Below are 56,467 nucleotides of genomic sequence, written 5' to 3' on the forward strand. Positions count from 1 at the left end.
TAAGTGGTTGCAAAAGCATTGACACTTAAGAAAGTGACAATAGAAAGTCTAAACCAAAATTCTCTATACCCCCCCCCGTGAAGTTAAAAAGCTTAATAGCTGGCATAGATGTCCTTGGAAAATAAAATTAAAATAACAATGTTTTATAACATCGCAAAAAAACGAGTGCAATTCTAATTAAATTTAGCTTAATTATAAATTAAATTAAAATTTATTATTTTATTCCCATTGAAATATAATATCCATATTTTAAACAAAAAAATAAATACATGATTGGCTTTTAAATACTATAAAAACTACATTTAAAAGCCCTAAATAAAATGATTTATGTAATAAATATTACTTTTATATAAAAATTTAGGGTAAATGAAAAAACAATATCTAAAAGCCTAATTTACAATACTTTGAGAAATTAAAAAATAACAATTTCAAAAATAAAAAAGAAATTTGTGATTTTTTTTATTTTTTTAAAGAAAATAGTATAATTTTTTTGCAAAGTGATAAAAAAATTAAATTAAAATGTAGTTTTTTAGCTTAAAATATCTTAAAATTTCTTCTTTAGCTTTTAAAATATCATCAGTATTTAACTCAAGATCAATCTTATCTGGTTTTTTATAAGTTTTATCATAATACTCCAAAAGCATAACAATAAGCTTTTGCCATTCTTTTCTCTCATAACTTTGAAGCAAATCTTGGCGTAAATTTAAGCTGATATAAGGGCTAATTTTTTGCACACATTGTTGAAATTTTAAAAGAGTCATTTTCTCTTGATAAATTTTTTGTATTCTTTTAATGCGATTTTCCAAAGAACAAAAACAATAAATTTTAAAAGCCTTTTGCATTTTTTCATAAAATTTCAAAGGTAAGATGATATCCCCTATTTTGCGACTTTCGCTTTCTATGAAAGCAAAATTTTCTAAATTTTGCATATTGTGAAAAAGTTCTGCTTCAAAAGCTTTTTGCGTAGGTTGTTTTCCTAAAATATCACCAAAAGACGAGCCTAAATGATTTGCTATTTTTTCCAAATTTATAGCTTGTGGAAGTTGCTCTAAAAGCTCTGTTTTTCCACAGCCTGTATTGCCGCAAAGAGTAAAAAAATCAAAATTTATTTCATTTTCAAAATAATGCGTTACAAAAGTTCTATAAGCTTTAAAGCCACCTTTTAAACGCACCACTCTAAAGCCAAGCTCACTTAAAATCACTGCGATAGACTTTGAACGCAAACCCCCACGAGAACAATAAATCCCCACCTTTTCTCCTATGCGAAAATTTTGGGTGATTTCTAATATATGCTTAGCGGTATTTTGACAAATATAACTCGCACCCCTAGCCTTAGCTAAAGCTTGATTTTTCTTATAAATTGTTCCTATTTCTTGATATTCTTCATCATTGAGTGCATAAAAATTTAAAGCTCCTATCAAATGAGAATGCAAAAATTCTCTAGGGCTTCTTGCATCGATTAAAAGAGAGAAATTTTCTTTTTGAAATTCTGTAAATTCAACTTCACTGAGCATTTTTAAAAGCCAAAACAAGTTTTTGATAAACTTGCTCGATATTAGTGCCACAAACCCTAGTTTCTCCTATGGTTGTGATAAAATTTGTATCTCCTGCCCAGCGTGGCACTAGATGATAATGACAATGAAAAGCTATGCCAGCTCCCGCATCTTTGCTTAAATTCATACCGATATTGACCCCATTTGCATGAATTTGCTCTTTTAAAATTTTCACTCCCAAACGCACAAAATGGCTCATTTCTTGCCAAATTTCATCGCTTAAATTTTCTATATGCTCTTCATGTATATAAGGAATCACCATAAAATGCCCCGCAGAATAAGGATAGCGGTTCATCACTCCAAAACAATGCTTTGCTCTAAAAATCACGCCTAAATCTTCATCACTTTTAATCTTATTAGCACAATCACAAAATGGACAAATGCTTTTTTCTTTTTCAAAATACTCACTCCGCCATGGTGCATACAAATACTGCATTTTCCCTCCTTAAAGCAAAGCTTTTAAAGCCTTTCCTTCATCTTCTTCACGCATAAAATATTCGCCGATTAAAAAAGCATCAACGCCTAAATTTTGTAAATGCCCTAAAAATTCTTTATTTTCTAAACCGCTTTCTGCGATGATGATTTTTGAATTTGGGATTTGTGGGATAAGTTTTTCGCACAAACTCATATCCATAGTAAAATCCTCTAAATTACGATGATTGATACCGATAATATCCGCTCCAGCAAAAATAGCCTTACTCAAATCCTCTTTATCATGAATTTCAACCAAAGCCTCAAGACCTAAATGTCTTGCAAACTCAAGCAGTTTTTTAAGCTCTTTCATGCTTAGCATTTTAGCGATCAGCAATACAAAATCTGCCCCATAAACCAAAGCTTCTAAAATTTGATACTCATCAAAGATAAAATCTTTTCTAAGTAAAGGAATTTGTGTATAACGGCGTATAAGACTTAAGTATTCTAAAGAACCTTTAAAAAAATGTGGCTCAGTCAAAACAGAAATCGCCGCAGCTTTGTTCTTCTCATAATTTAAAGCGATACTCAAAGGATCAAAGTCTTCTCTAATGACTCCCTTGCTAGGACTTGCTTTTTTTACTTCTGCTATGATTTTAACTTCTTTTTCTACTCTTTTTAAAGCTTTAATCACATCTTTTGGAAAGAAAGGATTTGAAGCTAAAGAACGCCCTAACATATCATAAGGAAGTTTTAGTTTGCGTTCTTTTAAATCTTCTTTTGTTTTTTCAAAAATTTTATCCAATATCATGGTTTTACACACGCCTTTATCGCTTTTATATGAGCTTTACTCTCATCAGAATTTGCAAATTCTTTATCATCTAATGTTTGTTTTAAAATTTCCCATGCTTGCTTACAATCGCCTAGTTTATAATACCCCCAAGCTAAAGAATCTAAATAATACAAATTCTGCGGATCTTTTTCTAAGGCAAGTTTCACAAGCTCTATACCTTTTTTAACATCTAAATCATAATCTATAAGCAAATATCCATAGTAGTTTAAATACAAAGCATTGCTATCTTTATCGATAGCCTGTTCGAATTTTTCTTTTACAGAATCAATTACTTTTGGAGTGATTTTTTTAGCTTCATTTGCAGCTTCAAATTCAAAAACTGCCGCTCGTAGAAGATATTCTTTATTTTTTGTTTTATGATAAAGAGCTAAACTCATTTTTTTAGCATCATCAAAGCGTTTTAAATTCTGATACAAAGCGAGTTTAATATCATCATCTAAATCATACTGCAAAGAAATTTTTAAAGCTTCTTCTGTTTTGCCTTGAGAATTTAAAAGCTCAACCAAAGCCAATGCAAAACTTTTATTTTTGGTAAGTTGATAAAGCTCTTTATATATACTTTTTAAAGCTTCGATATTTTTTTCATCAAAATAAATTTTAGCAAGCAAGACGCAAGTTTTGAGAGTGCAACCATTGGTTTTTCTTGAAAATTCTAAAACATTTTTAATATTTAAAGCATCATTCAAAATCGCATAAATTCCTATGAGTTTAAATAAAATTTCTTCATTTTGCACTTGATTATAAGCAGATCTATAGTATTTTGTAGCATTTTTTAAATCATTTTTTTTAACCAAAATATCCCCGTAAAGCTCTAAATTTCTAGGATCACTATCCTTTTTTGTTAAAAGCTCTTTCATAAGTTTTTGAGCATTGTTGATATCATTTGAATTTAAAGCATAAAGAGCACTAAGTCGCTTAAGATTGTCATTTTGATTTAAATAAGGCTTTGCTAGATTATTTAACTCTGCTTGCTTGTCAAGATTGTTTGCTAAAGTAAGTAAAAATGCATTTTCTAAAAAATTAGTATTATTATAATCTTGATAAAGACTTAAAAATTCATCTCTGGCTTCTTTGTATTGTTTATAATACTCATAATTATAAGCCTTCATAACCCTTAAATCAAAATCATTGCTTTTATATTTTGTATAATCAGGATAAACAACATTGATTTTTGAACTTCCACAAGCTGCCAAAAAAAAGGCTGCTAAGACAAATAACAAATACCTATACATTCTTTTTCTAATTCCTTTTGATGTGTTTTAAAATATTCCCAAAATGGAAAAGTTCTGCATTGTTTTGGACGAAAATCGTAGATACTGCAATTTCTTTTTTGAGCATCAAAAAAAATGCAAGCAAAGCCATCTTCAAATTCGACTTCCTTAAAACTCATTTTAAAGCCCACTTTTCTCAAGTATTTTTCAGCAAATTCTTTGCTTTCTAAATTTAAATGCTTTCTTAATGCTTCTAATTCTTCCTTGCTTGCAAAAATATTGCCACTTTCTCCAGTGCAACACTTTCCACCGCATTTCTCACAAGCATTTTCATCAAAAGCATAAGAAAAATTTTTATCAAATATCATAACTTTTTAACCTAAATCTTAAGTGAATTTCTTGCATTTGTTTGCTTAAAATTTCATTTTCATATACAAAAAAAGGAGGTAAAATCTCACAAGGCGATTTTGAACCTTTTTTTACCTGTATCAAAACAAGTCTTGCTTTTTTGTTTTGATGTGTATGTACAAAGCAAAGCTTTGTTATTTTTATTTTCATATCTTTTAAAATAAAACAAATTTCATCTAAAGCTAAAGCTTCATAGCAAAAATACAAAGTACCATTTGGCTTAAGCATAGAATTTGCTTTAGTTAAAAAGCTATGCAAGGGTAAAAATTCCTGAAATTTACTTATAGCTTTATGCCGATCTTCACTCTTGTAAGCTCCTTGTCTATAAAATGGAGGATTGCAAACTATGAAGTCAAATTTTTTTATGCTTTGAAATTGATTGAAATCATCATGAAAAATATCGCCTTGTATTTGGTTGGATTTTAAATTTTTTTCAATCAATTTTATATTTTCTTTTTGAATATCAATCAAAGATAAACTTAAATTTGCAATATTTTTTTTAAGTAAAATACCTATGATACCACAGCCCGCACCTACATCAAAAACAGCGCCTTTAATTCCTTGTTTTAAAATAAAATTAGCTAAAATTAAAGAATCACTATTATAACGATACCCTTGTGATAATTGTGCTAGCGTAATCAAATCTGACATATATTTTAATGCGTTGGAATTTTAATGCGTTTTGGAGGTTGTTCTTTAAATATATTTTGTTCTTTTGTTATATTATTATCTTCTTTAAAATTTACTGGGCTTTGTGCTGTCAAAAAAGAAATTACAAAAGTTATAAAAAAAGCAATTTTTATCATAATAACACCTCATAAAATGGTGTCCACGGCGAGATTCGAACTCACGGCCTCAAAATTAGGAATTTTGCGCTCTATCCTGCTGAGCTACGAGGACAGAAAGCGGGAAAAATCCCGCTAAAAATTTAACCGTTTCTTTTTTTGATGATTTCATCCGCAACATTTTTAGGAACTTCATCATAGTGATCAAATTCCATAGAATAAGTCGCACGACCTTGAGTTTGACTTCTAAGATCAGTAGAATAACCAAACATTTCAGCCAAAGGACAAAATGCTGTGATGATTTTATTTCCACCACGCTCATCCATGCTATTTACTTGACCACGGCGTTTGTTAAGATCTCCAATAACATCACCCATGTAATCTTCAGGAGTTTCTACTTCAACTTTCATCATAGGCTCTAAGATCACAGCACCTGCTTTTCTAGCACCTTCTTTAAAGCCCATAGAAGCAGCAAGTTTAAATGCCATCTCAGATGAATCCACCTCGTGATAACTTCCATCATAAACAGTTACTTTAACATCTTCCACAGGATAACCTGCTAAAACACCATTTTGCAATGCTTCTTGAACACCTTTATCAACTGCAGGAATGTATTCTTTTGGAATTACCCCACCTTTAATATCATTAACAAATTCATATCCACTACCTGGCTCAAGCGGTTCAAGGCGTAAGAATACATGTCCATACTGACCACGACCACCTGATTGTTTAGCGTATTTGTATTCTTGTTCAACAGTTTTTCTAATAGTTTCGCGATAAGCAACTTGTGGTTGACCTACTTCAGCTTCAACTTTAAATTCACGAAGCATTCTATCAACGATAATTTCAAGGTGTAACTCACCCATACCTGAAATGATAGTTTGACCACTTTCTTCATCTGTAGAAACTCTAAAACTTGGATCTTCTTGTGCTAATTTATTTAAAGCAATAGACATTTTTTCTTGATCAGCTTTAGTTTTTGGCTCAACTGCAACAGAAATAACTGGATCTGGAAAATCCATTCTTTCAAGGATTACCTTATCTTTTTCACTTGCAAGAGTATCCCCTGTTAAAGTATCTTTAAGTCCTACAACAGCACCAATTTCGCCTGCGTAAAGCACTTTAATCTCTTCTCTTTTGTTAGAGTGCATTTTTAACAAACGGCCAATTCTTTCTTTTTTATCTTTAGTTGAGTTATATGCATAAGAACCGCTTTCTAAACAACCGCGATAAACACGCACGAAAGTAAGTTGTCCTACAAATGGATCTGTCATGATTTTAAATGCAAGTCCTGCAAACTCGCCATCATCAGTTGATTTTACAGAAACTTCTGTGCCATCTTCATATTCACCCTTGATATTTGCCACTTCATCAGGAGCTGGCAAATAAGCCACAACAGCATCAAGTAAAGGTTGAACCCCTTTATTTTTAAACGCTGTACCGCAAAGCATAGGAACGATGGAAAGACTTAAACATCCTGCTTTAATCCCTGTTTTGATCTCTTCAAGGCTTAATTCTTCTCCGCCTAAATATTTTTCCATCAACTCATCTGAAGTTTCAGAAACTGCTTCTATCATTTTTGTGCGATATTCTTCTGCCTTTTCTTTAAGTTCAGCTGGAATTTCTTTTTCTACATAATCCGTTGGCTTAGTATCATCTTCCCAAACTAAAGCTTTCATAGTTACAAGATCGATTACGCCTTTAAAATTATCCTCAGCACCAATTGGAATTTGAAGTGGAACTGGATTAGCTTTTAAACGGTTGCGAATTTGATCTTCTACATTATAAAAATTTGCACCGATTCTATCCATTTTATTTACAAATACTATTCTTGGAACACCATATTTATTTGCTTGTCTCCAAACTGTTTCACTTTGAGGCTGCACCCCACCCACTGAACAAAATACCGCAACAGCACCATCAAGAACACGCATAGATCTTTCAACTTCAATTGTAAAATCCACGTGGCCTGGAGTGTCAATAAGATTGATTTGATGATCTTTCCAAAAACAAGTTGTAGCCGCAGAAGTGATAGTAATCCCACGCTCTTTCTCTTGTTCCATCCAGTCCATAGTTGCAGCACCATCATGAACTTCACCGATTTTATGACTCATACCAGTAAAGAAAAGAATTCTTTCAGATGTAGTCGTTTTACCCGCATCGATGTGAGCAGCAATACCGATATTTCTAACTTTTTTTAAAGGAGTACTTCTTGACATACACACTCCTTCTTACCAACGATAGTGAGCAAATGCTTTATTTGCTTCAGCCATTTTATAAGTATCTTCTTTCTTCTTAAATGAAGCACCTTTGCTATTTGCTGCATCTAAAAGCTCAGCTGCAAGTTTATCAATCATAGTTCTTTCGCTTCTTTTTCTTGCAAAAGAAATAATCCAACGAATCGCCAAAGCTTGTTGTCTAGCAGGGCGAACTTCTACTGGAACTTGATAGGTTGCACCACCTACACGACGAGATTTCACTTCTAATAAAGGCTTAATATTTTCAATCGCATCATTAAAAATATCAATACCTTTTTTCTCGCCACCTTTTTTATCAATAGCTTCCAAAGCACCATACATAATTGTTGTAGCTGTGCTTTTTTTACCATCATACATTAAAGAATTAATAAATTTTGTGATTACTTTATTACCATAAATCGGATCAGGCAAGACTTCTCTTACCGGAGCTTTTCTTCTTCTCATTATTTTTCCTTCAAATTTTAAATTTTACTCAAACAAAATCAAATCTAACGGATTTGTCTGTATGAATGATTATTTTGCAGCGCCTGCTTTAGGGCGTTTAGCACCATATTTAGAACGAGAAACTGTTCTTTTTGCAACACCTGCTGTATCAAGAGCACCACGAACGATGTGATATTTAACCCCTGGTAAGTCTTTTACCCTACCACCACGCACTAAAACAATGCTGTGTTCTTGCAAGTTATGACCTTCACCGCCGATATAGCTGATCACTTCAAAGCCACTAGTAAGTCTTACTTTGGCAACTTTTCTTAACGCTGAGTTTGGTTTTTTAGGTGTTGTAGTATAAACCCTAGTGCAAACTCCCCTTCTTTGTGGACAATTTTTAAGCGCTGGAGATTTAGATTTTTCTAAAACTTTTTTGCGCTCTTTTCTAACCAATTGATTTATGGTAGGCACAATAATTCCTTTCTTTAAAAATGTAATAAAATTTGGATGATATCTAAATTTTGCTTATATTTTAGTTAAAAAGATTGAAAATGAAGAAATATAGCCCAGAAGGGCTATAAAATAGAGTTTTATTCTTGTTCTTTAAGTTTTAAATTTTGTTCACCATAAAGCCCTGTTCCAACAGGTATCATTCTACCTAGAATAACATTTTCTTTTAAATCTTCTAAGTAGTCAAATTTACCCGCTATACTTGCTTCGGTTAGAACTTTAGTAGTTTCTTGGAATGAAGCTGCAGAAATAACACTATCGCTTCCAATCGCTGCTCTTGTTACACCTAAAAGCACAGGCTCAGCAATAGCAGGTTCTCCACCCATTCTAATGATTCTTTCGTTTTCTTCACGGAATTTACGTCTTGAAACCAAATCACCCTCGATAAATTTCGTATGTCCACTATCTACAACTTTTACTTGTCTTAGCATTTGAGAAACGATAACTTCTATATGTTTATCAGAAATCACAACACCTTGTCCGCGATAAACTTGTTGAATTTCAGAAATCAAATAATAATGCAAGGCTTTTTCACCTAAAATTTTAAGCACATCATGACTTGAAACAACTCCATCTGTAAGTTTTTCACCTGCGTGGATAAACTCGCCATCTCTTACTTGAATGTGTTTTGATTTATCGATTAAATACTCAGCACTTGTACCATCTTCTGCTTGGATAATAATTCTTTCTTTAGAACGCAAAGGTTTATCAAAACGAACAACACCATCAATTTCTGCAATCACAGCCGCATTTTTTGGTTTTCTTGCTTCAAAAAGTTCAGAAACTCTTGGAAGACCTCCTGTAATATCTTTTGATTTAGCTGCTGCTTTTGGAGTTTTTGCTAAAATATCTGCTTGAGCGATTTTATCACCATCATGAACAAAAATAACGGTTTTTGGTTCAAGCTGATAACGCACAGCCTTATCACCTTTTCCTGCAATTACCAAAGTCGGTCTAACTCCGCTTGGTAAATATTCATTAATCACTAAAGAACGCTTACCTGTAGCTTCATCAATTTGCTCATCAGCACTATAACCTGCTTCAATATCCTCAAAGCTTACAACACCATCAATTTCTGCAATGATAGTATTATTATAAGCATCCCATTCTGCAATCACTTTTCTTTCTTTTTTAGGAGCACTTGCAATGATAGTATTTGCATCATCGATTTTTTCACTATCGTTAAATTCTATCTTAGATTCTCTTGGTATATAGTGTCTTTTTGCTTCTCTATCATTTTCATCAGCAATCACTACAAAGAATCCTTTTTCTTTAACAATATCGCCTTTTTTAACATTTTTTACTCTATCTAAACCATCGCCTTTAAGGATATAAAATTTAAGCGTTCCTTTTTCGCCTGCTTTGATATTTTGCACTACAGGCTCACCATCTTCTACTAAAATTTCACTCGCAAAAGGAATACGATTTGGCACATTCCAACCCTCTTTAATCACTTCTACGATACTTTCATTTTCTTCTACTTGCATACCGCTTTGATATGGCAAATAAAGTTTTCCATCTATACTGCCACTTACACCTGCTAATTCATTTGGTTTAGCAAGATCGTATTTTCTTAGTATGTATTTTACTTCTTGTTTTTTATCTTTAATAGAAACAATCACATCTTCATGAATATTTTCTATATTAATCACACCTTTAAATGGAGTTTTGATTTTTGGCTCCACAAGTAAAATCGCCGCATTTCTACGATTTGCTACGATATTTTTACCTTCTTTGTTTTTATAAGTTTTAAGATTATAAAATCTTATAAAACCTTCTTTTTGTGCGCTTACTTGTCTATCTTGTAAATCCGTACTTGCAGTTCCCCCGCTGTGGAAAGTTCTTAGAGTTAGCTGCGTTCCTGGTTCACCGATAGATTGAGCGGAAATAATTCCTACCGCTTCGCCTGGTTTTACCAATTTACCTTCACCAAGATTGATACCATAACATTTTGCACAAATTCCTTTTTTAGCTTTGCAGGTAATAGGAGTGCGGATATTGACACTTTTTATACCGCTTTCTCCAAGAATTTTTGCTTTTTCCTCATCCATTAAAGTACCTTCTGCAAAAAGCACAGAATTTGTAATAGGATCGATCACATCTTCAGCTAAAACCCTGCCTAAAATTCTTTCTTCTAAAGTTTCTATAATAGAGCTATCTGCGGTAATTTCATTGATTTCAACACCCTCATGCGTTCCACAATCTTCAATGGTAATTTTTACATTTTGTGCAACATCGATAAGTTTTCTTGTCAAATAACCCGCATTTGCTGTTTTAAGAGCGGTATCTGCAAGACCTTTTCTAGCACCGTGAGTTGAAATAAAGTATTCAAGAACATTTAGCCCTTCACGGAAATTCGAAATAATAGGAGTTTCGATAATAGAACCATCAGGTTTAGTCATAAGTCCTCTCATTGCAGCAAGCTGAGAAATTTGAGCCGCACTACCCCTAGCACCAGAATCTGCCATCATATAAATAGAGTTAAAGCCTTCTTTATCTTTTTCTACAAGCTTCATCATCTCTTTTGAAAGGACATTGTTTGTACTTTTCCAAATATCAATGATTTTATTGTATCTTTCCCCTGAAGTAATCAAACCAAGATTATAAGAATTTTGAATTTCTCTTACTTGTTTTTTTGCTTCATCGATAGCTTTTTGCTTGTCATTAGGAACAATAATATCTGCAATCGAAATTGAAATACCTGCTTTAGTTGCATACTCAAAACCTAAATTTTTAAGTCTATCCAAGAAACTTGCTGTAATCTCTAAACCACCTTGTTTATAAACATAATCCACAAGCGCGGCAATGTCTTTTTTCTTTAAAACTTTATTCCAGCTATTTTCAGGCACAAAATGAGGTAAAATGGATTTAATAATCAATCTTCCTGCTGTAGTGGTAATCTTTCTACCATCTACCATAGTTTGTATACTCGCATGAATATCCAAACACTTGCTTTCAAGTGCCATCATCACTTCATCAATGCCTGTGCAAATTTTATGCGAACCTTTAGCACCGGCTTTTTCCAATGAAAGATAATAAATTCCTAAAACCATATCTTGCGATGGAACGGTTACAGACTTACCACTTGCTGGCAAAAGAATATTCATTGATGAAAGCATGAGCACTTTACATTCTGCAATAGCCTCTTGAGAAAGTGGCACATGCACCGCCATTTGATCCCCATCAAAGTCTGCGTTAAATGCTGCACAAACTAAAGGATGAAGTTGTATAGCCTTACCTTCCACTAAAACAGGATGAAAAGCTTGAATAGAAAGTTTATGTAAAGTAGGCGCACGGTTTAGCATAACAGGATGCCCTTTTACTACCTCTTCTAAACATTCCCAAACTTCATTGGTTTTGTTTTCTATCATTTTTTTAGCTTGTTTTACTGTGGTTGCATAACCTTTTTCTTCAAGCTTAGCTAAAAGATGTGGCTTAAAGAGCTCTAAAGCCATTTTTTTAGGTAAACCACATTGATCCATTCTAAGTTTTGGACCCACAACAATAACACTACGACCTGAGAAATCCACCCTCTTACCTAATAAGTTTTGTCTGAAACGTCCTTGTTTACCTTTAATAATTTCACTTAAAGATTTCAATGGGCGTTTATTTGCTCCCTTTACAGCATTAGCACGACGACCGTTGTCAAAAAGTGCATCAACAGCCTCTTGAAGCATTCTTTTTTCATTTCTTATAATGATTTCCGGTGCATCAAGTTCTATAAGTTTTTTAAGACGTGTATTTCTATTGATAACGCGACGATATAAGTCATTCACATCAGAAACTGCAAATTTCCCACCATCTAAAGCCACTAAAGGACGCAAATCTGGCGGTAAAACTGGAAGATTTGTAATCATCATCCATTCAGGACGATTTGGTACGGCTTCATCGCTATCGGTATTGGCATTTAAATTTGAATTTAAGAAATTTTCTACAACTTTTAAGCGTTTAATGATAGTTTTTTTCTTAGCCTCTGAATTTGTAGCCGCCATTTCTTCTTTAAGCTGATTTAAAAGTGCTACAAGATCTAAATTTGCAAGTAAATCACGAACAACTTCTCCACCCATTCTTGCTTTAAAGCCACTATTTTCATAGCGTTGCATTAAATTTTGATATTGCTCTTCGTTTAAAACATCACAATATTCTACTTTTTTGGTGCTTTCATTATCATAGAAAGCATCGCCTGGGTTTTCAACGATATAAGCTTCATAATAAAGCACACGCTCAAGATCTTTCATCTTAACACCCAAAAGCGTTCCTATACGACTTGGAAGAGAATTAACATACCAAATATGAGCCACAGGAGTTACAAGCTCGATATGTCCCATTCTAGAACGACGCACTTTTGAATTTGCTACTTCAACACCACATTTTTCGCACTTAACGCCTTTAAAACGCATTTTTTTATACTTACCACAAAGACATTCATAATCTCTTATAGGTCCAAAAATCTTTGCGCAAAAAAGCCCATCTCTTTCAGGCTTTAAGGTTCTATAATTGATAGTTTCTGGTTTTTTTACTTCTCCATAAGACCATGATTTGATTTTTTCAGGACTTGCAAGTCTTAGTTGAAACGCTTCAAAATCCCTAGGTCTTGCATCTTCTTTGATTTCTATTACTTTAAATTTACTCATTATCTTCATCCTTATCAAAAATCTCAACATCTAGAGCAAGAGATTTAAGCTCATTGGTTAATACAAAAAATGTTTCAGGAATTCCTGTTGCTGGAACATTTTCACCTTTTGTCAATGCTTTATAAGCACTAAATCTACCTTCTACATCGTCTGATTTGATAGTTAACATTTCTCTTAAAGTATGAGCTGCTCCATAAGCTTCAAGTGCCCAAACTTCCATCTCCCCAAATCTTTGTCCCCCAAAGAGTGCTTTACCACCCACAGGTTGTTGGGTAACTAAGCTGTAAGGTCCTGTACTTCTTGCGTGAACTTTCTCATCAACTAAGTGGTGGAGTTTTAGCATATACATACATCCCACATGAACACGCTCTGCGATTTTCTCACCCGTACGTCCATCATAAAGTTCTGTTTTGCCGTCCATATCTATCTTGGCCATTTCAAAAAGCTTGCTAAATTCTTCTATATTTACACCTTCAAAAACAGGAGTAGCAAATTTAACTCCTTTACTCCAGTCTCTAGCATAGTTTAAAAGCTCTTCATCGCTTAAGCTTTTAATAAATTCTTTTTCGCTTGCAAGTCTTGGAATAGAACAAATTTCAAGCATTTTTGCTCTTAATTCTTTAAGAAAATCTTTTTGCTTTCTGTCAAAAATTTCTTGAATTTGATCCCCAAGTCTAAGTCCAATTAAACCCAAATGGCTTTCTAAAATTTGGCCTATATTCATACGACTTGGAACGCCAAGTGGATTAAGTGCAATATCCACACTTTTACCATTTGGTAAATAAGGCATATCCACTTCAGGAACTATGGTTGAGACTATACCTTTGTTTCCATGGCGCCCTGCCATTTTATCACCGACTTTAAGCTTTCTCTTTGTAGCAATATAAACTTTAACAAGCTTAATTACCCCACTTGGTAAAATATCATCTTTTTCTAAAATTTCAAGCTTTTCATCGTGTTCTGCTTTTAATTTTTTCTTCTCATTTTGGAAATGATTTTTTAAATCATCGTATTCTTTTTGAATCTCTTTAGAATAAGCTTTAATCAAAGTTGTTAAAGTAAAACGATTGATTTTTTCAAGTTCGCTAATATCTGCGGTTTGTCCTTTTTTATAATTTTTATCTCCAATTTTTTGATCGCTATTTAAAGGGGCTTTCGAAAGAAGAGCGCAAACACGAAGCATTTCTTCTCTATCCATCATCAAAAGTCTATCATGATGTTCTTTTTCTAAAGCCATTTTTTCCTTATCATAAGATTTTATTGCACGATCATCTTTTTCATAGCCTTTTTTAGTGAAAATTTTAACATCCACAACAACACCCTCTAAAGAAGCGGTTGCATAAAGGGATTTATTCACAACATGTCCTGCTTTTTCTCCAAAAATCGCTCTTAAAAGTCTTTCTTCAGGAGTTGGTTTAACCTCACCTTTTGGAGAAACCTTACCCACCAAAATCATACCTGGTTTGATATGGGTACCAATTTTTGCAATACCGCTCTCATCAAGATGCGCAACATCTTCTTCTTTTACATTTGGAATATCTTTGGTAATTTCTTCTATACCGTCTTTTAGTTCTCTTGCTTCAATTTCTTTTTCATAAATGTGCACGCTTGTAAAGGTATCTTCACGAATAATTCTCTCACTTACAACTATAGCATCCTCATAGTTATAACCATTCCAAGGCATAAAAGCGATTAAAGCATTTTTACCTATAGCAAGTTCGCCTTGATCCATAGAAGGACCATCTGCGATAATTTGTCCTGCTTTTACTATATCACCTTTTTTAACAATAGGATGTTGAATATAATTTGTATTTTGATTGGTTCTTAAATTTTTCTCCATAGTATAATGGTCAATAAATGGACCTTTATCATCTTCACCTAAAATGAAAATACTTTTATTATCCACTTTCTCAACCACACCGCCACGCTTTGCTTTAACAGCTTCCCAAGCATCACGCGCAATAATTTGTTCCATACCTGTTCCTACTATCGGAGCTGAAGCAGTAAGAAGTGGCACAGCTTGACGTTGCATGTTTGAACCCATTAGTGCCCTGTTTGCATCATCGTGCTCTAAAAACGGAATCAAAGAAGCCGCAACCCCAACAACCATACCTGAGCAAAGATCGATTAATTGCACTTCTTCGCGTCTTGCAAGTATAGTTTCACCATCTTGTCTAGCCTCAACAAATTCTTCTACTATATTGCCTTTAGCATCAACCTTAGTTGAAGCTGGTGCGATAAATAAGCCTTCTTCTTGTGTTGCTGTAAGATAAACAACTTCATTAGTCACTTTACCATTTACAACTTTTCTATATGGCGCTTCAACAAAGCCAAGTTCATTTACTTTTGCATAAGTAGAAAGAGTGTTAATCAAACCAATATTTTGACCTTCAGGTGTTTCAACTGGACAAATTCTACCATAATGTGTCGCGTGAACATCACGCACTTCAAAACCTGCTCTTTCTTTTACAAGCCCACCTTCACCAAGCGCTGACAAACGACGCTTATGAGTAACCTCACTTAAAGGGTTGGTTTGATCCATAAATTGCGAAAGCTGACCTCCTGTAAAAAATTCAATGATAGTTGTAGTAATCATTTTAGGATTGATTAAATCATAAGGCATTACTTTATCAAGATCCGCATTTAAAGAAGTAAATTTATCTCTGATCGCCTTTTGCATTTTTGCAAGACCTAAATGAAGCTCATTGGCTAAAAGTTCACCTATAGAACGGATACGACGATTTCCCAAATGATCTCTATCATCAATATGTCCTTTACCATTTTTTACTTTAATTAAATATTTTGCAGTTTTAATAATATCTTCATTAGTCAAAACAGTAACATACTCAGGCACTTCAAGACCTAACTTATGGTTCATTTTCATACGACCTACCTTGGTAAGATCGTATCTTTCAGGATTGAAGAATAAATCATTTACAAAAGCCTTCGCTGCATCTTTTACCACAGGTTCACCTGGGCGCATAACTTTGTAAATTCTAATCGCAGCTAAATCATTTTCATCATCGATATTTTCACTTTGTTTAAGAAGTTTTAGAGTTTCTCCATCTTGAGCAAAGGAGTTAATAATCGCTGCATCAACGCCATTAGCCAAGTCATTTGCTATATCAAAACTTTTTTGCTCTTTAATCTTAGCAAGCTTACTCTCATCTAACAAAGTTAAAGAATCAAATAAAACCTCTCCACTTTCTTTATCAATAATAGGATTTGCTAAATAACGATTAAGTAAAATTTCTACAGGATATTCTATCCATTTTAAACCGTCTTTAATAAGCTGTTCTGCTTTTTTCTTTGTAAGTCTTTTTCCAGCTTGATGAACGATTTTTCCTTTTTCATCTTTAATATCATATTCTATTCTATCCATAAAATCATTTGGATTAAATTCTGTTAAAAATTTATCTTTTTTCACATGTATAGTCTGAATAGGATAAAACAACTTAATAATATCTTGTTTTTTATACCCTAAAGCTCTAAAAAGCATAGTTACAGGAACTTTTCTACGCTTATTGATTCTTACATACAGAACATCTTTGGCATCGTATTCAAAATAAAGCCACGAACCACGATCAGGAATAATTTGTGCTGTATAAACAAGCTTATTTGCAACCGTTGAACTTTCTTCTTCTTTAAAAATAACACCAGGGCTTCTATGTAATTGATTTACAACCACCCTCTCAACCCCATTAATGATAAAAGATACACGATCTGTCATTAAAGGAATTTCGCGGATATAAATTTCTTGTTCTTTAATATCTTTTACTCCAACTTTTTCCCCTGTTTTTTCATCTTTTTCATGCAGAGTAAGACGGATTTTCATTTTTAAATTTACAGAATAAGTCAAACCTCTTTCCATGCATTCGCGAATGGTATATTTTGGCTTGCCTATTTCACTACTAACATATTCAAGACTCAATCTATTTTGCGGATCATGAATAGGAAAAATTGATTTAAAAACTTTTTCTATACCACTTTCACCATTATCAAGATTTAAAAAATAATCAAAACTCTTTTTTTGTAATTGTAGAAGATTTGGGATTTCTATTTGTTTTGAAATGTTTGAGAAGTCTACTCTTAAACGATTTCCTAATTTATTATCTAACATATCGCACATACCTCATGGTAAATTTTGTAAATTTAAAAAAGAAGACCTAAAAATTAGGTAAAAATAAAAAAAGAAGACTTGCCTTGGCAAATCTTCTTCTAACTTTAAAGCTTAAAATTACTTAAGTTCTACTTTAGCACCAGCTTCTTCAAGTTGTTTTTTAGCTTCCTCAGCTTCAGCTTTAGCCACACCTTCTTTTAGAGTTGAAGGAGTTTGCTCAACTGCATCTTTTGCTTCTTTAAGACCAAGGCCTGTAAGAGCACGAACGATTTTAATAACTTCAATCTTTTTAGCACCGCCATCAGTTAAAACGATATCAAATTCAGTTTTTTCTTCAGCAGCAGCTGCAGCACCACCAGCTGCAGCACCACCAGTCACCATTACAGGAGCAGCAGACACACCAAATTTTTCTTCAAATTCTTTTACAAGTTCTGATAACTCAAGAACACTTAAATTTGAAATATATTCTAATACATCTTCTTTAGAAATTGCCATTTTTTATCCTTTTATTTAATTTATTCAGATTCTTTTTTATTTTTAAGCGCATTTAAACCTATTGTGAAATTGGTAATTGGCGCATTCCAAACTTGCAAAAGCATAGCAAGCAACTCATTGCGTGAAGGCATTTTAGCAAGAGCTTTAACCTTAGCAACATCTGCAACTTCGCCTTCAATATGAGCTGTTTTGATTTCAAATTTATCGTTATTTTCTTCAAATTTAGCAGCTACTTTTGAAACACTTAGCTGATCTTCGCCCCAAAGATAAATATTTGTATCTTTAAGAACTAGACCTGTTTTACCGGAATTGTTAAGAGCAATGTTAGCCAAAGTATTTTTAACAATTTGAACTTTTACATTGTTTTCTCTTGCATTATTTCTAAGCTCTTCTAGTTTTTTTGTGCTAAGACCTCTGTAATTACAAACTACAATAGCTTCACTAGCTTTAAAACCTTCTTCAAGTTTAGCAATAATCTCAACTTTTTCGCTTCTAGTCACATTTTCTCCTTTCCGATTGAGATTTCAAGTAGAGTGGAAATCCAATTAAGCTTACGCCTCGACTATCTTCAATCTAAAATAAACATCTCAAAAAATCAAAAATTTTTTCAAATGTTTATTTTAAAACAAAAGAGTTGCAAAAAAGCAACTCTTATTTCATATCAAGCAATTCTTGTGTTTCAAGCTTTACAGAAGGGCTCATTGTCAAAGATAAAGCCGCATTTTTAATATATCTACCTTTAGCTGCGGCAGGTTTATGTTTGTTGATTGCCTTTACAAAAGTGCTAACATTGTCCCATAATTGTTCTTTGGAAAAACTTACTTTACCAAGACCTGCATGGATATTTCCTTGCTTATCAACACGGAAATTTACCTGACCACTTTTTGCATTATTAACTGCTTGAGCAACATCCATAGTCACTGTTCCGGTTTTAGGATTTGGCATTAAACCTTTTGGGCCTAAAATTCTACCAACTTTACCAACAAGTCCCATTAAATTTGGAGTAGCAATCAAAACATCAAAATTCATATTACCTTTTTGAATTTCTTCTACTAAATCATCGCTACCCACAATATCTGCACCAGCATTTTTCGCTTCATCAGCTTTTGCGTCTTTTGCAATTACAGCAACACGAACTTTTTTACCCGTTCCAGCAGGTAAAACAACAGATCCTCTTACCATTTGATCTGCATGTCTTGGATCAACATTGAGTTTTAAAGCAATTTCTACAGTCTCATCAAATTTAGCAGACTTTAAAGTCTTTATTGTATCAATTGCATCGCTTAAAGCATACTCTTTATTTGAATCAATTTTTTGTGATAATTCTTTTAATCTTTTTGCTATCTTAGCCATTTATTTTCTCCGCATTTTAAAGTGCTACCGCCTTTTACCTTGGCGGTGAAAGGATTAATCTACGATTTCAACACCCATAGAACGAGCTGAACCTGCAATAATTTTAGCAGCTTGATCTCTATCTTTAGTATTTAAATCTGCAATTTTCTTATCTACTATTTCTAAAACTTGAGCACGAGTTAATTTGCCAACCTTATTTTTAAGTGGATTATCCGTACCTTTAGAAATTCCAGCTGCTTTTTTGATCAAATCCGTAGCTGGCGGTTGTTTTGTAATAAAAGTAAAACTTTTATCTGCATAAACAGTGATAACAACAGGGATATTAAAACCTGCCATATCTTTTGTTCTTTCATTAAAAGCCTTACAAAACTCCATAATATTAACACCTTGCTGACCCAAAGCAGGGCCAACAGGTGGTGATGGGTTTGCTTTTGTGGCAGCAATTTGCAATTTAATTTCGCCTACGACTTTTTTAGCCATAACAAATCTCCTTACTTGATATAAATTAAATTATTTTCTCAACTTGAGAATATAAGATCTCCACTGGAGTTGAGCGTCCAAAAATAGAAACATTTAATTTTAATAAACCACGAACCATATCATACTCTTCTACAATTGCAGTAAAGTTTGCAAATGGCCCTTCTGTGATTCTCACATTTTCCCCTTCTTCAAAAGAAATTTTTGGTTTAGGCGCTGCACGATTGTGAACTTTTTCCAAAATCAAATTAATATCTTTTTCTGTTAAAGGGGTTGGCTTTTTGGATTCTCCAATAAAACGACCAACCTTTGGAAGAGATTGAATGCGATGCCAAAGCTCTGTATTTAAATCAAGAAGTGCAAAAACGTATCCTGAATACAAACTTCTTTCGCTAATCTTCTCCTTTCCATTCTTAAATTCAATAACATCTTCAGTTGGAACAACAATTTCTTTAAGTTGTTCTTCAATTCCGTTATCTTTTACTAAATTTTCAATGGCTCTTTTAACTGCCATTTCACTGCCAGCATAAGTTTGAATTGCATACCATTTATGAGTACTCATTTACTCTCCTTATACGATCGCAGAAACAATAGAGGACATAAGCCAATCCACTAACGCCAAAAACAAAGAAATCACCGCAACAACCACAAAAACTGTAATATAGGCATTTCTTACCTGTTCTTTTAAAGGAAAAATTACTTTCCTTAATTCGGCTTTTGATAATTTAAAATAAGTTATTAATTTTTCCATTTATTTAAACCTTAATTATGGCAGGGCAAGAGGGATTCGAACCCCCAACCATCGGATTTGGAATCCGGCGCTCTACCGTTGGAGCTATTGCCCTAAGGGCGCAAGCTTAACTTTTTAGCTTAACTTCTTTGTGAAGTGTATGTTTTTTTAATCTTGGGCAATATTTTTTTAATTCTAATTTTTCAGTAGTATTTTTACTATTTTTATAGGTGCTATAATTAATATCACCACATTCTTCACACTTTAAACCAACTTTAATTCTCATTTTAATTTTCCTTAAAAAATTAAAGCCAAGCTTTTAACTTGGCTTTATTAAATTATTTAATAATTTTAGAAACAACACCTGAACCAACAGTTTTACCACCTTCACGAATAGCAAAACGAGTTCCTTCTTCAAGTGCTACTGGAGCGATCAAGCTTACAGTAATTCTCACATTTTCACCTGGCATAACCATTTCAACACCATCAGCTAATTTAATCGAACCTGTAACATCAGTTGTTCTTACATAAAACTGTGGTCTATAGTTGTTAAAGAATGGAGTATGTCTACCACCTTCATCTTTATTCAAGATATAAACTTCAGCTTCAAAGTCAGTGTGTGGAGTAATTGATTTTGGTTTAGCAAGAACCATACCACGGATAACTTCTTCTTTTTTAGTACCACGAAGAAGAACACCTACGTTATCTCCTGCTTCGCCTTGATCCATTTCTTTTCTGAACATTTCAACACCTGTTACAGTTGTTGTTTGAGTATCTTTAATACCAACGATTTCGATAGTATCACCTACTTTTACAACACCTTTTTCAATTCTACCTGTAACAACAGTACCACGACCTGAAATTGAGAAAACATCTTCAATTGGCATCAAGAAGTCTTTTTCAGTATCACGAGTTGGAGTTGGAATATAGCTATCAACTGCAGCCATAAGATCCATAATTTTTGCTGACCATTCACCATCTTGTCCAGCTTTAGCTTCTTCAAGAGCTTTTAAAGCAGAACCAGAAATAATAGGTGTATCATCGCCTGGGAAATCATAAGAGCTTAATAATTCTCTAATTTCCATTTCAACTAACTCTAAAAGTTCAGCATCATCAACCATATCTGCTTTATTCATAAAAACAACAATATATGGAACGCCTACTTGACGAGAAAGAAGAATATGTTCTCTAGTTTGTGGCATAGGACCATCTGCAGCAGAAACAACCAAGATCGCTCCATCCATTTGTGCAGCACCTGTAATCATGTTTTTAACATAATCTGCGTGACCTGGGCAGTCAACGTGTGCATAGTGACGATTGTCTGTTTCATATTCAATATGAGAAGTAGCAATAGTAATACCACGCTCTTTTTCTTCTGGAGCATTATCGATATTATCATAATCTTTAAGCTCTGCTAAACCTCTTCTAGAAAGAACAGCAGAAATAGCAGCTGTTAAAGTAGTTTTACCATGGTCAACGTGACCAATAGTACCAATATTTACGTGTGGCTTATTACGTGAAAATTTTTCTTTAGCCATTTTTTTCCTCCGTATAAAAAATAAATTGAGCAAAGCAAGTCTTATATCTATATAATTTTTTCAATTCATGGAGCTCATAGCGGGAATTGAACCCGCGACCTCTCCCTTACCAAGGGAGTGCTCTACCTCTGAGCCATACGAGCGCTCAGAAAAATTATACACAATAACAGACAACAAAAACTCTTAAATGGGATATATACTGTAAGTTAAAGGTTTTAAAATACAGCTCCCAGTTCTTTTAAATTATTGGAGCGGGAAACGGGACTCGAACCCGCGACCCTCAGCTTGGAAGGCTGATGCTCTAGCCAACTGAGCTACTCCCGCAAAGCATGGTGGTGAGTCGTGGATTCGAACCACGGAAGGCGAAAGCCAGCAGATTTACAGTCTGCCCTCGTTGGCCACTTGAGTAACTCACCATAAAAATATTGCTTTTTCAATATTCTGGTCAAACACTGCTAAAATAAATGGAGCTGGTTAAGGGACTTGAACCCCCGACCTGCTGCTTACAAGGCAGCTGCTCTACCAACTGAGCTAAACCAGCAAAAATAAAAGTGAGATTATAACTCAAAAAAAAATTTTTGTCAAGACTTTTTTAGTTTTTCTATAAAATTTTAGTCTTGTAAAGTTTATTATCATAAACCAATATTATTTTTATCTATTTATGATAATCAAACAAATTTAAAAATTTCTTTGCTCTTTCGCTTTTTGGATTTTCAAAAAAACTTTTAGGATCATTTTCTTCGATGATTTTTCCTTCATTCATAAAAATGATTTTATCTGCTACAGCTTTAGCAAAACCCATTTCATGGGTAACAATAAGCATAGTCATACCCTCTTTTGCAAGATTTAACATCACTTCTAAAACTTCTCTAACAATCTCAGGATCCAGTGCTGCTGTAACCTCATCAAAAAGCATTAACTCAGGATTCATACATAAACTTCTTACTATGGCAATTCTTTGCTTTTGTCCTCCGCTAAGCTCTCTTGGATAAGCATGAATTTTATGCAAAAGCCCCACCTTTTCAAGCCAAATTTTAGCCTCTTTTAAAACCTCATCTTTCTTTCTTTTTTGCACTTTCATAGGCCCTAAAAGTATATTTTCTTCAACACTTAAATGCTCAAAAAGCTCATAAGATTGAAAAACCATACCAACTTTTTGACGCATTCTTGGCCATTCTTTAAAATCTTTATCTATTTTCTCATTATCAATATAAATATTACCACTTGCAATCTCTTCAAGCCCATTAATACAACGCAAAAGCGTAGATTTTCCACATCCGCTAGGACCTAAAATCACCACAACTTCTTTAGCCTTAACTTCTAAATTAATATCTTTTAAGGCGTGATGCGAACCATAATACTTTTGTAAATTTTCTATTTTTAGTATGCTCATTTTAGCTCCATTTTTTCTCTAATTTTCTTGAATATAAAGTGATGGGATAACAAAGTATAAAAAAGATAAAAAAAATCAAACCATAAATAACAAAAGGTGCAAAATCATTTCTATTATGAAATTCTATAATTTGTTGCCCTACTTTTACAAGCTCTACCGCACCGATTAAATAAGCAAAGGTTGTACTTTTAATCATGCGAGTAAGTAAATTCATGCTCATAGGAGTTAAACGACGCATAGCTTGTGGAATAATAATATAAACAAAACTTTGCACCGTATTTAAACCTAAAGATGATGCACTTTCATACTGATGTTTTGGAATACTCTGCAAGGAAACACGCACCAAATCCATCATCTCAAAACAACCCCAAATGCTAAAAACAATAATAGCTGCACTTACAGAACTCAAATCCCACCCAAACCATCTAGGAAAACCAAAATACACCACAAAAAGCCATACCAAAAGTGGCATAACACGCACAAATTCTAAACCTAAACGACAAAAAGCATAGATATAGGTATTTTTAAAACTCATTAAAATTCCCAAAAACAACCCACCTATCGAAGTAATAATAATGCTGATAAATGAAATTTCAAGAGTGACAAAAAGCCCTTGCCAGAGTCTTAAAAGCGTATCAGTATTTAAAAATTCAAGCATGAAGCAACCTTTTTTCAAACTTTAGCAAAATAAAAGACAAAGGCAAAATAATGCATAAATATCCCATAAACAACAAAAACAATAGCTCATCTGTCTTATAGGTTAAGGAATTTAAACTCTTCATTAAATTCACCAAATCTGGCAAGGCAATAATGCTAACAACTGAAGTTTCTTTGATTAAAAATATAATATTAGCACTAATACTTGGCATAGAAATAGCCAAAGCTTGCGGCAAAATCACATAACGCAAATTTCCAAATTTTGAAAAACCCAAAGAAAGTCCCGCTTCAAACTGCTGTTTTCTTATGGCTTCAAATCCCGCTCTTAAACTTTCAGCCATATAAGAACCTCCTAAAAAACTAAGTCCTACTATAGCACAAGCAAAAGAAGGCCTTAAAGTTTCTTCTACGCTTAAGCAAATCAAATCAAGCGGTGGAATTTGCTCTAAATGTATATTAAATTTAGGTAAAGCATAATATAAGAAAAAAAGTTGAATTAATAAAGGCGTATTTCTTGAAAACTCTATATAAAGCTTGCAAATATTTTCTAAAATTTTTATTTTAAAATAACTCATTAAAATACAAAACAAACCTATTATCAAAGAAAAAATAATTCCAAAAAAGCTTAGTTTTATCGTAAGCCAAGCAGCCGTTAAAAAAGCAGGAGCTTGAGCTAATATAAAATCAAAATCCATTCTCTACCTTAAATTTTTACCAAAGTTCTTTCATGATCATATCTTTATTTAAAATTTCAATTCTACCTTTTTTTGTATCAATAAGTTCTGAAATTTTAAGTTCTTTTAACACTCGAGATAAAGATTGTGCTCTAACATTTAAATCAATTGCAATTTGTTTTTGTGAAATTGTATCTAAATTTTTTTCATTTTCCAAAAGATACTTTAATAATCTCGTCCTTAAATCTAATGCATTTTGAGATAATTTCTTTTCTAAAATTTTGATTTTATCAAAAAGTGAGCTGATAAGTAAAAAATTAAATTCTTTATTTTCACTGCATAAATTTTGAAAATTAATAAAATCAATTTCCAAAATTTCTCCATCTTCTTCAAAGACAGCATTAGCAGGATAATTTAATTTTTTAAAAGCAGGCATTTCTGCTATAAAATTTGGAGGATTAAAATAATGCAAAGTAATTTCTTTATCACTTGATGTACTTTTATAAATGCGTATTTTTCCCTTGAGTAAAATAAAAAAATTTTTAGCCTCTTCGCCTTCATAAAATAAAATACTATTTTTTTGAAATTTTTTTAATTTTCCTACACTAGATAAAAGTTCTAAATAGTCTTTCATTATATACATTTTCCATTCTTAACTTATGTTAAATTTAATTTATCTTATTTTTGCTATATTAACGCCATAAAATTAACATTTAAGAAAGGCTTATATGAAATTTGAAACAATTAATCAAGAAAGCATAGCAAAACTCATGGAAATATTTTATGAAAAAATTAGAAAAGATAAGGATTTAGGGCCTATTTTTAACAATGCTATTGGAACAAACGATGAAGAATGGGAAGAACATAAAGCAAAAATAGGAAATTTTTGGGCAGGCATGCTTTTAGGCGAAGGTGATTATAATGGGCAACCCTTAAAAAAACATCTAGATTTACCTCCTTTTCCTCAAGAATTTTTTGAAGTTTGGCTAGGACTTTTTGAAGAAAGTTTAAATATGGTTTATAATGAAGAAATGAAAGCAGTTATTTTACAGCGTGCACAAATGATAGCTTCACATTTTCAAAATATGCTTTATAAGTATGGTGGACATTAATTTGGCAATTTTTTTGCCAAATCTTTTTTTACCTTTTGTAAAATCTCCTCATCCTTAGAAAAATCAAAAAATTTAAACTCATTTCCATGTTGCATAAAACCATCGAGCAAATCTCCACTCAAACGATTTTTAAGATCAAGCTCTGCTATTTTAAACCCATCTAAAGTGCTAGCAAATTCTTTTAAACGACTCGGAATTTCTTTAAGTTTAGTATAAAGATAGCAAGTACTTTTAAGCCCTACACGGCCTACACGGCCACGAAGTTGATGTAAGGTAGCAAGTCCTAAACGTTCCGCCCCCACAATCACTATCATACTCAATCTTGGCAAAGAAATACCTACTTCCACCACTGTAGTGCTTAGTAAAATATTTCCCTCATCTCTAAAACGCTCTAAAATTTCATCTTTTTGTTTATCTTTTCCATGAGTTACAAAAACTTTTTCATAATGACTCTGCCAATATTCTTTGGCCTGCTCTAAAGAAAGATAAGGAATCTTATCACTAGCACTCACTAAGGGATAAATAATGATAATTTGATGATTTTTAGAAATTTCTTCCTTGATCTTCTCGCTAAGCTTAGAAAAACCTTCATTTTGTATGCAATAAGTTGTAATATCTTTTTTAAAAGGCATTTGTTTAATAAAGCTAAAATTTAAAAGTTCAGATTGTATCATGCTTAAAGTTCTTGGAATAGGCGTAGCCGAAAACTGTATAAAATGAGGGGCAAATTCTTGTTTATTTAAAGAATGAATTTTTTCACGCTGAGCTGATCCAAAACGATGTTGTTCATCTATCATTACAAGCACGGCATTATGACTTTCTAAATGAATTAAAGCGTGAGTGCCTATGATAAGATTTGCTTTTTGGATATTTTGTTCTAAATCTTTTTCTTTTTTACCCCCTTTAATAAACAAAATATTCATAAAATCAGGTAAAAATTTCTTAGCCTCTTCATAAAGCTGATACGCTAAAATACTAGTAGGTGCCATTAAAATAGCTTGCTTAGGATAAACCATCAAAGCCGCACCGAGTAAAACCAAGGTTTTACCACACCCCACATCACCCATAATCACACGCCTTTTGGCTTCTTTTGAATGCAAATCTTTTTCTATATCTTTTAAGGCGTTAAGCTGATCTTTAGTAAGAGAAAAAGGCAAATCTTTAAGCCAATTAGCTATATTAAAAACATTGATTTGATGAGCTTTAAAATGCGTTTTTTTAGCTTTTAAACGCTTTAAAAAATTATATATTTCTATATATTTTAAATCTTTGCTAAAATTTTGCAAATTTTCAAACATAAAAAAACTTTTTTCATCATAAGTATGTAAATTTAAAAGAAAATGTATATATTTATCCTCTATGCCACTTTCTTTTAAATTTTCATAATTAAGATATTTATGTATAAAAGCAGCAATTTTTGCATCTTTTAAACCTAAAATTTGATACTTTGGACTAAAACCCTCAAAAGAAGTTAAAATTTTAGGATTGTTAAATTGCCAAGTGTGATTAAAACGCGAGAGCTTGGCATTAAAAATAAGCTCTTTTCCTACCTTACAAATCCTAAAATGCCAAGCTCTAGGATGAAAAAACACAAAAGAAATATTTTCTTGCCATTCTTCACAAAAACCTAAACCAAAAAGTTGATTTTTTCTTGAACTAACGCTTTTTATAGTGATTTTTTGGGTGCAAATTTCATTTTCTTTGGGATTTTTACTTGGATTTAAATTTTCAATTTTTTTAGGTAAAAGAAGGGCTAAATCAATAGCACTTCTAATTTTTAATTTTTTAAAAAATTCAAAATCACTTTCTTTAATTTTCATTTTGTATGCTTGCAAAACTTATATTTAAAAGCTCTTGATGTTTTTTAATATAAGCATTGATGGTTTCAAGTTTAACCTTTTCCATAAGTTTTAACTCTTCTTTATAATATCCTAATTTTAAACCTTGATAAAATTCATTAAAGGTCATAGATAAACGCTTGCTTAAGCTTTCATAACGCAAAGGAGTTGATCCTATGAGAAAATTTTTAGCTTGATCAAGTTCATTTTGAGTCATGCCATTTTTTATAAAATCTTCAAAAAGCTCTTTTACGATTTTTTTAGCTTCTTTAGCGCTTTCATTTTTAGTTTGTAAATATCCAAAAACTCTAGAAAAAGACATATTCATATCAAGCATAGCATAAGCTGAGTATGCAAGACCTCTTTTAACGCGAATTTCTTCCATAATCCTTGAACCAAATCCTCCTTGCCCTAGAACAAATAATGCAATTTTTGCAAGATATAAATCCTTATCTTTAAAATCAGCAAAAAAAGGTGTAGCAAAATAAATATAAGCTTGTTCACTTTCTGGGCGTAGCAAAATTTCATCTTTGATGTTTTTGCTTAACTCATATTTTTTTGGAGTATTTTTCTTACCTATTTGAAGTTTTGATAAGAGTTTTAAAAGATCTTCCTTGGCTTGTTTTTCTTCTAAATCTCCTCCTAAAATCACAACCAAATCACTAAGATGGATAAAATTTTTATAAAAATTTTGCAAATCTTTTAAAGACAAAGTTTCTATACTTTTTTCATCCCCATCATTTGGACTTTGAAATTCTTTACATTTAAAAATTTGAGTATTGAGTAAATTTTTTGCTAAATAATCAAAATCACTATTTTTACTCGCGAGCTCACCTAAGGCATTGATTTTTAATTTTTGCAAAGTTTTTTCTTCTATTCTTGGTTTTAAAAGCAATTTTTCTAAACTCTTTAAAGCAAAATCAAAATTTTCTTTCAAGCAAGAAAGATTGATTTCCAAGCTTTCAAAACCACTACTTGCCTCTAAATTTATCGCTCTAAATTCTAAATCCTTAAAAAATTTATCATCCACGCCTTCATTTAAAATACGTGAAAACATCTTAGCTAAACCTGCTATTTCATCATAACTTCTAGCGCAATTTCTAAAAACAAGCTTTAAAACAACAATGGGAAAATCAGAATTTTTTTCAAAAATAAAAGGGATTTTAACACCCCTACTCTCTAAATACTGCATTAAAACCTTTCTAAAATTTCATAAGCGGTATTGCGTTTAGCTGGATTTTCGCCTAAACTTCTAATCAGCCTTATCATCTCATCTTGATTCATTCTATAACTTGCTCCTGCAGCACTTACTACATTTTCTTCCATCATAGTTGAGCCTAAATCATTGGCCCCAAATTTTAAAGCAAGCTGGCCTATAAGTGAGCCTTGAGTCACCCAAGAACTTTGTAAATTTTTAAAATTATCTAAATAAAGTCTTGCTAAAGCTAAAAGTCTTAAATACTTGTTAGAACTTTGTTTCATAATCTCTGGATGTTTTTGGATTAAAGCAGTATTATCACTTTGAAAGCTCCATAAAATAAAAGCTCTAAAACCACCTGTTTCATCTTGTAATTTTCTTAAATGTTCAAAATGATCGATGATTTCTTCATCATTTTCAACCGTTCCAAACATCATGGTAGCTGTACTTTTCATACCGATTTTATGAGCTTGGCGATGTACTTCTAACCAAGTAGCTGTATCGCATTTATTGGGTGCGATAATATCACGCACCCTATCACTTAGCACCTCAGCTCCCGCTCCTGGTATAGAAAATAAACCCTTAGCTTGTAATCTTTTTAACACTTCAGTGATTGAAATTTTAGATGCTTTTGCAATATAAGCGATTTCAACTGCTGAAAAACCATGCACAGTGATATTTGGATAATGTTCTTTTATCCAAGAAACTAATTCTTCATACCATTCTATTTTTAATTTTGGGTGCACCCCGCCTTGAAAAAGAATTTGTGTACCCCCAATAGCTTCAAGCTCCTCTATCTTCTTGCCTATCTCTTCAAAACTTAAAATATAAGCATCATCTTCTTTATGATGGCGATAAAAAGCACAAAAAGAACAATCAATACAACAAACATTGGTATAATTAATATTTCTATCCACAACAAAAGTGGTAATTTTTTCAGGATGAAGTTCTAATTTTCTTTTATAAGCCATTTCTCCAAGTTCAGTTAAACTCGCATGATCTAATAAATCTAAAGCTTCTTTTTTATCCAGTCTTTTCAAAATTTTTCCTTGTTTTTTACATAATTAAAATAATTATAGCATTTAAAATATAAATTATGCTATAGTTTCGCTTATGAATTACATTGAACTATTAAAAAATAATAAAAATATCAGAATATTAGCTTCGGTTCAGTTTATAGTATATTTTGGAGCATGGTTTTCTCAAACAGGAGTTTTTACCCTTTTGGTTGAGCTTAATGCTCCTACTTGGGCAACAGCTACAAGTGCTATGCTTGCTTTTTTACCTGGAGTTTTACTTGCTCCTATTAATGGCGTCATAGTAGAGAAAAATAAACCTAAAAAACTTTTACTCAGTATGATTAGCATAGAATTAATTTCTATTTTTTGTCTTATTTTTGTCACAAGTCTTAGCATGCTTTGGCTTTTATTTATTTTAATTTTCATAAGACTTTGTGTTGCTTCGATTTATTTTCAAGCTGAAATGAGTTTATTGGCCAAAATTTTAACCCCTCAAGAACTTAAACTCGCTAATGAAATGCACAGTGTCATTTGGGCGATTTCTTATACAGCAGGTATGGCAAGTGCGGGAATTTTTATTTATTTTCTAGGAGTTAAAACCGCTTTTTTATTTGACTGTATACTTATACTCATAGGCATTTCTTTTTTAGTAAGATTAAGCATTCCTGATTTTCATCAAAAAACACAAAGTCGCTTTTTTACCATGATAAAAGAAGGATTTTTCTATGTTTTAAATAATAAAATAATTTTTCATCTTATTTTACTTCATGCTTTTATAGGTTTAACTGCTTATGAAACCTTGGTTACGCTTTTAGCACAACATCAATATAAAGAAGTTTTATCCGCTGCTTTAGTAATAGGGTTTTTAAATGCGGTACGTGCTTGTTCTTTAGCTATAGGACCTATGATTTTAAGCAAATTTATTAATGATAAAAATTTATTTTACATGTATCTTGGTCAAGGTTTTGGTATTATACTTTGGGCTTTAACTCAATTTAATTTTTATATTTCTTTTTTAGGTTTAATTGGTGCAGGTTTTTTTACCTCAGCGCTTTGGGCTTATACTTACACCATGATACAAAAAAATGCTGACAAAGAATATCATGGTAGGGTAATCGCTTATACAGATATGATTTATCTTAGTTTTAGTGCTATTATTTCAATGCTTATGGGCTTTTTATTTGAAATAGGCTTGAGTTTAGAACTGATTACAGGTTTATTAGGTATGATTTTTATCTTTGCGGCATTTTATTGGAGGTGGTTTTATAAAAAATATTTGTGAAAATTCACAAATATTTTAAATTTTAAACAAATCCTGAAGATTTTTCATTGCTTCTTCATTGCTGATGGCATTATTTAGCTGTGATGAACTTAATTCATTGAGCTCTATTTCATAACCACTTAACATAGAAGCAAGGCGAATATTAATACCATTTTTTCCTATAGCTTTACTTTTTTGTTCGCTATTTAAACTTACAATAGCTTTTTTATCTTCAATTTTTACAGAATTTACAATAGCAGGAGCCAAGGCACGAGAAATTAAAATTTCACTCTCATTTGTAAATTCTATACAATCAATATTTTCATTATGAAGCTCTTTGCTTACTGCATTAATTCTTACACCTTTAACACCTACTGTAGCGCCTACAGGATCGATATTTGCTCCATTGGCCTGAAGAATGATTTTTGCTCTTTCACCTGGAATTCTAGCACATCCTATAATATTGACATAACCATCTTTGATTTCTGGAACCTCAGCTTCAAGTAAACATTCTAAAAATTTAGGACTTGTACGACTAAGCTCGATTTTAATACCCTTATCTGTATAAACACGGCGTATCACAGCTTTTACCACATCACCTATTTTAAACTTTTCCCCTTTAATGCGATTTTTTCTTGGTAAAAAAGCTCTTAATTCATCTATTTCAATAAAAGTATTTTCTTCATTATCCACTCTAACAACTGTACCAAAAACCATTTGCCCTACTTTGTTTTTATATTTTTCAAAAATAGTTTGTTCTAATAATTTTTGTATATGATATTCAAGTTCTTTGTGCAAGGTATTTACCGCAGTTCTTCCTAAATTTTCCAAAGAACATTCATAGGTTAATTCATCTCCTATTTCAACATCTGGAGCTTCTGATTTTGCCTTACTTAACGCGATAAAACTCTCACTTTTATTTTGCAATCTCTCGTCATTATCTGCTACTATGGTGATTTTTTGATAAAGATTTAAATTTTTAGGATCCACAAAAAACTCATATTCTTGTCCATAAATTCTTTTTGCAGTATTGATTAAAGCGGTAGCTACCTTTTCTCTTACATTCTCTAAGTTTAAATTTTTTTCATTAGCAATAGATTCGATAATATCTGCTATCTTTTCCATATTTTATAAAACCTTTTTTGTGGGAAATTTAAAAATGTAGATAAAAATTATATCCTTAATAAGTTTAATTAAAAGTAAAATTTGCTAAAATTATAGATTAAAATGAAAATTCTTAAGGATTTAGCTATGGAATTAAAATTGGCAAGAACTTTGATTAATGAAAAACCTAAAAATATTAGCCTAGAAAAAATCGAAGAGGCTATAGAAAAAGAAGGACAAAAGTTTTTTTATTTTGATAAAGATAATACACACAAACAACTCATTGCCCTTGTAAATCATTTTGAAAAAAAAGGAGTAAGCATTTATCATAGAACCGTAAAATACGGACTTGATGATAATGATTTTATGTATGAGGTACATATTCTTTGAGTGCTAAAAAACTTTTTATCCAAACTTTAGGTTGTGCGATGAATGTCAGAGATTCTGAGCATATGATCGCAGAATTAGCACAAAAAGAAAATTACGCACTAACAGAAGATATCAAAGAAGCAGATCTTATTCTTATTAATACCTGTTCAGTGCGTGAAAAACCTGTGCATAAACTTTTCTCAGAAGTGGGTGGCTTTGAAAAAGTTAAAAAAGAAGGTGCTAAAATAGGAGTTTGTGGATGCACTGCATCACATTTAGGAAATGAAATTTTCAAACGTGCTCCTTATGTGGATTTTGTTCTAGGGGCAAGAAATATTTCCAAAATCACTCAAGCTATAAAAACTCCAAAATTTATGGGCGTGGACATAAACTATGATGAAAGTGAATTTGCTTTTGCAGATTTTCGAAATAGTATTTATAAATCCTATATTAATATCTCCATAGGTTGTGATAAACACTGCACTTATTGTATAGTGCCACATACTAGAGGAGATGAAATTTCCATACCTTTTAACATCATCTACAAAGAAGCTCAAAAAGCCGTTGAAAAAGGCGCTAAAGAGATTTTCTTGCTAGGACAAAATGTCAATAACTACGGCAAAAGATTTAGAAACGAACATAAAAAAATGGACTTTTCAGATCTTTTAGAAGAACTTAGCACTATAGAAGGTTTGGAGCGCATTCGCTTTACAAGTCCACATCCTTTGCATATGGATGATAAATTTTTAGAAGTTTTTGCCAATAATCCAAAAGTTTGCAAATCCATGCACATGCCTTTACAAAGCGGCTCAAGTGAAATTTTAAAAGCTATGAAGCGTGGCTATACTAAAGAATGGTATTTAAATAGAGCTTTAAAACTTAGAGAACTTTGTCCAAATGTTAGCATTTCTACAGACATTATTGTAGCTTTTCCAGGGGAAAGTGAAAAAGATTTTGAAGAAACTATGGATGTTTTGGAAAAAGTGCGTTTTGAACAAATTTTTTCTTTTAAATACTCCAAACGCCCTTTAACAAAAGCTGCAACCATGCCTAATCAAATCGATGAAGAAACAGCTTCAAGAAGACTTAGCACCTTACAAAATCGTCATAGTGAAATTTTAGATGAAATTGTAAAAAAACAAGAAAATAAAACTTTTAAAGTTTTATTTGAAGAATTAAGAGCAGGCAATAGCATTGCTGGAAGAACAGATAATAATTTTTTAGTTCAAGTTGAAGGTAGCGAAGAACTTTTAGGGCAATTTAAAGAAGTAAAAATAACTAATGCAAAGCGTATGGTTTTATATGGGGAAATCGTTTAAAATCCATTGCTTAACATATATAATTTTCATCTTGCAATGGCTTATTTTTTTAAGCTGTAAAAAGCACTATAAAGGTGAAAAAGTTGACCGTAAAGCTGGTGTGATACTTTTTTGGCATGGAAAATTAGCACTCATGCCTTTTGCGTTTAGACATTATAGACAAAAAAATAAAAAAGCCTATGTCATGATCTCCCACCATAAAGATGGAGAACAAATTGCAAAAATCATCAAGCTTTTCGGTCTTGATACTGTAAGAGGAAGCACTTCAAGGGGTGCTAGCAGTGCACTTAGAGCTGCATTTAAAGTTTTAGAACAAAATGACGATATAGTTATCACGCCCGATGGTCCACGAGGGCCTTATCATAGTATTTCAGATGGTTCTATCATTTTGGCTCAAAAAAAAGAACTAAAGATAAGAATTTTAAACTATGAAGCAAATCGTTTTTGGGAATTTAAAAGTTGGGATAAGATGATCTTGCCAAAACCTTTTAGTAAGATTACTTATAGTCTAAGTGAACCTTTGGATATTTTATCTTTAGATAAAGAAAAAGCTAAAGAATTTCTAATGGAACAATTTGATAAAATTAGCTTAGCTGATCAATTTAAGGAATGAAATGTTATTTTTACTTAAAAAAATATTTCCACAACTTTTTATTAGTATTATTTTAGAAGATAAAAAAAATATTGTAAAAGCTTCTATTTATAGAGGAAATAAACTAATCAGTAGCAATGAAAAAACTTTTGATAAAAGCGAAAATTTATTAGAATACATAAAAAATTTAAGCAAGCATTTCTTATTTTACCACACTACTTTATTTTTGGATGCCAAAGAACAAGGATTAATACCTAGTACAAATATTCAAGATTGTGAGCACTTTAATATAGGAAAAATCAGCTTACAGCATATTTTGTTTAATAATGCCCTTGTTTATACGGCTACCGAACATGTGGAATATTATAGCGAGCTTTTTGAAGAATATAGAGGTTTAGATTTTTTATATTCCCCTTTTGCCCTTCTTTACTACAATATACAAAAAGAAAAACAGCCTGATGATCAAATTTTACTTTATGGATTTAAACAAGGACATCTTTTGGCAATTATTGTTGCTAAAGGCAATACTATTTTATACGGTGATTTTAAAATATTTGAGCAAGAATTAGGTTTAGAGCTTGAACTTCCATCAGAAGATAATCAAGAAATTGAAAACAACAACGATGATACTGAAGTTACCTTAGATAACTTCAATGAAGCCTTAAATAATAAATTTGACCTACTTGATCAAGAAAATAATCTTGAAACTTTGGATAATAATGATAATTTTAATCTTGATGAATTAAATCAATTTAGCAACGATATGGAACTTTGTCGTTATATTATTACGAGCATTGAAAAATTTTACAATGATGATAAATATGCTGGGGTATTTATCAATGGTATTTTATTATATAGCGAATCAGATATTAACATAAGTGCTATTGATTTTTTAGAAAGTGAAACTTTTTTAGAGATAAAAACGAAACAAATCAACACCTTAGATCTTATGATAGAGTTGATGCGAAAGGAGCTTAAATGACTTATAGCTTCATACAGCCAAGAAAAAAACCTATTTTCACACTCTTTGATAAAATTTGGCTAGGACTTTTTGGTTTTAGTATATTATTTATCTTGCTAGTATATTTTACATATACAATAAAAATTGCATTAATCAATAGCTCTATCGATGATGAAAAACAACAAGTTATAGTGCTTCAAAATCAAACTAAGCAAAATGAAATGCTTTATGAAATTTTATTTGATCAAAGCCAAATAGCGAAAAATTTTAACACTCAAAATCAAATTGTTAAAGAAAGCTTAAGAAATCTATTTGATATTATTGTAAAAACTGATAATATTACTCTTGAAAGTGTTGAACAAGACGAATATTCCTTAAAACTTATCGGAGTCACTCCTACAAGAGAAATGTTTACTCTACTTTTAGAAACCCCTTTAAAAAGCATCTTTGATCAAAGCTATACAACCTATTATCGCTTAGATAATGGGTGGTATCGTTTTGTTAGTATTAGTAAACAAATTCCAGGAGTTACAGATGAAAGATAAAAGCCTAGAAGAAATTGATTTATCAAAGCTTATCATTTGCGCGTTAAGTTTTATAAGCGTTTGCACAGCCTTGATCTTATTTTTACTTTTGCCGACATTAAAAAATTACAAACAAGCAAATCTTAGAGAAAACTCACAACTTGCCATCTTAAAAGCCGCTAAATCAAAATTTGACTTTAGTGAAGATAAAATATCAACCCTAAGAAGCGAAAACAACAAAAGTTTAGAGCAATTTGAGCAAAATTTTAATATAGGAAATTTTGATATTTTTTTACAAAAATATTTTCAAAATGTAAAAATTCAAGAAACTAAGCCCGAAAAACAAGAAAAATATCTAAAAAACCGCTTAGCCATTAAAGCGACAATGAACAATCCTAGAAGGCTTTATGATTTTATTGATGCTCTAAAAAACTATAATAACTTAATCAAGCTTGATTATCCGCTTAATCTTAAAGCAGGAGAGCAAGGCATCTCTATAGATCTTACTCTCAAAGTTTATTCAAGCTAAACTCACATCTTCACCTTTTAAAATTTGATTCATAGTATTCATTGCACACATTTTTCCACACATGGAACATGAGTTTAAATCATCAGGGTGACGCTCATTAAACATTTTTTTAGCCTTTTCTCCATCAATAGCAAGCTTAAACATTTTCTCCCAATCTATCTCTTGTCTAGCCTTACTCATCTCATCATCCCTTGCTCTTTCTTTTGGAAGTTTGGCTATATCTCCTGCATGAGCTGCAATTTTAGTCGCAACTATACCCTCTCTAACATCTTCTAAATTTGGAAGTCTTAAGTGTTCAGCAGGTGTTACATAGCACAGCATATCAGCACCGCTAGCTGCAGCCACAGCTCCTCCAATAGCACCACTAATATGATCATACCCTGCGCCAATATCTGTTACCAAAGGTCCTAAGACATAAAAAGGCGCTCCTTTGCATAAACGCTTTTCTAATTGCATATTTGCCTCTATTTCATTAATAGCCATATGCCCTGGACCTTCTATCATTACTTGAACCCCAACATCCCAAGCCCTTTGGGTAAGAAGCGATAATTCTATAAGCTCTGAAATTTGCGCCCCATCACTTGCATCGTGAGTAGAGCCAGGACGCAAAGCATCGCCCAAAGATAAAGTTACATCGTATTTTAAACAAATGTCAAGCAAATCATCATAATACTCAAAAAAAGGATTTTCGGCATCTTTCATCATCATCCAAGCATAAAGCACAGAGCCTCCTCTTGAAACTATATTTGTAAGTCTTTTACTTTGTTTAAAAATATGCGCTGCGCGAGAATTAATACCTGCATGAATTGTCATAAAATCAACCCCACTTTTAGCATGATGATATACAACATCTAAAAAGTCTTTAGCACCAATTTGTTTTAAATCTTTTTCTAAAAATCCTACCGCATCATATACAGGAACTGTTCCTATCATAGCTTTTGAAACATTAACAAGCTCGTCTCTAAAACGACTTGTTTTGCCATAATTGCTTAAGTCCATAATCGCTTCTATGTCAAATTTATGAGCGAGCTCTACTTTTTTCATTTCCTCGCTATAATCAACGCAATCATTTGAAACTCCTAAATTTACATTAACCTTAGTACGCAGTCCAAAACCTATACCATTTGGATCAAGACTTTTATGATTAATATTTGCAGGGATAATAATTTTACCGCAAGCAATATTTTCAAGCAAAAAATCTTTACTTAAATTTTCTTTTTGTGCAACAATCTGCATTTCTTTAGTAAAAACACCTTGTTTGGCATAATTCATTTGAGTTTTCATAAATTTATCCTTTAAAAAATTTGGATAAATGAAGGGTGAGTATAAATTTTTAAAGTATTGAAATTTATAAATCTTCCCGACGCTGGCATTATCCAGATCCGGTTCGGTCTAAGCTTTTAGCTTACTCTCAGCCTGTTACACAAGCTCCCGTCATTTATGTTTTAATTATACACTTTAAATATTTATTTTTGCTTTATGCGTGCAGTCTTTGTAAAATTTATAAGTTCTTCTGTAGTTTTTATATGATAAGGAAGTTTTCCAAGGCAATATTTAAAAATTTCAGCAGCTGCTAAAGCATCATCTAAGGCCCTATGATGCGTATTTTCCACGCCCAGAAATTCTTTCAAAACCTCTAGTTTATATTTTGGACTTTCTATACAACATTGTGCAAATTCTATAGTGCAAATACGACGATTAAGCAAAATGCCAAAACCACACTCATTTAAAGCCTTAGAAATAAAACTATAATCAAAACGCACATTATGCGCTACAAAAATACTGTCTTTTAAAAAAAGCCTAAAATCACTTAAAACCTTTGCTAAACTTGGAGCATTTTCCACCATCTCATAAGTAATACCCGTAAGTTCGGTTATATTTTCTGGAATTTCTTTTACTTTAACAAAACTTTGAAAGCGTCCAATTTCTTTAGAATTTTGAATTTTTACTGCTCCAATTTCTAAAATTTCCCCCTTACTTACACCGCCAGTACTTTCTATATCTACTATGCAAAAAATTTCATCTTTAATTTTTGTTGTGCGTGTTTTAAGGGTAAAAATATTATCTTTATTCAAAGTTAAACCCAAACCCAAAAGCTCAAAAGTTTCCAAATCTAAATCAAAATTTTTTAATTCTTCAACTTTGGCAAACTCTTGCATCACCCAATCATAAGGCTTGCTTTGCTTATTTAATATAGAAATAATCTGATCAATTTGCTGTAAACTCAAAATTCAAGCTTTAAAGATGAAATTGCAGTTTTATAATCATTAGAAGAAAAAATATAACTTCCAGCCACCAAAATATCAGCTCCGGATTCTTCTAAATCGCTAGCATTTAAACCATTAACACCACCATCAACCTCTATAAAAACTTTAGCATTTTTTTTATCAATCATTTGGCGCAATTCTTTGATTTTTTCATGCACCAAAGGTAAAAATTTTTGTCCACCAAATCCAGGATTAACACTCATTAAAAGTACCATATCTACAAATTCTAGCATGTGTTTAATAGAATCAATAGGAGTGTGCGGATTTAAAACAATAGCAGGATGGATTCCTTGACTTCTTATATATTCACAAAGTCTTATAGGATGAACTTCGCTTTCCATATGAAAAGAAATGAATTTTGGTTTCAAAGGGATAAAAAGATCTATAAATTTACTTACATCTTTAACCATCAAATGCACATCTAATGGCAACTTACTAATAGTTGAAATTTTTTCGATCACGCAAGGTCCAAAAGTCAAATTTGGAACAAAGTGTCCATCCATTACATCAATATGTAAAAGATCTGCACCTGCAGCTTCAATAGCTTTAACTTCTTCTTCTAATTTCAAAAAATTTGCAGACAATAAACTTGGAGCTACATACATGATCAAAACCTTAAAGTATATATAAATGTGATAAATAATATTTTATCGACTTATATATTAAAAAAACTATAAATTATGGAATATTTTAAGCTTAATTTTGATAAAATCTCCATTTAAAAATTTTCATAAGGACAAGAAAATGGCAAGAGTATGTCAAATCACAGGCAAGGGTCCAATGGTGGGTAATAATGTCAGCCATGCTAACAATAAAACAAAAAGACGCTTTTTACCTAATCTCAGAACAGTTCGTGTAACTTTAGAAGATGGCACCACGAGAAAAATGAGAATTGCAGCTTCTACTCTAAGAACTCTAAAAAAACAAAATTCTAAATAATTTTGAGGATTTATTCCTCAATTTTAAAATTTCCAATTTAAAAATAAACTTTAATAAATCACTTATATAACACACATTTAAAAATTATTATTAATTTTATTATTTTTTAAGCCAAAAATATCTTTTAATAGTGTAAAATACCTTGTTAAATGAATTTTAAATTTCACTAATACAAGGAGAGTTTATGCTACATGAATATAGAGAATTAATGTCAGAGCTAAAAGGTAAAGATGCTCATTTTGATAAACTATTTGATCGTCATAATGAACTTGATGACATGATTAAAGATGCAGAAGAAGGTAGAACTTCTCTTAGCAGCATGGAAATTTCAACCTTAAAAAAAGAAAAGCTTCATGTAAAAGATGAACTTAGCCAATATCTAGCAAATTATAAAAAATAAGGCAAAACAATGTTTGGAAGTAAAATAAACCATTCTGATCTTCAAAAACTTGAAGAAGAAAATAAAAATCTTGCACATAAAATTGAAAAATTTCAATCGGAAAATTTAGAATTAAAAAATAAAATTACATCATTAGAACAAGAGGCTTTAGAGTCTAAACTTAAAACAGATCTTTTAAATGTTTTATTAACCGGAGTTTTAAAAAATATTACTATTGTTCAAGGCGATATGCTAGAAAATGTAAATAAGGCAGAAGTTATCTCTAGCTATTCTAAAACTTCTCTTGCTGAAATGGATGAACTTAACCATATTGCTAATTCTATCAATGCTTCCTTAGGAGATATTACAGAATCAGCCAATAAAACAAGAGATGCTGCAGGAACCTTACATAGAAGTGTAGATGAAATTACTAATGTAATCAATCTAATTAAAGATGTTTCCGATCAAACCAATCTTTTAGCTCTTAACGCTGCTATAGAAGCTGCACGCGCAGGTGAACATGGACGTGGTTTTGCTGTTGTTGCTGATGAAGTAAGAAAACTAGCTGAAAAAACACAAAAAGCAACCACAGAAGTTGAAATGAATATCAACCTTCTAAAGCAAAATGCGAATGAAATGTATACTCAAAGTGAGCAAGTTGAAAAAATTTCCATAGATTCTAATGCTCATATTATGAGTTTTTCCGAAAAATTTACTCACTTAGTAAATGAAGCGCATTCTACTAATTCAAATGCAGTTGGTATCGCTTCAGAAGCTTTCGTATCTTTAGCAAAACTAGATCATATAGCTTTTAAATTAAATGGTTATAAAGAAATTTTTTCCAAATCAGGAAAGCAATTAGCTGATCACACATCTTGTCGCTTAGGAAAATGGCTTGCTAGCACAGGAAAAGAAAGATTTGGGCAAAATAAAAGCTTCTTAAAAATTAACGAGCCACATGAAAAAGTTCATGAAAATATGAATAATGCCATAACAATAGCAAATACAGAAGATATTAGCAAAGATATTACTCAACACAGCATAATTAATAAATGTGAAGTTGCCGAAAATGCATCGCTTGATCTTTTCAATGTATTTAAAGAAATGCTTGATGAGTCAGTTCATTAAAATCCTAGGTTGAACCTTTTTAAGGTTTAACCTAAATAATCTTTAATTTTCCTCTCTTTTCCTTTAAAAACCACATATAAGCAAAATCAAGCAAAGGCGTTCTTATCATATTTTTACATTTTTTTTCAAAATCCTGCACCTTAACATAAACAGCTTCAATCTCTTCATCATCAACTCCACCTCCAGAAGAAATTTTATCTTTTTCATCAACTTCTGCGAAATAAAAACTTTGCTTGCTTACACCTGAACCAAACCCTGTATAAAAATCTCCTATTTTTTCTAAATTTTTAGGAGCATATCCTAGTTCTTCTATACATTCTTCTTTTGCTATTTCCTCTAAAGATAATTTTTTATCTACAAGTCCTGAACAAAGCTCTATAGTATAGCCCATATTATCATCTTTTACATAATCTTTATCATGCATTTGATGATACCAAAGTGGTATGCGAAATTGGCGTACAAAAATAAAACTTTCTAATTCTTTATGATACAAAAGCACTGAAACACTATCTTTAGATTCTATAAAATCCCAAGTACAAAACTTACCATTACTTTCATAAGCAAATCTCTTAGGCTTAATATAATTTGATTTTTCAAAAGAAAGTTCTTTTAAATTTTTAAACGCCATAATAAAACCTTTTATTTATTTTTTACATTGTACTTTATTTTTGCTTTTTTGAAAATATAAAGGTGATTAAAGCCTTAAAAAATTAAAAATCATATTTATAACTCAACCAAAAACTCCTTCCTTCTGTATAGTCTTGATAGCGATTTGCATATCCAGCAGGATTAGCCCCATCCCATTTAGTAACTTGAGGATCGAAGAAATTTTTATCAAAAAGATTTTGCACTGCAAAACTTAAGCTAGATTGCTTATTAATTTTATAATTTATCCCTAAATCCACTATATAAAAAGGCTTATATTTTTGCCATGGCAGACTACCATTACCGCCACCTTTTGCTTTAGCTATAGTATCAAGTCTTGCTCGTGTTTTTATATAGGAACTAAATTTACCTCGCTCATAGTTTAATTTTAACATTGCCATATGCCTTGGTAAATTTTCTATTCTATCACCACCAAACCAATTTTTTTGACCATCTTTGTAGCGATTATCCATAAAAGTATAACTTGAATTTAGGCTAAAGCCATTGTAAGTTTTGGTATTAAATGCAAATTCTATACCTTTAGTCTGTGTTTTTCCAAGATTAATAGGACGCGTACAAACAGTGCCATTGCTACAATTAATACCATTTTGTATACCTGTTAAATCTTCACTACTGATTTGATTTGTAAAATCAGTAATAAATCCTGTGATAGAATAATGTGCAAAATCAAATATCCTAAAATCAACACCCAATTCATAATTTATACTTTCTTCTGGTTTTAAGTCAGGGTTTCCAAAATAAGCATTACCATTGGCATAATTATAATATCCATTTGTCAACTCCTTAGCAGCAGGAGTTTTATAGCCTTTTGAAACACCTCCTTTAAAGGCTATATTATCATTTAAGTGATAAACCAAATAAACCCTAGGCGTAAATTCAGAATCAAACAAATCGCTATAAATATAACGCAAACCTGTAGTAAAAATCAAATCATCTGTTATAAAATACTCATTTTCCCCATAAAGCGCAACCGTGGTTTGATCAAGATTTTTACCTCTTATTTGACTACCTGCGCTTGCTTGATCATTTTTTAACACCTCATAATCAATCCTTGCACCAAAGGTATTTACTAAATTACCGTACTGACCTAAATTCCAAGGTAAAACAACCTTACCTTCTCCTACCCAAATTTGGCTATGCAGCTCCTTATCCTTAGTGCTACCATATTGTAAATATGAGTTAGTTGAACTAAAATCATAGTTACCATCATGATTTAAAACAATATTATCCTTAAAAAGTTGTCTTTCACTTTTAATAGCCCTACTACTTGTAGAATTCACTGAAATTTCATTAATATATCGTTCTATATCAAAATATATATTATTTTTATCATTTACTGTCCAATTAAGCCTAGAACCAAAACCTAAACTAGTAAAAGCACCTGGACTATGACTAGCAATTTGATAATTATCAGGTCTTTGTTGACTACTATTCCAAACTGGTGTAGGCCATTTTAAATCAGAAGCTGCCTTATCATAATACTTCAACCTTGCAGAAATTGATAATGTATCTTCAATCAAAGGAGTTGCCACATAAGCATTAAATCCCCCAGCATTGCCATAGTGATTAGAGTGCTGTTGTAAAAGAGTGTTAAATTCTATATTTGCCTCAGTCTTATCAGGATTTTTCTTAGTGATAATATTTATCACACCACCTACAGCATCACTGCCATAAAGTGTAGAAGCTGGACCACGTATAACCTCAATACGCTCTATCATAGACAAAGGTGGTAGATATCCTGACTCACTGCCACTAAAACCATTATCATAAAACCCATTTGCAACACTTTGACGTTTTCCATCAATTAAAACTAGAGTATAAGAACTACCAAAACCTCGTATGCTAAAATCATAAGTGCCTGTTTTATTCATAGTCACATCTACACCTGGAATATCTCCTATAGCTTCCCCTATATCCTTAATTGGTTTTTTTTCAAGCTCTTCTTTTGTAATGATAGAAATACTAGCAGGCGCATCAACCAAATCTTGTTCAAAACCACTAGCACTAACCACAACATCATTAAGTTGATATTTTTCTTCTGCTTTTAACAAAGCTCCAGATAAAATCAAAAAACACAGTAAACTTTTTTTAAATTTTATATTTTTAATTTGAGTCAAATTAATTCCTTTAAAAATAATTATTTTGATATTTAAAATCATTTTTGAAGTATAAAAAAAGAATACTTTTAATTAACTTAATTTTGATAACAATTATAAATAATAAAATTATTTAAAAAAGCGAAGTAAAAGCCTAAGCCTCTTGATAGGCTCCAAGCTTTAAAATTTTCTGCATACGATTTGCAGAAAGTTCTCGTACATCAATATTTTCAAGTTCATTTAGAGATTTTTTTACATAATCAGCAATAGCTACTGCTGCAGCTTCTTTATTACGATGTGCACCATTTGTAGGCTCATCTATAACATCATCAATTAAACCTTGAGATTTTAAATCATCAGCGGTTACCTTCATAGCCTTGGTTGCAGCTTCACTTTTTGCAGGATCATTCCAAAGTATTGCAGCACAACCTTCAGGAGAAATTACTGAAAAAACAGAATTTTTCATCATTGCAAGTCTATCTGCAACCCCTATAGCTAACGCCCCGCCACTACCACCTTCTCCGATAACTATAGCAATGGTCGGTATTTTCAAATCACTTAATTCATATAAATTTCTAGCGATAGCTTCACTTTGCCCTCTTTCTTCAGCACCTATTCCAGGATAAGCACCTGGAGTATCTATTAAAAATAAAATAGGAATTTGAAATTTCTCTGCAAGTCTTGCTACTCTTAAGGCTTTACGATATCCTTCAGGATGTGGCATCCCAAAATTTCTAGCGATTTTATCTTTTGTTCCACGTCCTTTTTGCTCACCAATTACAATTATTTTTTTCTCTCCTAAATAACCCATAAAACAAACAATAGCAGGATCATCTCTAAAGGCACGATCACCATGTATTTCGTGAGCGTCATTTAAAATAAGTTCAATATAGTCAAGAGCATAAGGGCGATCTGGATGACGCGCTAATTGCAAACGTTGAAAATCGCTTAAATTCTTATAAGTTTTAGAAATTTCTTTTTCAAGATTTTTCTTTAAAATCGATACAGCTTCAGTATCTCCTTTAATCTGAGCATTGATAATGTCCTCATCAATTTGCTGAATATTTTTTTCAAAATCTAAATAAGAAGCCATATTAATCTGCTTTTTTAAATACAACACAGCCATTTGTGCCACCAAAACCAAAAGAATTACTCATCACCACTTTTAAATCTACTTTTCTTGATATATTTGGAACATAATCAAGATCACATTCATCATCTTTTACAAGCTGATTGATTGTAGGTGGAACTACCCCATCTCTTAAAGCCATAACACTAACAACTGCTTCAATTGCACCTGCAGCACCCAAGCAATGACCTGTTTGTCCTTTGGTGGAACTTATAAGCGGGATATTATTGCCAAAAAGCTCTTTAATTGCTGCTGTTTCATTTTTGTCATTTACAGGGGTTGAAGTTCCATGTGCATTGATATAATCTACCTTTGGATTCCCTGCCATATTTAAAGCTTTTTTCATAGCTCTTAAAGGCCCATCTAAAGTTGGTGAAGTAATATGATGCGCATCTGCACTTTCTCCAAATCCAATTAATTCAGCATAAATTGTAGCACCGCGTTTTTTAGCCTCTTCATATTCCTCAAAAACTAAAGCTCCAGCACCTTCTCCCATGACAAAACCATCTCTTTCTTTGTCAAATGGTCTTGAAGCATGCTGTGGATCTTCATTTCTAGTTGATAAAGCTTTCATTGAAGCAAAACCACCTATACCCACAGGACAAATCGCAGCTTCTGCACCTATGACTAACATCTTTTTAGCATTTCCCAAAGCTATACTTTTATAAGCTTCTCCTATAGCATGAGTTCCTGCTGCACAAGCTGTAACACAAGAAATATTTGGCCCTTTAAGTCCATGCTCTATAGAAATCAAACCTCCTAACATATTTACAAGTGCTGAAGGTATGAAAAAAGGGGAAATTTTACGCGGACCTCGCTCGGAACAAATAATGGAATTTTTTTCTATGTTAGGCAAACCTCCGATACCAGCAGCCGAAACAATGCCAAATTCTTCTTTGTCTAATTCTTCGCTAAATCCAGCATCCTGCATTGCTTCTCTTGCTGCTTTAATTCCAAGTTGTATGAAACGGTCAATTTTTTTTACTTCTTTGCCATCAACAACCTCTAATGGATCAAAATTTTTAACTTCAGCTGCAATTTGAACAGGAAAGTCTGTGGCATCAAAAAGAGTAATTTTATTTACTCCGCTTTCTCCATTGCAAATTGCTTTAAATGAACTTTCTTTATCTAAACCAAGGGCATTGATCATACCAATACCTGTAACTACAACTCTTTTCAAGAATAAGCTCCTTGCAAGAAAAAAATTATTTTTTTAGATTGTCAATATAATTTACAACATCTTCAATTTTAATTAATTTTTCAGCATCACTATCTGGAATTTCTACTTCAAATTTTTCTTCTAAAGCCATAATAAGCTCTACAACATCTAAAGAATCAGCACCTAAATCTTCAATAATTTTTGATTCCATTTTAACTGCATCTGCATCAATACTTAATTGCTCTACTACTACTGCTTTTACATCATCAAATGTTGCCATTTGTTCTCCTTCAAAAAATTAAAATAAAGCGTATTTTACTATAAAAAGCTTAAAATATTTATAGTTTTTCATTATACTTGAAAATAAAATATTAAAACATAAAGGAAAAATGATGCTTTTCTCTAATTTAATCAAAGAAAATCAAAAAATTTGGAATGCTTATCTACACCATGATTTTGTTAAAAAATTGGAAGATAAAAGCCTAAAGCAAGAAAATTTTCTTTTTTATCTCAAGCAAGATTATATTTATTTGCTTAATTACGCAAAATGTTATGCAAGATTAGCACTTAACTCAAATACCGCAAAAGAACTTCGTTTTGCTATGAAATTTCAAAATTATATAGTTGAAGGAGAAATGGAGCTTCATCGTGCAATTTTATCTCTTGGCATTAATGCAGATGAACTCGATGCAAAAGATGAAAGTTTAGTCAATATAGCCTATTCGCGTTATATGTTAAGCGTAGGTGAAAATGGAGATTTTTTAGATATGTTAGTTGCTCTTAGTGCTTGCGCTATAGGCTATGCAAAAATAGGTGCTGAAATTATAAATCGTTTAAAAAATGAAAATTTAAAAGATCATCCTTACAAGGAATGGATTTTGACCTATGGAAGTGAAAATTTTCAAAATGAAGCTAAAGAATTTGAAGATTTTGTTAATTCTTATACTTCAAGTGTTAGTGCACAAAAATTCCAAAAACTCAGCGAAATTTTTCATACTGTAACACGCTTAGAAGTGACTTTTTGGGAGCATTCTTTAAGAATGGAATTAAATCTTTAAACATGGGCTTTTTGCCCATGTTTTTATGCAATTTTACTTGCATCAATAATATTATAATCCAAACCAACCATTTCTTTAGAAAGTCCTAATGCAAGTCCTACTAATTGTGATAAATGAATAATAGGCAATCTTGCTTTAGAATTAGTATAATCTTGAAATCTTTCTTGATAGATATCAAGCTGCATTTGACAAAGTGGACAAGGTGTTACAACACAATCAGCTTGATTTTCACTTGCATTATTGACAATTTGACTAGACATTTTTTTCACAGATTTTTCTGCAGGATAAGAAGCATGAAAACCACAACAATCAAGGCGTTTTTCAAAAAGAACTATTTTAGCCCCTAAAACTTCTACTACACTTTCAAAACTTTTTGGATTGGTTGAACTTTCTTTTTTACCGAAAGTATCTTCAGGTCTTAAACTATGGCAACCATAAAATAAAGCTACTTTTAAATTTGAAAGCGGCTTTTTCACCTTGCTTTTTAAATTATCCAAATCCTCATAAAGCTCCCACAAAAGACTTGTAATAGGCGTTGAACCTTGATATTTCATTCCACCTTGTGCTAAAAAAGTATTGATGCGTTCTTTTGCACCCTTATCAAGAGTATTTTTTGCTTTAGTTAAAGTTAGCATACAAGTACTACAAGTTGCAAGCATTGGCATTTTCATCTCTTCCGCTAAAGCAATATTTCTTGCATTAGCTACCAAAGTCGCAATAGGATCAACACACTGTGCTTGAGAAGCCCCACAACAACTCCACCCCTTAATTTCATTCAACTTCCAACCCAAAATAGGTGCAATAGCTTCAAGTGAAATTTTAGATTCTTTTGCAGCTTGAGATAAAACACAACCTGGAAAAAAAGCGTATTCTTTTTGCATATTTTACTCCTTAACAGCAGCTTCTTGTGCCGCCTTTATCATTTTAACCAAATCTTTATGCCCTTCTATTTCATCCTCGCCAAAAACATGCATAGGATTCATTTTTCCTGCACGCATAAGTTTAAAAGCTATATCTGTTTTACCCATAGAACCTATAACACCCTCAGAACGCAAAGCAAGATAAATTTCATTCAAGCGTCCTGAACCTTCAACTAAATCTTTATAAAAAGCTTCAGCATGATCAGGCCCTAAGCCTTCATTTAAACCTTTTTTAATCGCCATCACTCTTAAATTTGCTATATCACTTACTGAACTTATACCCTTTGGACAACGATCAGCGCACTCTTGACAATGAACACAAAGCCAAAGTCCATTCATTACGCTGGGTTTTACATGCAGCATAGGATCCTTACCTCGAGAGTCCGCCGCTGCACGCCAAGCATGAGTAAAAACAAAAGGTTGCATATAATCGCTACTATCTGCTTCTAATTTATTACACTCTGAAGCACAGCTACCACATAAAATACAATCCCATTGCTTGCTAATACGATCAAATTCTTCTTGACTTTGTTTACAGCCCTTTTCCGCTGAAAATTCATTTTTTGCCACCATAGCAGGACGAATTTTTCTTAAATTTTCTATAGAAGGCTCCCAATCCACAATTAAATCAGAAATTACTCTAAAATTTCCAAGCGGAGAAATGCGTATACTTGAAGGATTATCATATTCTTTTAACAAATCTTGCATTTTAGTATCGCAAGCAAGATAAGAATGCCCATTCACACGAACTGCACAAGCCCCACAAATTGCAGATTGACAAGAGGCGGTAAAATTTAAAGTAATATCTTTTGTTTTTTTGATAAAAAGCAAAAGAGAGAGCAGAGTTTTTCCTTGTATATCCTTATCATCAATATCATAACTTTGTTCATATTTTTCCTTGCCATTAAAACGATCTATGATAATTTTCATTGTACTCTCCTTCCATCAAGTGAAAACTCAGTTACCACGACATCTTTATAACTAAGTTTTAATTCATCATTTTCTAAATTTACAATGCTATGTTTTAAGAAATTTTTATCATCTCGCTTTGGATAATCTTCTCTAGTATGAGCCCCACGACTTTCAAGTCTATTTCTAGCTGCTAAACAAGCACAGCGAGAAAGTAAAATCAAATTACCAAGCTCTACATAATCTGTAAAAGCAGTATTCATCACTTCATTAGGATTTGGAATACAAATTTTTTCATATCTTGCTTGTATATCTTCTAAATTTTTTGCTAGAAGATCGAGTTTTTCTTGGGTTCTAAAAATCCCCATATTATCCCAATTTTGACTTCCTAGCTCTTCTCGCAATTCATACATTTCTTGACCATTTCCGCCATTATTTGTAATTTCTTTAAATCTAGCCTGCCATTTTTGAGCAAGTTCATGAGTTTTTGCTCCTTTTCCAAAACTTGCATCTTTAGCATAATTTGTCGCACCAATGCCTGCCAAATGCCCTGTTACAACTGCATCGGCTAAAGAATTTCCCCCTAGTCTATTAGCTCCATGTATAGAAATACAAGAAGCTTCTCCACCTACATAAATTCCAGCAATTTTAGTACTCATATCTTCAAATTTAGCCACTTCAATTCCACCCATAGAATAATGCGCCGTTGGACGGATAGGTACAGGAGTATCTACTAAATCAATATTTTCAAAAAGCATTGCAGTGTGACGAATTTTTGGTAAATCTTTTAAAATTTTTTCTTTTCCTAAGTGGCGTACATCGCACAAAACATAAGCTCCAAGTCCCTCACCATAACCTCTACCTTCGCGAATTTCTGTTTCTATAGCACGCGCAACTACATCTCGCGGTGCAAGCTCCATTTTTTCATGGTAATTTTTCATAAAACGCTCACCACGATTATTTAAAAGATATCCCCCTTCACCGCGCGCCGCTTCTGTAATAAGAGTTCCGCTATTTGCAACTCCTGTTGGGTGAAATTGTATCATCTCAGGATCTTCAAAACCAAGTCCTGCTCTAAGAGCAGCTGCCACGCCATCTCCTGTGGCAATAAAAGGAGTTGAAGTTCTATTATAAAATATCCTTGTATATCCCCCTGTAGCAATCACCAAAGCTTTGCATAATACAGGATAAATTCCACCGCTTTGTATATCTCTTAAAACGACACCCTCGCATTTTCCATCCACAACACCTATATCCAAAAGTTCATGATCCATTAAAAATTTCACACCACTACTAATAGCATCATCTAAACAAGAATGCATTAAAATATGACCTGTTTTATCTGCAGAATAGTTACAGCGTTTCTTAGAAGCTCCTCCCATTAAACGCTGAGCTACTCCACCTTGCTCATTTCTTGAAAACAAGGTTCCTATAAAATCCATATTAAAAATAGCCTTTCCAGCTAATTCGCAAAATTTTAAAGCCGCGTCTTGATCTACCAAATAAGCTCCGCCTTTAATAGTATCATAAGCATGTAATTTATAGGAATCTCCATTAGAAAAATCAGTAACTCCATTAATTCCACCCTCTGCCATACAAGTTGCGTTACGCGATGGCATCATCTTTGTAGCTACCACAACGCTTAATTTTGGATTTTCTTTTCTCACTGCGGCTGCAGCACGCAAACCTGCTCCACCTGATCCAATTACCAAAACATCACAAGAAGGTAAATTTGTATCTTTATCCATCTTAGATGAATCATCTAAGGCATAAACTCCACTTGAACTTGCAGCTAAAGCTCCTACACTAATACAGGCTGTTTTTATAAAATCTCTTCTAGAAAATTCACCCATATCATTCTCCTTATTTAAAAAATTAATAATAATTTTTAATGTAAGTCAATCTTACATAACCGCATGCCAAAAATCCAAAAACAAACTCTCTTTTCAATATAAAATGAATTAAAAACAAATTTATAATTTAATAAATATAAAAAAGCATAAGATAAGCAATCAAAGAAGATAGATGAATATAATAAAATAAATATTAAAAAATTTTTGCAATATATCATAATCTATTCCTTGCAAATTAAATGGAATGATTATATCTTAAAAAAATAACAAAAAGTTAATATTAATTAAGATATTATTTATCTTAATTAATATATAGTTAATAAAATTATCAAATCATTAAGCCTTAAAAAGCTTAAATTCTCCATTCATAAATTGCATTCTAGCGCTTAAATGATCAAGATAAAAAACTTCAAATTTTGGATTTTGTGGAGTTTCATAAAGATTTACAAGATAAGGGTATTTTTCAAACATCATTTTTTTAACTTCTAAATTTGGTTCAAAAACCGCATTAGCTCTAAGTCTTAAAAAAGTCCCATCTTTTGCACAAGAACAAAATTCAATACCATTATAATTTTTTATATGTTTAAAAAGTCCCTTTGTGTTTGCTGTGCAAAAATAAATTTTATCTCCCATAAGCAATGGACTTTGTATAGGACGCACTCTAGGATTTCCACAAGTTCCTAAAGTGGCTAAAAATGCCGGTGCATTATCATCTAAAAATTGTGCTATTTCTTTTAAATCCATCATTTTTCCTTACATATATAAACCACCATTGATCTTAAGCACATCACCTGTCACATAAGAGGCATAATCACTAAGTAAAAACGCTACACAATTAGCCACTTCTTCAGGTTCTGCAAAGCGTTTTAAAGGGATATTATCTTGATAAACTTGTTTGATTTCATCGCTTAAAACTTCAGTCATATCGCTTTTTATAAAACCTGGAGTTACACAGTTAAAGCGTAAATTTCTACTTGCTCCTTCTTTAGCAAAAGATTTAGTCATAGCTATCATTCCACCTTTGCTAGCAGAATAATTTACTTGTCCAGCATTACCCATTTCTCCGACAATAGAAGCGATATTCACAACAGCACCAAAGCGTTTTTTACTCATGGTTTTTAAAGCTTCTCTACAACCTAAAAAAGCTGAGCTTAAATTCGTATCCACAACGCCACTAAAGTCCTCTAATTTCATTCTTAAAGCAAGTTTATCATTTGTAACGCCTGCGTTATTTACAAGATAACTTAACTCTCCATCGCTCTCCACTATGGTTTTTACACCATTTTCAAACTCATCTTCTTTGCTTGCATCAAATTTAATCACAGCAGCAACGCCACCACTTGCAATAATTTCATCTTTTAAAGCATCTGCGAGTTCAGGTTTTGAACGATAATTAATCCAAACTTTAAGTCCAAAACCCGCTAAAGTTTTTGCGATAGAAGCACCTATTCCCTTACTTGCTCCGGTAATTAAAACATTTTTTCCGCTAAATTTCATTATCTATCCTTAATAAGTTTAATTTTAAAAATTGCAATCTTAACAAATTTCTTATAAAAAAGGCAAACAAACTAAAACAAAGCCTCATTCATTTCTTTTGGAATTTCTAAGTCTAAAATTTTAAGCACACTTGCAGCGATATTGCTAAGCCCCATATTATCTTTAATCTTTGAAACTCCCTTTGCTTGCACAAAAACAAAAACATCAAAAGTGGTATGATTGGTAAGCAAATTTCCTTTTTCATCTTGCATAGCTTCGCAATTTCCATGATCACTTGTAATGATAAAAGCATAATCATGCTTTTTTGCACATTCTACAATCTCGCCCAAACAAGTATCCACCGCTTCAACAGCCTTTATAGCAGCATTAAAATCACCTGTATGTCCAACCATATCTCCATTTGCAAAATTTACCACTATAAAATCCTCACCCTTTTCTATACCTTTTTTCACTGCATCACACACTTCAAAAGCACTCATTTGGGGTTTTTCATCATAAGTTTTTACCTTGGGGCTTGGGATTAAAACCCTTGTTTCATTTTCTAAAAGCTCTTCTTTTCCGCCATTAAAAAAGAAAGTTACATGGGCATATTTTTCGGTTTCTGCGGTATGAAGCTGACTAAGCCCTGCTTTAGAAATCACTTGCGCTAAAGTATTTTCAATTTTTTCTTTTTCAAAAAGCACAGGGAGTTTAAATTTATCATCATAAACACTCATAGTAAGTAAATTTTCAAAGATTTTTTCGCGTTCAAACTCTTTAAAATCCTTAGAATTTAACACTTCAACAAGTTGTTTCATTCTATCATTTCTAAAGTTGATAAAGATAATGCCATCTTCTTCTCTCATGCCCTTGTAATTCTCATTTTGAGCTGCTTTGATAAATTCATCAGTAACATTTTCATCGTAAGATTTTTGTAGGTATTCTAATAAATTTGGCACTTTATAAGCCTTACCTAACAAGCACTCATAATACTCTTTTACCCTATCCCAACGCTTATCTCTATCCATAGCATAAAAACGCCCACAAATCGTAGCAAAATGCACGCCTAAGTTTTCACAAAATTCTTTTAAATCTTTTATGAAATTTAAGCCACTTTTTGGACTTACATCGCGCCCATCAGTGATTGCATGAGCAAAAACTTCATTGCCATTTTTCGCACAAATTTCAAGCATGGCTTTAAAATGCGTATCCATAGAATGCACCCCGCCATCGCTATAAAGCCCTATAATATGCACTCTTTTACATTTTGCTAAAAGTTTTTGTAAATTCTCATTTTTTTCAAGTTCTTTGTTTTCAATGGCTTTATTAATACGCACTAAATTTTGATAAATAATACGCCCACTTCCTATACACATATGCCCTACTTCACTATTTCCCATCTGCCGTTCTGGCAAACCTACAGCTAAACCACTCGTTTTTAGTAAAGAATTTGGGACTTCCTTAAAAAGCTTTTCATAACTTGGTTTTTTAGCTGCTTCAAAAGCATTAAACTTACTATTCTTATTATACCCTATTCCATCTGTAATAATTAAAACGCATTTTTGCTTCATTTTTCTCTCTTTTATAAGAATTTTTTTGGTTAGATTTTACTAAAATTAAACTTTTAAAAACCAAAAAGAAGGCTAGGTTTTGTATTATCTTTCAGATTTAAGTCATTATGCTTTTTTTACTTATATTAGTGTGCGTGCAGGATTTGCTTTTTTTATCGCTTTATGTTTGTCTTTATTTTTAATGCCTAAATTTATTACTTGGGCAAAAGCTAAAAATGCTAGTCAACCTATTTACGAATATGCCCCAGAAACTCATAAAACCAAATGCCATACTCCAACCATGGGTGGGCTTATTTTCATCAGTTCTGCAGTAATCGCAAGTTTATTTTGTATCAAATTTGATAATATTTTTGCTATAAGTGCTTTGCTTTGTTTGATACTTTTTTGTTTGATAGGACTCGTAGATGATTTAGGCAAAGTTCTAAAAAAAGATAATCATTCAGGACTTAGCCCAAAAATGAAGCTTTTAGCGCAAATCATCGCAGGACTTATTTGTATCTTACCTTTATATTTTAGTTCAGAACTTAGCACAGAACTTTTTATACCTTTTTACAAACATCCTCTTTTTGATATGGAAATTTTTGCCATTGCTTTTTGGATTTTGGTTTTAATTTCTAGCTCTAATGCTGTAAATTTAACCGATGGACTTGATGGCTTAGCTACAGTTCCAAGTATTTTTTCTTTATCTACTTTAGGGATATTCTTATATTTGAGCGGGAATTTAAATTATAGTGAATATTTACTTTTGCCAAAAATTCAAGGACTTGGTGAAGTAGTGATTATTTGTGCTGCATTAATTGGTGCTTTAATGGGATTTTTATGGTATAACTGTTATCCTGCACAGGTTTTTATGGGGGATAGTGGAAGTTTAGCTTTAGGTGGATTCATAGGATTTTTAGCTATCATTAGCAAAAATGAAATTTTACTTTTACTCATAGGTTTTGTTTTTGTTCTTGAAACTGTTTCTGTAATTTTACAAGTTGGAAGTTTTAAAATTTTTAATAAAAGAGTATTTAAAATGGCACCTATTCATCATCATTTTGAAAAAGTTGGCTGGGTAGAAAATAAAATTATAGTGCGTTTTTGGATGATAGCCCTACTTTCAAATTTACTTGCACTTGCATCAATAAAGCTAAGATAATGAAAATTTCACTTTTTGGATATGGAAAAACCACACGCGCTATTGCTGAAAATTTGGTAGATAAATTTGGGTCTTTTGATATCTATGATGATCATTTTATAGAAACAAAAAAAGATACACTAGGAAATTTACTTTTAAATCCTAATGATTTTGATGATAATTTAAGCGATATTGAAATTCCTAGTCCAGGTTTTCCACCAAAGCACAAACTCATTCAAAAAGCAAAAAATTTACAAAGTGAATATGACTTTTTTTATGATATCATGCCAAAATCCGTTTGGATAAGCGGAACCAATGGCAAAACCACTACCACTCAAATGGCTACACATTTATTATCACACATTGGTGCTGTTATGGGTGGAAATGTTGGAACTCCTTTAGTAGAGCTTAATCCTTATGCAAAACTTTGGATACTTGAAACTTCATCTTTTACCCTACACTACACTCATAAAGCTAAACCTGAAATTTATGCACTTTTACCTATAAGTCCTGATCATCTTTCTTGGCATGAAAGTTTTGATAATTATGTTCAAGATAAGCTAAGCGTTTTAAAAAGAATGAATGAATGTGATGTAGTAATACTGCCTAAAATTTATGCAAATACTCCAACAAAAGCTCATAAAATAAGCTATGAAGATGAAAAAGATCTATCTGTTAAATTTGGCATTGATACGGAAAAAATTTCCTTTAAAAATCCTTTTTTACTCGATGCTATCATGGCTTTAGCTATAGAAAAAATTCTACTTGATACTTTAAGCTATGAGCTTTTAAATAGCTTTGTAATGGAAAAAAATAAACTCGAAGAGCTTAAAGACAGTCAAAATAGGCTTTGGGTAAATGACACTAAAGCTACAAATGAAAGTGCTGTAATGGCTGCACTTAGTCGCTATAAAGATAAAAAAATCCATCTTATCATAGGGGGAGATGATAAGGGTGTAGATCTTAGCAATTTATTTGATTTTATGAAAGGATTTGATATAGAACTCTATGCTATAGGTATTAGTACTGAAAAAATGCTTGATTATGCAAAAAAAGCGAATTTGAAAGCCTATAAATGTGAAGTTTTATCTAAAGCTGTAAATGAAATTTCAAATCACTTAAGAGTCAATGAAGTAGCTCTTTTAAGTCCCGCTTGTGCAAGTTTAGATCAGTTCAACTCTTACGCAGAGCGTGGAAAAGTCTTTAAGGAATGTGTGAATAAAATTTAATTTATTTTACTTTTCATACAAATATATTAAACCTTCCAAACCCCTAAAAACACCCTATTCTCTAATATAACCCTAAGCACACAGTAAATCTTTATTTTACACTATTCCAAACACCATCTAAAACAACAATAAAAAATAAACATAGGATTTATATATAAAGTAAGTAATGAAGATATTTAACAAGTCCGCAATGAGCTACTTTCCCCCTGCCAGTAAGGCGTAGTATCATCACCCACGATGTGCTTAGCTTCTT

56 protein-coding genes, 6 tRNA genes, 1 pseudogene and 1 riboswitch are annotated in these 56,467 nt (G+C 32.1%); of the genes and pseudogenes, 14 read left to right on the forward strand and 49 right to left on the reverse strand.

Annotated features, from left to right (window positions below; genetic code table 11):
• Window positions 1–509 precede the first annotated feature (509 nt).
• The 30 genes and pseudogenes from mnmH to nssR all read right to left on the reverse strand — a co-directional run bounded on the left by mnmH (window position 510) and on the right by nssR (window position 25,123).
• A complete protein-coding gene (mnmH, locus tag ELQ09_RS07415) occupies window positions 510–1,514 on the reverse strand; it encodes a tRNA 2-selenouridine(34) synthase MnmH (protein WP_070316539.1) in 1,005 nt (334 codons plus the stop codon).
• On the reverse strand, window positions 1,504–1,989 hold the full coding sequence (locus ELQ09_RS07420; protein WP_070316538.1) for an HIT domain-containing protein: 486 nt from the start codon (window positions 1,987–1,989) through the stop codon (window positions 1,504–1,506). Before ELQ09_RS07420 ends, mnmH begins: the two co-directional genes overlap by 11 nt.
• Before the next feature lie 9 nt (window positions 1,990–1,998).
• Window positions 1,999–2,775: an indole-3-glycerol phosphate synthase TrpC gene (gene trpC / locus ELQ09_RS07425; protein WP_134224949.1), complete on the reverse strand. Its 777-nt coding sequence runs from the start codon at window positions 2,773–2,775 to the stop codon at window positions 1,999–2,001.
• Entirely contained in the window at window positions 2,772–4,049 is a 1,278-nt protein-coding gene (locus ELQ09_RS07430) for an ATP-dependent nuclease subunit B (protein ID WP_134224950.1), read from the reverse strand. The genes trpC and ELQ09_RS07430 overlap by 4 nt, the downstream gene beginning before the upstream one ends.
• On the reverse strand, window positions 4,022–4,396 hold the full coding sequence (locus ELQ09_RS07435; RefSeq protein WP_070316536.1) for a YkgJ family cysteine cluster protein: 375 nt from the start codon (window positions 4,394–4,396) through the stop codon (window positions 4,022–4,024). The genes ELQ09_RS07430 and ELQ09_RS07435 overlap by 28 nt, the downstream gene beginning before the upstream one ends.
• Complete coding sequence (locus tag ELQ09_RS07440; protein ID WP_070316535.1) at window positions 4,386–5,087, reverse strand: tRNA1(Val) (adenine(37)-N6)-methyltransferase; 702 nt, start codon at window positions 5,085–5,087, stop codon at window positions 4,386–4,388. The genes ELQ09_RS07435 and ELQ09_RS07440 overlap by 11 nt, the downstream gene beginning before the upstream one ends.
• 5 nt (window positions 5,088–5,092) lie before the next feature.
• Complete coding sequence (locus ELQ09_RS07445; RefSeq protein WP_002857548.1) at window positions 5,093–5,242, reverse strand: hypothetical protein; 150 nt, start codon at window positions 5,240–5,242, stop codon at window positions 5,093–5,095.
• 17 nt (window positions 5,243–5,259) lie between these two features.
• Window positions 5,260–5,336, reverse strand: a tRNA-Arg gene (locus ELQ09_RS07450).
• A 28-nt stretch (window positions 5,337–5,364) separates the two neighbouring features.
• On the reverse strand, window positions 5,365–7,440 hold the full coding sequence (gene fusA / locus ELQ09_RS07455; protein WP_002779472.1) for an elongation factor G: 2,076 nt from the start codon (window positions 7,438–7,440) through the stop codon (window positions 5,365–5,367).
• Between the two features lie 12 nt (window positions 7,441–7,452).
• The gene (gene rpsG / locus ELQ09_RS07460) at window positions 7,453–7,923 is read right to left on the reverse strand and encodes a 30S ribosomal protein S7 (RefSeq protein WP_002779471.1); all 471 of its coding nucleotides are present in this window, start codon (window positions 7,921–7,923) and stop codon (window positions 7,453–7,455) included.
• A gap of 69 nt (window positions 7,924–7,992) precedes the next feature.
• Window positions 7,993–8,379, reverse strand: a complete 387-nt coding sequence (gene rpsL / locus ELQ09_RS07465) for a 30S ribosomal protein S12 (protein ID WP_002782934.1) — start codon at window positions 8,377–8,379, stop codon at window positions 7,993–7,995.
• Window positions 8,380–8,498: 119 nt separating this feature from the next.
• Entirely contained in the window at window positions 8,499–13,052 is a 4,554-nt protein-coding gene (gene rpoC, locus ELQ09_RS07470; RefSeq protein WP_070316534.1) for a DNA-directed RNA polymerase subunit beta', read from the reverse strand.
• Window positions 13,045–17,181 (reverse strand): DNA-directed RNA polymerase subunit beta, encoded by a 4,137-nt coding sequence (rpoB, locus tag ELQ09_RS07475; protein ID WP_072225851.1) that lies wholly within the window; start codon window positions 17,179–17,181, stop codon window positions 13,045–13,047. The genes rpoC and rpoB overlap by 8 nt, the downstream gene beginning before the upstream one ends.
• A 108-nt stretch (window positions 17,182–17,289) precedes the next feature.
• Window positions 17,290–17,667, reverse strand: coding sequence for a 50S ribosomal protein L7/L12 (rplL, locus tag ELQ09_RS07480; protein ID WP_070316533.1), 378 nt, complete (start codon window positions 17,665–17,667; stop codon window positions 17,290–17,292).
• A 20-nt stretch (window positions 17,668–17,687) separates the two neighbouring features.
• Window positions 17,688–18,167: a 50S ribosomal protein L10 gene (gene rplJ / locus ELQ09_RS07485; protein ID WP_002858610.1), complete on the reverse strand. Its 480-nt coding sequence runs from the start codon at window positions 18,165–18,167 to the stop codon at window positions 17,688–17,690.
• A 151-nt stretch (window positions 18,168–18,318) separates the two neighbouring features.
• The gene (gene rplA, locus ELQ09_RS07490; protein ID WP_002854928.1) at window positions 18,319–19,020 is read right to left on the reverse strand and encodes a 50S ribosomal protein L1; all 702 of its coding nucleotides are present in this window, start codon (window positions 19,018–19,020) and stop codon (window positions 18,319–18,321) included.
• A gap of 54 nt (window positions 19,021–19,074) precedes the next feature.
• On the reverse strand, window positions 19,075–19,500 hold the full coding sequence (gene rplK / locus ELQ09_RS07495) for a 50S ribosomal protein L11 (RefSeq protein WP_002779452.1): 426 nt from the start codon (window positions 19,498–19,500) through the stop codon (window positions 19,075–19,077).
• A 25-nt stretch (window positions 19,501–19,525) separates the two neighbouring features.
• A complete protein-coding gene (gene nusG / locus ELQ09_RS07500; protein ID WP_002851098.1) occupies window positions 19,526–20,059 on the reverse strand; it encodes a transcription termination/antitermination protein NusG in 534 nt (177 codons plus the stop codon).
• Window positions 20,060–20,068: 9 nt separating this feature from the next.
• Window positions 20,069–20,248, reverse strand: a complete 180-nt coding sequence (secE, locus tag ELQ09_RS07505; RefSeq protein WP_002854985.1) for a preprotein translocase subunit SecE — start codon at window positions 20,246–20,248, stop codon at window positions 20,069–20,071.
• An 18-nt stretch (window positions 20,249–20,266) separates the two neighbouring features.
• Window positions 20,267–20,342, reverse strand: a tRNA-Trp gene (locus tag ELQ09_RS07510).
• A 12-nt stretch (window positions 20,343–20,354) separates the two neighbouring features.
• Entirely contained in the window at window positions 20,355–20,513 is a 159-nt protein-coding gene (rpmG, locus tag ELQ09_RS07515) for a 50S ribosomal protein L33 (RefSeq protein ID WP_002793551.1), read from the reverse strand.
• Window positions 20,514–20,565: 52 nt separating this feature from the next.
• The gene (tuf, locus tag ELQ09_RS07520; protein WP_002855271.1) at window positions 20,566–21,765 is read right to left on the reverse strand and encodes an elongation factor Tu; all 1,200 of its coding nucleotides are present in this window, start codon (window positions 21,763–21,765) and stop codon (window positions 20,566–20,568) included.
• 68 nt (window positions 21,766–21,833) lie between these two features.
• Window positions 21,834–21,908, reverse strand: a tRNA-Thr gene (locus tag ELQ09_RS07525).
• Between the two features lie 104 nt (window positions 21,909–22,012).
• Window positions 22,013–22,089: transfer RNA gene (locus tag ELQ09_RS07530), tRNA-Gly, on the reverse strand.
• A gap of 6 nt (window positions 22,090–22,095) precedes the next feature.
• Window positions 22,096–22,181, reverse strand: a tRNA-Tyr gene (locus ELQ09_RS07535).
• Window positions 22,182–22,230: 49 nt separating this feature from the next.
• Window positions 22,231–22,306 (reverse strand) — tRNA-Thr (locus ELQ09_RS07540).
• 91 nt (window positions 22,307–22,397) lie between these two features.
• Window positions 22,398–23,158, reverse strand: a pseudogene (locus ELQ09_RS07545) (amino acid ABC transporter ATP-binding protein).
• Between the two features lies 1 nt (window position 23,159).
• Window positions 23,160–23,816 (reverse strand): amino acid ABC transporter permease, encoded by a 657-nt coding sequence (locus ELQ09_RS07550; protein WP_070316532.1) that lies wholly within the window; start codon window positions 23,814–23,816, stop codon window positions 23,160–23,162.
• On the reverse strand, window positions 23,809–24,510 hold the full coding sequence (locus ELQ09_RS07555) for an amino acid ABC transporter permease (protein ID WP_002858512.1): 702 nt from the start codon (window positions 24,508–24,510) through the stop codon (window positions 23,809–23,811). The genes ELQ09_RS07550 and ELQ09_RS07555 overlap by 8 nt, the downstream gene beginning before the upstream one ends.
• A 16-nt stretch (window positions 24,511–24,526) precedes the next feature.
• A complete protein-coding gene (nssR, locus tag ELQ09_RS07560; protein ID WP_070316531.1) occupies window positions 24,527–25,123 on the reverse strand; it encodes a nitrosative stress-sensitive transcriptional regulator NssR in 597 nt (198 codons plus the stop codon).
• 94 nt (window positions 25,124–25,217) lie between these two features.
• Here nssR and ctb point away from each other — a divergent pair, with 94 nt between their 5' ends.
• Complete coding sequence (gene ctb, locus ELQ09_RS07565; RefSeq protein WP_052806201.1) at window positions 25,218–25,601, forward strand: truncated hemoglobin Ctb; 384 nt, start codon at window positions 25,218–25,220, stop codon at window positions 25,599–25,601.
• Here the strand turns inward: ctb and recG are convergent.
• The 3 genes from recG to ELQ09_RS07580 are packed head-to-tail and all read right to left on the reverse strand — an operon-like array spanning window position 25,598 to window position 29,677.
• The gene (gene recG, locus ELQ09_RS07570; protein WP_070316530.1) at window positions 25,598–27,421 is read right to left on the reverse strand and encodes an ATP-dependent DNA helicase RecG; all 1,824 of its coding nucleotides are present in this window, start codon (window positions 27,419–27,421) and stop codon (window positions 25,598–25,600) included. The genes ctb and recG overlap by 4 nt on opposite strands.
• Window positions 27,411–28,631 carry a pitrilysin family protein gene (locus tag ELQ09_RS07575; RefSeq protein ID WP_088303713.1) on the reverse strand — a complete coding sequence of 407 codons (1,221 nt, stop codon included), beginning with the start codon at window positions 28,629–28,631 and terminating at the stop codon, window positions 27,411–27,413. The genes recG and ELQ09_RS07575 overlap by 11 nt, the downstream gene beginning before the upstream one ends.
• Entirely contained in the window at window positions 28,631–29,677 is a 1,047-nt protein-coding gene (locus tag ELQ09_RS07580; protein WP_070316528.1) for a dehypoxanthine futalosine cyclase, read from the reverse strand. The genes ELQ09_RS07575 and ELQ09_RS07580 overlap by 1 nt, the downstream gene beginning before the upstream one ends.
• Window positions 29,678–29,750: 73 nt before the next feature.
• On the opposite strand from ELQ09_RS07580, the gene ELQ09_RS07585 reads away from it, so the two are divergent.
• On the forward strand, window positions 29,751–30,938 hold the full coding sequence (locus ELQ09_RS07585) for an MFS transporter (RefSeq protein ID WP_070316527.1): 1,188 nt from the start codon (window positions 29,751–29,753) through the stop codon (window positions 30,936–30,938).
• Window positions 30,939–30,953: 15 nt separating this feature from the next.
• Here ELQ09_RS07585 and nusA read toward each other — a convergent pair whose 3' ends face one another.
• Window positions 30,954–32,042 (reverse strand): transcription termination factor NusA, encoded by a 1,089-nt coding sequence (gene nusA, locus ELQ09_RS07590; RefSeq protein WP_002859895.1) that lies wholly within the window; start codon window positions 32,040–32,042, stop codon window positions 30,954–30,956.
• Between the two features lie 126 nt (window positions 32,043–32,168).
• On the opposite strand from nusA, the gene ELQ09_RS07595 reads away from it, so the two are divergent.
• The 6 genes from ELQ09_RS07595 to ELQ09_RS07620 are packed head-to-tail and all read left to right on the forward strand — an operon-like array spanning window position 32,169 to window position 36,315.
• Entirely contained in the window at window positions 32,169–32,411 is a 243-nt protein-coding gene (locus ELQ09_RS07595; RefSeq protein WP_002851103.1) for an HP0268 family nuclease, read from the forward strand.
• Window positions 32,408–33,709: a tRNA (N6-isopentenyl adenosine(37)-C2)-methylthiotransferase MiaB gene (miaB, locus tag ELQ09_RS07600; RefSeq protein ID WP_134224954.1), complete on the forward strand. Its 1,302-nt coding sequence runs from the start codon at window positions 32,408–32,410 to the stop codon at window positions 33,707–33,709. Before ELQ09_RS07595 ends, miaB begins: the two co-directional genes overlap by 4 nt.
• Window positions 33,693–34,322, forward strand: coding sequence for a lysophospholipid acyltransferase family protein (locus tag ELQ09_RS07605; RefSeq protein ID WP_002880682.1), 630 nt, complete (start codon window positions 33,693–33,695; stop codon window positions 34,320–34,322). Before miaB ends, ELQ09_RS07605 begins: the two co-directional genes overlap by 17 nt.
• Before the next feature lies 1 nt (window position 34,323).
• Window positions 34,324–35,283, forward strand: coding sequence for a clan AA aspartic protease (locus tag ELQ09_RS07610; RefSeq protein ID WP_134224955.1), 960 nt, complete (start codon window positions 34,324–34,326; stop codon window positions 35,281–35,283).
• The gene (locus ELQ09_RS07615; protein WP_019109158.1) at window positions 35,280–35,807 is read left to right on the forward strand and encodes a hypothetical protein; all 528 of its coding nucleotides are present in this window, start codon (window positions 35,280–35,282) and stop codon (window positions 35,805–35,807) included. Before ELQ09_RS07610 ends, ELQ09_RS07615 begins: the two co-directional genes overlap by 4 nt.
• Window positions 35,797–36,315 (forward strand): hypothetical protein, encoded by a 519-nt coding sequence (locus ELQ09_RS07620; protein ID WP_208357116.1) that lies wholly within the window; start codon window positions 35,797–35,799, stop codon window positions 36,313–36,315. Before ELQ09_RS07615 ends, ELQ09_RS07620 begins: the two co-directional genes overlap by 11 nt.
• Here the strand turns inward: ELQ09_RS07620 and thiC are convergent.
• From thiC to rpe, 3 genes are all read right to left on the reverse strand, one after another.
• Window positions 36,307–37,599: a phosphomethylpyrimidine synthase ThiC gene (gene thiC / locus ELQ09_RS07625; protein WP_134263875.1), complete on the reverse strand. Its 1,293-nt coding sequence runs from the start codon at window positions 37,597–37,599 to the stop codon at window positions 36,307–36,309. The two genes, ELQ09_RS07620 and thiC, sit on opposite strands and share 9 nt — an antisense overlap.
• A 56-nt stretch (window positions 37,600–37,655) precedes the next feature.
• Window positions 37,656–37,760, reverse strand: a riboswitch (TPP riboswitch).
• 21 nt (window positions 37,761–37,781) lie between these two features.
• Window positions 37,782–38,543, reverse strand: a complete 762-nt coding sequence (locus tag ELQ09_RS07630) for a 3'-5' exonuclease (RefSeq protein WP_002933070.1) — start codon at window positions 38,541–38,543, stop codon at window positions 37,782–37,784.
• Window positions 38,540–39,187, reverse strand: a complete 648-nt coding sequence (gene rpe / locus ELQ09_RS07635) for a ribulose-phosphate 3-epimerase (protein ID WP_002859889.1) — start codon at window positions 39,185–39,187, stop codon at window positions 38,540–38,542. The genes ELQ09_RS07630 and rpe overlap by 4 nt, the downstream gene beginning before the upstream one ends.
• A gap of 139 nt (window positions 39,188–39,326) precedes the next feature.
• Here rpe and rpmB point away from each other — a divergent pair, with 139 nt between their 5' ends.
• From rpmB to ELQ09_RS07650, 3 genes are all read left to right on the forward strand, one after another.
• A complete protein-coding gene (gene rpmB, locus ELQ09_RS07640) occupies window positions 39,327–39,521 on the forward strand; it encodes a 50S ribosomal protein L28 (RefSeq protein ID WP_002854974.1) in 195 nt (64 codons plus the stop codon).
• Window positions 39,522–39,705: 184 nt separating this feature from the next.
• On the forward strand, window positions 39,706–39,921 hold the full coding sequence (locus tag ELQ09_RS07645) for a YdcH family protein (RefSeq protein WP_002855201.1): 216 nt from the start codon (window positions 39,706–39,708) through the stop codon (window positions 39,919–39,921).
• A 9-nt stretch (window positions 39,922–39,930) separates the two neighbouring features.
• Window positions 39,931–41,028, forward strand: coding sequence for a methyl-accepting chemotaxis protein (locus ELQ09_RS07650; protein WP_070316523.1), 1,098 nt, complete (start codon window positions 39,931–39,933; stop codon window positions 41,026–41,028).
• Window positions 41,029–41,059: 31 nt separating this feature from the next.
• Here the strand turns inward: ELQ09_RS07650 and ELQ09_RS07655 are convergent, their stop codons facing one another.
• From ELQ09_RS07655 to acpP, 5 genes are all read right to left on the reverse strand, one after another.
• On the reverse strand, window positions 41,060–41,656 hold the full coding sequence (locus ELQ09_RS07655; protein WP_070316522.1) for an NUDIX domain-containing protein: 597 nt from the start codon (window positions 41,654–41,656) through the stop codon (window positions 41,060–41,062).
• Window positions 41,657–41,738: 82 nt separating this feature from the next.
• Window positions 41,739–43,811 carry a TonB-dependent receptor gene (locus ELQ09_RS07660; protein WP_134263876.1) on the reverse strand — a complete coding sequence of 691 codons (2,073 nt, stop codon included), beginning with the start codon at window positions 43,809–43,811 and terminating at the stop codon, window positions 41,739–41,741.
• A 133-nt stretch (window positions 43,812–43,944) separates the two neighbouring features.
• Entirely contained in the window at window positions 43,945–44,883 is a 939-nt protein-coding gene (locus ELQ09_RS07665) for an acetyl-CoA carboxylase carboxyltransferase subunit alpha (protein ID WP_002854780.1), read from the reverse strand.
• A 1-nt stretch (window position 44,884) separates the two neighbouring features.
• Window positions 44,885–46,099 (reverse strand): beta-ketoacyl-ACP synthase II, encoded by a 1,215-nt coding sequence (locus ELQ09_RS07670; protein ID WP_134263877.1) that lies wholly within the window; start codon window positions 46,097–46,099, stop codon window positions 44,885–44,887.
• 25 nt (window positions 46,100–46,124) lie between these two features.
• Complete coding sequence (gene acpP / locus ELQ09_RS07675; protein WP_002854831.1) at window positions 46,125–46,358, reverse strand: acyl carrier protein; 234 nt, start codon at window positions 46,356–46,358, stop codon at window positions 46,125–46,127.
• A 109-nt stretch (window positions 46,359–46,467) separates the two neighbouring features.
• Here acpP and tenA point away from each other — a divergent pair, with 109 nt between their 5' ends.
• Window positions 46,468–47,136 (forward strand): thiaminase II, encoded by a 669-nt coding sequence (gene tenA, locus ELQ09_RS07680; RefSeq protein ID WP_088303704.1) that lies wholly within the window; start codon window positions 46,468–46,470, stop codon window positions 47,134–47,136.
• Between the two features lie 23 nt (window positions 47,137–47,159).
• Here the strand turns inward: tenA and sdhE are convergent, their stop codons facing one another.
• From sdhE to gpmI, 7 genes are all read right to left on the reverse strand, one after another.
• Complete coding sequence (sdhE, locus tag ELQ09_RS07685; protein ID WP_070316520.1) at window positions 47,160–48,017, reverse strand: 8-methylmenaquinol:fumarate reductase membrane anchor subunit; 858 nt, start codon at window positions 48,015–48,017, stop codon at window positions 47,160–47,162.
• A gap of 3 nt (window positions 48,018–48,020) precedes the next feature.
• Window positions 48,021–48,986: an 8-methylmenaquinol:fumarate reductase iron-sulfur subunit gene (gene sdhB, locus ELQ09_RS07690; RefSeq protein ID WP_002854950.1), complete on the reverse strand. Its 966-nt coding sequence runs from the start codon at window positions 48,984–48,986 to the stop codon at window positions 48,021–48,023.
• Entirely contained in the window at window positions 48,983–50,818 is a 1,836-nt protein-coding gene (gene sdhA / locus ELQ09_RS07695) for an 8-methylmenaquinol:fumarate reductase flavoprotein subunit (RefSeq protein WP_134224957.1), read from the reverse strand. The genes sdhB and sdhA overlap by 4 nt, the downstream gene beginning before the upstream one ends.
• 336 nt (window positions 50,819–51,154) lie before the next feature.
• Complete coding sequence (locus ELQ09_RS07700; protein WP_079263854.1) at window positions 51,155–51,565, reverse strand: pyridoxamine 5'-phosphate oxidase family protein; 411 nt, start codon at window positions 51,563–51,565, stop codon at window positions 51,155–51,157.
• Window positions 51,566–51,571: 6 nt separating this feature from the next.
• On the reverse strand, window positions 51,572–52,315 hold the full coding sequence (fabG, locus tag ELQ09_RS07705) for a 3-oxoacyl-ACP reductase FabG (RefSeq protein ID WP_070316517.1): 744 nt from the start codon (window positions 52,313–52,315) through the stop codon (window positions 51,572–51,574).
• Window positions 52,305–52,403: a hypothetical protein gene (locus ELQ09_RS08500; RefSeq protein WP_032603128.1), complete on the reverse strand. Its 99-nt coding sequence runs from the start codon at window positions 52,401–52,403 to the stop codon at window positions 52,305–52,307. Before ELQ09_RS08500 ends, fabG begins: the two co-directional genes overlap by 11 nt.
• Window positions 52,387–53,865 (reverse strand): 2,3-bisphosphoglycerate-independent phosphoglycerate mutase, encoded by a 1,479-nt coding sequence (gene gpmI / locus ELQ09_RS07715; RefSeq protein ID WP_134263878.1) that lies wholly within the window; start codon window positions 53,863–53,865, stop codon window positions 52,387–52,389. Before gpmI ends, ELQ09_RS08500 begins: the two co-directional genes overlap by 17 nt.
• A 79-nt stretch (window positions 53,866–53,944) precedes the next feature.
• On the opposite strand from gpmI, the gene mraY reads away from it, so the two are divergent.
• Window positions 53,945–55,006 carry a phospho-N-acetylmuramoyl-pentapeptide-transferase gene (gene mraY / locus ELQ09_RS07720; RefSeq protein ID WP_002881164.1) on the forward strand — a complete coding sequence of 354 codons (1,062 nt, stop codon included), beginning with the start codon at window positions 53,945–53,947 and terminating at the stop codon, window positions 55,004–55,006.
• Window positions 55,006–56,214 carry a UDP-N-acetylmuramoyl-L-alanine--D-glutamate ligase gene (gene murD, locus ELQ09_RS07725; RefSeq protein ID WP_134224959.1) on the forward strand — a complete coding sequence of 403 codons (1,209 nt, stop codon included), beginning with the start codon at window positions 55,006–55,008 and terminating at the stop codon, window positions 56,212–56,214. Before mraY ends, murD begins: the two co-directional genes overlap by 1 nt.
• The last annotated feature ends 253 nt before the right edge of the window (window positions 56,215–56,467 follow it).

Origin of the sequence: Campylobacter sp. CH186, assembly GCF_004378925.1 — a bacterium.
GTDB classification, from domain to species: Bacteria; Campylobacterota; Campylobacteria; order Campylobacterales; family Campylobacteraceae; genus Campylobacter_D; species Campylobacter_D jejuni.

What these genes read in the sequence shown, in the direction of transcription:
- mnmH (WP_070316539.1), bottom strand. Translation starts at nt 1,514, where the DNA reads ATGCTCAGTGAAGTTGAATTTACAGAATTTCAAAAAGAAAATTTCTCT.
- ELQ09_RS07420 (WP_070316538.1), bottom strand. Translation starts at nt 1,989, where the DNA reads ATGCAGTATTTGTATGCACCATGGCGGAGTGAGTATTTTGAAAAAGAA.
- trpC (WP_134224949.1), bottom strand. Translation starts at nt 2,775, where the DNA reads ATGATATTGGATAAAATTTTTGAAAAAACAAAAGAAGATTTAAAAGAA.
- ELQ09_RS07430 (WP_134224950.1), bottom strand. Translation starts at nt 4,049, where the DNA reads ATGTATAGGTATTTGTTATTTGTCTTAGCAGCCTTTTTTTTGGCAGCT.
- ELQ09_RS07435 (WP_070316536.1), bottom strand. Translation starts at nt 4,396, where the DNA reads ATGATATTTGATAAAAATTTTTCTTATGCTTTTGATGAAAATGCTTGT.
- ELQ09_RS07440 (WP_070316535.1), bottom strand. Translation starts at nt 5,087, where the DNA reads ATGTCAGATTTGATTACGCTAGCACAATTATCACAAGGGTATCGTTAT.
- ELQ09_RS07445 (WP_002857548.1), bottom strand. Translation starts at nt 5,242, where the DNA reads ATGATAAAAATTGCTTTTTTTATAACTTTTGTAATTTCTTTTTTGACA.
- fusA (WP_002779472.1), bottom strand. Translation starts at nt 7,440, where the DNA reads ATGTCAAGAAGTACTCCTTTAAAAAAAGTTAGAAATATCGGTATTGCT.
- rpsG (WP_002779471.1), bottom strand. Translation starts at nt 7,923, where the DNA reads ATGAGAAGAAGAAAAGCTCCGGTAAGAGAAGTCTTGCCTGATCCGATT.
- rpoC (WP_070316534.1), bottom strand. Translation starts at nt 13,052, where the DNA reads ATGAGTAAATTTAAAGTAATAGAAATCAAAGAAGATGCAAGACCTAGG.
- rpoB (WP_072225851.1), bottom strand. Translation starts at nt 17,181, where the DNA reads ATGTGCGATATGTTAGATAATAAATTAGGAAATCGTTTAAGAGTAGAC.
- rplL (WP_070316533.1), bottom strand. Translation starts at nt 17,667, where the DNA reads ATGGCAATTTCTAAAGAAGATGTATTAGAATATATTTCAAATTTAAGT.
- rplA (WP_002854928.1), bottom strand. Translation starts at nt 19,020, where the DNA reads ATGGCTAAGATAGCAAAAAGATTAAAAGAATTATCACAAAAAATTGAT.
- rplK (WP_002779452.1), bottom strand. Translation starts at nt 19,500, where the DNA reads ATGGCTAAAAAAGTCGTAGGCGAAATTAAATTGCAAATTGCTGCCACA.
- nusG (WP_002851098.1), bottom strand. Translation starts at nt 20,059, where the DNA reads ATGAGTACTCATAAATGGTATGCAATTCAAACTTATGCTGGCAGTGAA.
- secE (WP_002854985.1), bottom strand. Translation starts at nt 20,248, where the DNA reads ATGGAAAAATTAATAACTTATTTTAAATTATCAAAAGCCGAATTAAGG.
- rpmG (WP_002793551.1), bottom strand. Translation starts at nt 20,513, where the DNA reads ATGAGAATTAAAGTTGGTTTAAAGTGTGAAGAATGTGGTGATATTAAT.
- tuf (WP_002855271.1), bottom strand. Translation starts at nt 21,765, where the DNA reads ATGGCTAAAGAAAAATTTTCACGTAATAAGCCACACGTAAATATTGGT.
- ELQ09_RS07550 (WP_070316532.1), bottom strand. Translation starts at nt 23,816, where the DNA reads ATGCTTGAATTTTTAAATACTGATACGCTTTTAAGACTCTGGCAAGGG.
- ELQ09_RS07555 (WP_002858512.1), bottom strand. Translation starts at nt 24,510, where the DNA reads ATGGATTTTGATTTTATATTAGCTCAAGCTCCTGCTTTTTTAACGGCT.
- nssR (WP_070316531.1), bottom strand. Translation starts at nt 25,123, where the DNA reads ATGAAAGACTATTTAGAACTTTTATCTAGTGTAGGAAAATTAAAAAAA.
- ctb (WP_052806201.1), top strand. Translation starts at nt 25,218, where the DNA reads ATGAAATTTGAAACAATTAATCAAGAAAGCATAGCAAAACTCATGGAA.
- recG (WP_070316530.1), bottom strand. Translation starts at nt 27,421, where the DNA reads ATGAAAATTAAAGAAAGTGATTTTGAATTTTTTAAAAAATTAAAAATT.
- ELQ09_RS07575 (WP_088303713.1), bottom strand. Translation starts at nt 28,631, where the DNA reads ATGCAGTATTTAGAGAGTAGGGGTGTTAAAATCCCTTTTATTTTTGAA.
- ELQ09_RS07585 (WP_070316527.1), top strand. Translation starts at nt 29,751, where the DNA reads ATGAATTACATTGAACTATTAAAAAATAATAAAAATATCAGAATATTA.
- nusA (WP_002859895.1), bottom strand. Translation starts at nt 32,042, where the DNA reads ATGGAAAAGATAGCAGATATTATCGAATCTATTGCTAATGAAAAAAAT.
- ELQ09_RS07595 (WP_002851103.1), top strand. Translation starts at nt 32,169, where the DNA reads ATGGAATTAAAATTGGCAAGAACTTTGATTAATGAAAAACCTAAAAAT.
- ELQ09_RS07605 (WP_002880682.1), top strand. Translation starts at nt 33,693, where the DNA reads ATGGGGAAATCGTTTAAAATCCATTGCTTAACATATATAATTTTCATC.
- ELQ09_RS07610 (WP_134224955.1), top strand. Translation starts at nt 34,324, where the DNA reads ATGTTATTTTTACTTAAAAAAATATTTCCACAACTTTTTATTAGTATT.
- ELQ09_RS07615 (WP_019109158.1), top strand. Translation starts at nt 35,280, where the DNA reads ATGACTTATAGCTTCATACAGCCAAGAAAAAAACCTATTTTCACACTC.
- ELQ09_RS07620 (WP_208357116.1), top strand. Translation starts at nt 35,797, where the DNA reads ATGAAAGATAAAAGCCTAGAAGAAATTGATTTATCAAAGCTTATCATT.
- thiC (WP_134263875.1), bottom strand. Translation starts at nt 37,599, where the DNA reads ATGAAAACTCAAATGAATTATGCCAAACAAGGTGTTTTTACTAAAGAA.
- rpe (WP_002859889.1), bottom strand. Translation starts at nt 39,187, where the DNA reads ATGTATGTAGCTCCAAGTTTATTGTCTGCAAATTTTTTGAAATTAGAA.
- rpmB (WP_002854974.1), top strand. Translation starts at nt 39,327, where the DNA reads ATGGCAAGAGTATGTCAAATCACAGGCAAGGGTCCAATGGTGGGTAAT.
- ELQ09_RS07645 (WP_002855201.1), top strand. Translation starts at nt 39,706, where the DNA reads ATGCTACATGAATATAGAGAATTAATGTCAGAGCTAAAAGGTAAAGAT.
- ELQ09_RS07650 (WP_070316523.1), top strand. Translation starts at nt 39,931, where the DNA reads ATGTTTGGAAGTAAAATAAACCATTCTGATCTTCAAAAACTTGAAGAA.
- ELQ09_RS07655 (WP_070316522.1), bottom strand. Translation starts at nt 41,656, where the DNA reads ATGGCGTTTAAAAATTTAAAAGAACTTTCTTTTGAAAAATCAAATTAT.
- ELQ09_RS07665 (WP_002854780.1), bottom strand. Translation starts at nt 44,883, where the DNA reads ATGGCTTCTTATTTAGATTTTGAAAAAAATATTCAGCAAATTGATGAG.
- acpP (WP_002854831.1), bottom strand. Translation starts at nt 46,358, where the DNA reads ATGGCAACATTTGATGATGTAAAAGCAGTAGTAGTAGAGCAATTAAGT.
- tenA (WP_088303704.1), top strand. Translation starts at nt 46,468, where the DNA reads ATGATGCTTTTCTCTAATTTAATCAAAGAAAATCAAAAAATTTGGAAT.
- sdhE (WP_070316520.1), bottom strand. Translation starts at nt 48,017, where the DNA reads ATGCAAAAAGAATACGCTTTTTTTCCAGGTTGTGTTTTATCTCAAGCT.
- sdhB (WP_002854950.1), bottom strand. Translation starts at nt 48,986, where the DNA reads ATGAAAATTATCATAGATCGTTTTAATGGCAAGGAAAAATATGAACAA.
- sdhA (WP_134224957.1), bottom strand. Translation starts at nt 50,818, where the DNA reads ATGGGTGAATTTTCTAGAAGAGATTTTATAAAAACAGCCTGTATTAGT.
- ELQ09_RS07700 (WP_079263854.1), bottom strand. Translation starts at nt 51,565, where the DNA reads ATGATGGATTTAAAAGAAATAGCACAATTTTTAGATGATAATGCACCG.
- fabG (WP_070316517.1), bottom strand. Translation starts at nt 52,315, where the DNA reads ATGAAATTTAGCGGAAAAAATGTTTTAATTACCGGAGCAAGTAAGGGA.
- ELQ09_RS08500 (WP_032603128.1), bottom strand. Translation starts at nt 52,403, where the DNA reads ATGAGGCTTTGTTTTAGTTTGTTTGCCTTTTTTATAAGAAATTTGTTA.
- gpmI (WP_134263878.1), bottom strand. Translation starts at nt 53,865, where the DNA reads ATGAAGCAAAAATGCGTTTTAATTATTACAGATGGAATAGGGTATAAT.
- murD (WP_134224959.1), top strand. Translation starts at nt 55,006, where the DNA reads ATGAAAATTTCACTTTTTGGATATGGAAAAACCACACGCGCTATTGCT.